This window comes from Xanthomonas sp. 3793 (assembly GCF_024806835.1).
GTDB lineage: Bacteria > Pseudomonadota > Gammaproteobacteria > Xanthomonadales > Xanthomonadaceae > Xanthomonas > Xanthomonas arboricola_F.
The window spans coordinates 115343-173013 of the sequence record NZ_JANTYU010000004.1 but is presented as its reverse complement, the minus strand read 5'-3'; the positions used below and the strand labels follow the sequence as shown (position 1 = coordinate 173013).

The 57671-nt window shown below is 65.9% G+C and carries 46 protein-coding genes, 1 other RNA gene and 1 pseudogene (2 of these 48 running past the window's edge); 30 read left to right on the top strand and 18 right to left on the bottom strand.

Annotation, left to right across the window (positions count from 1 at the left end):
* The 4 genes in view from hemW to rph are tightly spaced (at most 16 nt apart) and all read right to left on the bottom strand, a layout consistent with a single transcriptional unit that may run on beyond the window.
* Positions 1-836 carry the 5' portion of a radical SAM family heme chaperone HemW gene (hemW, locus tag FHY18_RS14285; protein WP_259156276.1) on the bottom strand. The gene continues 322 nt to the left of window position 1, outside the view, so 836 of the gene's 1158 nt are visible here — the first part of the coding sequence; it begins with the start codon at positions 834-836; its stop codon lies beyond the left edge, outside the window.
* Between the two features lie 16 nt (positions 837-852).
* Entirely contained in the window at positions 853-1452 is a 600-nt protein-coding gene (gene rdgB / locus FHY18_RS14280; protein ID WP_259156274.1) for an RdgB/HAM1 family non-canonical purine NTP pyrophosphatase, read from the bottom strand.
* Entirely contained in the window at positions 1449-1841 is a 393-nt protein-coding gene (locus tag FHY18_RS14275; protein WP_259156272.1) for a VOC family protein, read from the bottom strand. Before FHY18_RS14275 ends, rdgB begins: the two co-directional genes overlap by 4 nt.
* The gene (gene rph, locus FHY18_RS14270) at positions 1838-2563 is read right to left on the bottom strand and encodes a ribonuclease PH (protein WP_259156270.1); all 726 of its coding nucleotides are present in this window, start codon (positions 2561-2563) and stop codon (positions 1838-1840) included. Before rph ends, FHY18_RS14275 begins: the two co-directional genes overlap by 4 nt.
* Positions 2564-2676: 113 nt before the next feature.
* Between rph and FHY18_RS14265 the strand changes: the two genes are divergently transcribed.
* The 3 genes from FHY18_RS14265 (at position 2677) to rpoZ (ending at position 4897) form a co-directional block, all read left to right on the top strand.
* Entirely contained in the window at positions 2677-3537 is an 861-nt protein-coding gene (locus tag FHY18_RS14265) for a YicC/YloC family endoribonuclease (RefSeq protein ID WP_259156268.1), read from the top strand.
* 152 nt (positions 3538-3689) lie between these two features.
* A complete protein-coding gene (gmk, locus tag FHY18_RS14260) occupies positions 3690-4301 on the top strand; it encodes a guanylate kinase (protein WP_005996765.1) in 612 nt (203 codons plus the stop codon).
* A gap of 296 nt (positions 4302-4597) precedes the next feature.
* The gene (rpoZ, locus tag FHY18_RS14255) at positions 4598-4897 is read left to right on the top strand and encodes a DNA-directed RNA polymerase subunit omega (protein WP_002812428.1); all 300 of its coding nucleotides are present in this window, start codon (positions 4598-4600) and stop codon (positions 4895-4897) included.
* Between the two features lie 500 nt (positions 4898-5397).
* Here the strand turns inward: rpoZ and FHY18_RS14250 are convergent, their stop codons facing one another.
* The 9 genes from FHY18_RS14250 to FHY18_RS14210 all read right to left on the bottom strand — a co-directional run bounded on the left by FHY18_RS14250 (position 5398) and on the right by FHY18_RS14210 (position 15357).
* Positions 5398-7062, bottom strand: a complete 1665-nt coding sequence (locus FHY18_RS14250; RefSeq protein ID WP_259156171.1) for an FGGY-family carbohydrate kinase — start codon at positions 7060-7062, stop codon at positions 5398-5400.
* A 3-nt stretch (positions 7063-7065) separates the two neighbouring features.
* Positions 7066-7839, bottom strand: a complete 774-nt coding sequence (locus tag FHY18_RS14245; RefSeq protein WP_115007404.1) for an SDR family oxidoreductase — start codon at positions 7837-7839, stop codon at positions 7066-7068.
* 74 nt (positions 7840-7913) lie between these two features.
* Complete coding sequence (locus FHY18_RS14240) at positions 7914-8933, bottom strand: ABC transporter ATP-binding protein (RefSeq protein WP_259156169.1); 1020 nt, start codon at positions 8931-8933, stop codon at positions 7914-7916.
* 25 nt (positions 8934-8958) lie between these two features.
* Positions 8959-9789, bottom strand: coding sequence for a carbohydrate ABC transporter permease (locus FHY18_RS14235; protein WP_259156167.1), 831 nt, complete (start codon positions 9787-9789; stop codon positions 8959-8961).
* A 1-nt stretch (position 9790) separates the two neighbouring features.
* Positions 9791-10660, bottom strand: a complete 870-nt coding sequence (locus tag FHY18_RS14230; RefSeq protein WP_259156165.1) for a sugar ABC transporter permease — start codon at positions 10658-10660, stop codon at positions 9791-9793.
* 102 nt (positions 10661-10762) lie between these two features.
* Positions 10763-12058: a carbohydrate porin gene (locus tag FHY18_RS14225; protein WP_259156163.1), complete on the bottom strand. Its 1296-nt coding sequence runs from the start codon at positions 12056-12058 to the stop codon at positions 10763-10765.
* Between the two features lie 93 nt (positions 12059-12151).
* Positions 12152-13495, bottom strand: a complete 1344-nt coding sequence (locus FHY18_RS14220; protein WP_259156161.1) for a sugar ABC transporter substrate-binding protein — start codon at positions 13493-13495, stop codon at positions 12152-12154.
* Positions 13496-13679: 184 nt separating this feature from the next.
* Positions 13680-14633, bottom strand: a complete 954-nt coding sequence (locus FHY18_RS14215; RefSeq protein ID WP_259156160.1) for a sugar-binding transcriptional regulator — start codon at positions 14631-14633, stop codon at positions 13680-13682.
* A gap of 25 nt (positions 14634-14658) precedes the next feature.
* A complete protein-coding gene (locus tag FHY18_RS14210; protein WP_259156159.1) occupies positions 14659-15357 on the bottom strand; it encodes an HAD family hydrolase in 699 nt (232 codons plus the stop codon).
* A 197-nt stretch (positions 15358-15554) separates the two neighbouring features.
* On the opposite strand from FHY18_RS14210, the gene FHY18_RS14205 reads away from it, so the two are divergent.
* On the top strand, positions 15555-17726 hold the full coding sequence (locus FHY18_RS14205; protein ID WP_046962862.1) for a bifunctional (p)ppGpp synthetase/guanosine-3',5'-bis(diphosphate) 3'-pyrophosphohydrolase: 2172 nt from the start codon (positions 15555-15557) through the stop codon (positions 17724-17726).
* 440 nt (positions 17727-18166) lie between these two features.
* On the opposite strand, the gene FHY18_RS14200 is transcribed toward FHY18_RS14205, so the two are convergent.
* Positions 18167-19036 (bottom strand): LysR family transcriptional regulator, encoded by an 870-nt coding sequence (locus tag FHY18_RS14200; RefSeq protein ID WP_259156158.1) that lies wholly within the window; start codon positions 19034-19036, stop codon positions 18167-18169.
* 296 nt (positions 19037-19332) lie between these two features.
* Between FHY18_RS14200 and kdgD the strand changes: the two genes are divergently transcribed.
* From kdgD to FHY18_RS14145, 11 genes are all read left to right on the top strand, one after another.
* On the top strand, positions 19333-20250 hold the full coding sequence (gene kdgD, locus FHY18_RS14195) for a 5-dehydro-4-deoxyglucarate dehydratase (protein ID WP_259156157.1): 918 nt from the start codon (positions 19333-19335) through the stop codon (positions 20248-20250).
* On the top strand, positions 20250-21830 hold the full coding sequence (locus FHY18_RS14190) for an aldehyde dehydrogenase (NADP(+)) (RefSeq protein ID WP_259156156.1): 1581 nt from the start codon (positions 20250-20252) through the stop codon (positions 21828-21830). The genes kdgD and FHY18_RS14190 overlap by 1 nt, the downstream gene beginning before the upstream one ends.
* Positions 21831-21946: 116 nt before the next feature.
* Complete coding sequence (locus FHY18_RS14185; protein ID WP_259156155.1) at positions 21947-23326, top strand: MFS transporter; 1380 nt, start codon at positions 21947-21949, stop codon at positions 23324-23326.
* A 19-nt stretch (positions 23327-23345) separates the two neighbouring features.
* Entirely contained in the window at positions 23346-24701 is a 1356-nt protein-coding gene (gene gudD / locus FHY18_RS14180; protein ID WP_259156153.1) for a glucarate dehydratase, read from the top strand.
* Positions 24702-24777: 76 nt separating this feature from the next.
* Entirely contained in the window at positions 24778-26049 is a 1272-nt protein-coding gene (locus FHY18_RS14175; RefSeq protein WP_259156152.1) for an OprD family porin, read from the top strand.
* 35 nt (positions 26050-26084) lie between these two features.
* Complete coding sequence (garD, locus tag FHY18_RS14170; protein ID WP_259156150.1) at positions 26085-27626, top strand: galactarate dehydratase; 1542 nt, start codon at positions 26085-26087, stop codon at positions 27624-27626.
* A gap of 341 nt (positions 27627-27967) precedes the next feature.
* Positions 27968-28348 carry a RidA family protein gene (locus tag FHY18_RS14165; RefSeq protein WP_007967636.1) on the top strand — a complete coding sequence of 127 codons (381 nt, stop codon included), beginning with the start codon at positions 27968-27970 and terminating at the stop codon, positions 28346-28348.
* Between the two features lie 25 nt (positions 28349-28373).
* A complete protein-coding gene (recG, locus tag FHY18_RS14160) occupies positions 28374-30515 on the top strand; it encodes an ATP-dependent DNA helicase RecG (RefSeq protein WP_259156135.1) in 2142 nt (713 codons plus the stop codon).
* Between the two features lie 138 nt (positions 30516-30653).
* Complete coding sequence (locus FHY18_RS14155) at positions 30654-31592, top strand: nucleoside hydrolase (RefSeq protein WP_259156134.1); 939 nt, start codon at positions 30654-30656, stop codon at positions 31590-31592.
* 71 nt (positions 31593-31663) lie between these two features.
* A complete protein-coding gene (locus FHY18_RS14150; RefSeq protein ID WP_010364531.1) occupies positions 31664-31906 on the top strand; it encodes a type B 50S ribosomal protein L31 in 243 nt (80 codons plus the stop codon).
* Between the two features lie 229 nt (positions 31907-32135).
* On the top strand, positions 32136-33425 hold the full coding sequence (locus FHY18_RS14145) for a citrate synthase (RefSeq protein ID WP_039409911.1): 1290 nt from the start codon (positions 32136-32138) through the stop codon (positions 33423-33425).
* 156 nt (positions 33426-33581) lie between these two features.
* On the opposite strand, the gene FHY18_RS14140 is transcribed toward FHY18_RS14145, so the two are convergent.
* Both FHY18_RS14140 and FHY18_RS14135 read right to left on the bottom strand, forming a co-directional pair.
* Positions 33582-34229 (bottom strand): hypothetical protein, encoded by a 648-nt coding sequence (locus FHY18_RS14140; protein ID WP_259156128.1) that lies wholly within the window; start codon positions 34227-34229, stop codon positions 33582-33584.
* Between the two features lie 212 nt (positions 34230-34441).
* On the bottom strand, positions 34442-36967 hold the full coding sequence (locus FHY18_RS14135; RefSeq protein WP_259156127.1) for a penicillin-binding protein 1A: 2526 nt from the start codon (positions 36965-36967) through the stop codon (positions 34442-34444).
* 119 nt (positions 36968-37086) lie between these two features.
* Between FHY18_RS14135 and FHY18_RS14130 the strand changes: the two genes are divergently transcribed.
* The 14 genes from FHY18_RS14130 to tkt all read left to right on the top strand — a co-directional run bounded on the left by FHY18_RS14130 (position 37087) and on the right by tkt (position 53766).
* Positions 37087-38145, top strand: coding sequence for a pilus assembly protein PilM (locus tag FHY18_RS14130; RefSeq protein ID WP_039423791.1), 1059 nt, complete (start codon positions 37087-37089; stop codon positions 38143-38145).
* The gene (locus FHY18_RS14125; RefSeq protein WP_259156123.1) at positions 38145-38930 is read left to right on the top strand and encodes a PilN domain-containing protein; all 786 of its coding nucleotides are present in this window, start codon (positions 38145-38147) and stop codon (positions 38928-38930) included. Before FHY18_RS14130 ends, FHY18_RS14125 begins: the two co-directional genes overlap by 1 nt.
* On the top strand, positions 38927-39592 hold the full coding sequence (locus tag FHY18_RS14120) for a type 4a pilus biogenesis protein PilO (protein WP_064510515.1): 666 nt from the start codon (positions 38927-38929) through the stop codon (positions 39590-39592). Before FHY18_RS14125 ends, FHY18_RS14120 begins: the two co-directional genes overlap by 4 nt.
* Entirely contained in the window at positions 39589-40122 is a 534-nt protein-coding gene (locus FHY18_RS14115; protein ID WP_259156117.1) for a pilus assembly protein PilP, read from the top strand. The genes FHY18_RS14120 and FHY18_RS14115 overlap by 4 nt, the downstream gene beginning before the upstream one ends.
* A gap of 19 nt (positions 40123-40141) precedes the next feature.
* Positions 40142-42094, top strand: coding sequence for a type IV pilus secretin PilQ family protein (locus tag FHY18_RS14110; protein WP_259156116.1), 1953 nt, complete (start codon positions 40142-40144; stop codon positions 42092-42094).
* A 429-nt stretch (positions 42095-42523) separates the two neighbouring features.
* Complete coding sequence (locus FHY18_RS14105; RefSeq protein WP_005995826.1) at positions 42524-43543, top strand: MoxR family ATPase; 1020 nt, start codon at positions 42524-42526, stop codon at positions 43541-43543.
* Between the two features lie 22 nt (positions 43544-43565).
* Positions 43566-44528: a DUF58 domain-containing protein gene (locus tag FHY18_RS14100; RefSeq protein WP_259156956.1), complete on the top strand. Its 963-nt coding sequence runs from the start codon at positions 43566-43568 to the stop codon at positions 44526-44528.
* Positions 44529-44530: 2 nt separating this feature from the next.
* Positions 44531-44992 carry a DUF4381 domain-containing protein gene (locus FHY18_RS14095; RefSeq protein ID WP_259156114.1) on the top strand — a complete coding sequence of 154 codons (462 nt, stop codon included), beginning with the start codon at positions 44531-44533 and terminating at the stop codon, positions 44990-44992.
* Positions 44989-45996 (top strand): VWA domain-containing protein, encoded by a 1008-nt coding sequence (locus FHY18_RS14090; protein ID WP_259156112.1) that lies wholly within the window; start codon positions 44989-44991, stop codon positions 45994-45996. Before FHY18_RS14095 ends, FHY18_RS14090 begins: the two co-directional genes overlap by 4 nt.
* Positions 45993-47822 carry a VWA domain-containing protein gene (locus FHY18_RS14085; protein WP_259156111.1) on the top strand — a complete coding sequence of 610 codons (1830 nt, stop codon included), beginning with the start codon at positions 45993-45995 and terminating at the stop codon, positions 47820-47822. Before FHY18_RS14090 ends, FHY18_RS14085 begins: the two co-directional genes overlap by 4 nt.
* Complete coding sequence (locus FHY18_RS14080; protein WP_259156110.1) at positions 47819-49579, top strand: BatD family protein; 1761 nt, start codon at positions 47819-47821, stop codon at positions 49577-49579. The genes FHY18_RS14085 and FHY18_RS14080 overlap by 4 nt, the downstream gene beginning before the upstream one ends.
* 142 nt (positions 49580-49721) lie before the next feature.
* Positions 49722-49786: non-coding RNA, sX9 sRNA (locus FHY18_RS14075), on the top strand.
* A gap of 457 nt (positions 49787-50243) precedes the next feature.
* Positions 50244-51524, top strand: a complete 1281-nt coding sequence (locus FHY18_RS14070) for a dicarboxylate/amino acid:cation symporter (protein WP_259156108.1) — start codon at positions 50244-50246, stop codon at positions 51522-51524.
* Between the two features lie 241 nt (positions 51525-51765).
* A complete protein-coding gene (gene tkt / locus FHY18_RS14065; protein ID WP_259156107.1) occupies positions 51766-53766 on the top strand; it encodes a transketolase in 2001 nt (666 codons plus the stop codon).
* A 247-nt stretch (positions 53767-54013) separates the two neighbouring features.
* On the opposite strand, the pseudogene FHY18_RS14060 reads toward tkt, so the two are convergent.
* Positions 54014-54751 (bottom strand): annotated as a pseudogene (locus tag FHY18_RS14060) (alpha/beta hydrolase); the annotation flags it as partial.
* 489 nt (positions 54752-55240) lie between these two features.
* On the opposite strand from FHY18_RS14060, the gene fhuE reads away from it, so the two are divergent.
* On the top strand, positions 55241-57424 hold the full coding sequence (gene fhuE, locus FHY18_RS14055) for a ferric-rhodotorulic acid/ferric-coprogen receptor FhuE (protein WP_259156106.1): 2184 nt from the start codon (positions 55241-55243) through the stop codon (positions 57422-57424).
* 244 nt (positions 57425-57668) lie between these two features.
* Here the strand turns inward: fhuE and FHY18_RS14050 are convergent, their stop codons facing one another.
* Positions 57669-57671 carry the final stretch of a LysR family transcriptional regulator gene (locus FHY18_RS14050; RefSeq protein ID WP_259156953.1) on the bottom strand. Its footprint extends 975 nt past the window's final position, so 3 of the gene's 978 nt are visible here — the last part of the coding sequence; the start codon falls outside the window, past its right edge; it ends in the stop codon at positions 57669-57671.

Here is a 57671-nt window from a genome sequence, read left to right as displayed (position 1 = left end):
TGCGCACCGGAACTGATCTTGCCGTGCGCACCGGCACCGATGCCCAGGTAATCGCCGAAGCGCCAGTAGTTGAGGTTGTGCGCGCATTGCCGCCCGGGCCTGGCGTACGCGCTGACCTCGTACTGCGCGTAGCCGGCGTCGGCGAGCATCGCTTGGCAATGTTCCTGGATATCCCAGGCCGCGTCGTCGTCGGGAATGCCGGTGGGCGGCCGCGCGAAGAACACCGTGTTCGGCTCCAGCGTGAGCTGGTAATGCGACATGTGGGTGGGCTGCAGCGCGAAGGCGCGTTCAAGATCGTGCTCGGCCTGCAGCAGCGTCTGCTCGGGTAGCGCATACATCAGGTCGATATTGAAATTGTCGTAGCCGGCGTCCTGCGCCAGCTTGATCGCACGCTCGGCGTCGGCGCTGTCGTGGATGCGGCCCAGCCGCTGCAACGCCACATCGTCGAAGGTCTGTACCCCGAAGCTCAGGCGGTTCACGCCGGCCGCACGGTAGTGCTCGAAGCGGCCATGTTCAGCGGTGCCTGGATTGGTTTCCAGGGTGATTTCCAGGTTTGGCGCAAACCGCAGCCGCGCGGCGGCGGCCTGCAGAAAGCGGTCGATCGCCTCGGCCGGAAACAGGCTGGGCGTACCGCCGCCGAAGAACACCGAATGCACCACACGCCCCCACACCAGCGGCAGGTCCGCATCCAGGTCGCGGATCAATGCATCCACATACTCCTCGAACGGCAGCAGGCCCTTGGCCGCATGCGAGTTGAAATCGCAGTACGGGCATTTGCGCACGCACCAGGGCAGGTGCACGTACAGCGAGAGCGGGGGCGGGATCAGGTCGGGCACTGCGTGAGATCGTCCGTTACAGCGCCAGCGCGTGCAGTTTGTGCTGCAGCGTGGCCAGCGCCACTGCGCGGTGGCTCAGGCGGTTCTTCAGGTCGCTGTCCATTTCCGCGGCCGTCAGGCCGTAGGCCGGGTCCAGAAATACCGGGTTGTAGCCAAAGCCGCCATCGCCGCGCGGTTGCGTGGTGATCACGCCTTCCCAGCTGCCTTCGGCGATCAGCGGTTGCGGATCTTCCGGGTGACGCAGCAACACGATCACTGCATAAAAGCGCGCGCTGCGGCGCTCGGCCGGCACCTCGCGCATGGCGTCGAGCAACTTGGCGTTGTTGGCCTGCGCATCGGTCGGGCTGCCCGCATAGCGCGCGCTGTACAAGCCGGGCGCACCGCCGAGCGCATCGACGATCAGGCCGGAGTCGTCGGCCAGCGCCGGCAGGCCGGTGACCGCGCTGGCATGGCGTGCCTTGATCAACGCGTTCTCGACGAAGGTCAGGCCGGTTTCCGGCACGTCCTCCACGCCGAGCTCGCCTTGCGCCACGATGCGCAGCGGCAGGTCGGCGAGCATGGCGCGCAGTTCTTCCAGCTTGCCGGCGTTGCCGCTGGCCAGGACCAGGTGTTTCATTGCTTGGGCTCCAGCAGGTCCCACTTGGTGCCGTACAGATCGCGGAATACCGCGACCGTGCCGTACGGTTCCTCGCGCGGGGTTTCCAGGAATTCCACGCCGAACGCCTGCATCGCCGCGTGGTCGCGCCAGAAGTCGTCGGTGTAGAGAAAATGATCGACACGCCCGCCGGTCTGGTCGCCGATGCGCGCCTGCTGTGCGGCATCGCTTGGCAGCGCGAGCAGCAACGCGGCCTCCTGCGTGCTGCCCGGGCCGATCACCAACCAGCGCTTGCCGTCGCCCAGTGCGCGATCTTCCAGCACCTGGAAGCCCAGCGCGCCGGTGTACCAGGCAATGGCCGCGTCGTAATCGGCGACCAGCAGCGTGGTCAGGGCGATGCGCCGGCTCATCCGGCCAGCGCAGCGCGTTGCAGTGCGAACAGTTCGCCCATGCCGCGTTCGGCCAGGGCGAGCAGCGCATTGAGTTCGTCGCGGCGGAACGCGTGGCCTTCGGCGGTACCCTGCAGCTCGATGAAGCCGCCGCCATCGTTCATCACCACATTCATGTCGGTATCGCAGTCGCTGTCTTCCGGGTAATCCAGATCCAGCACCGGCTCGCCGCGATAGATGCCCACCGACACCGCGGCCACCGCGCCGATCAGCGGGTGCTTCTTGATGTCGCCGCGCTTGAGCAGCAGGTTCACTGCATCGGCCAGCGCCACGTAGGCGCCGGTGATCGCCGCGGTGCGGGTGCCGCCGTCGGCCTGCAGCACGTCGCAGTCCAGGGTGATGGTGCGCTCGCCCAGCGCGTTGCGGTCGACGCAGGCGCGCAATGCGCGGCCGATCAGGCGCTGGATTTCCAGCGTCCGCCCGCCCTGCTTGCCGCGTGCGGCTTCGCGGTCGGAGCGGGTGTGGGTGGAGCGCGGCAACATGCCGTATTCGGCGGTGACCCAGCCTTCGCCCTTGCCGCGCAGGAAGTTCGGTACGCGGTTTTCCACGCTGGCGGTGCACAGCACGCGGGTGTCGCCGAAGCTCACCAGCACCGAGCCTTCGGCATGGCGGGTGAAGGAGCGTTCGATGCGCACCGGGCGCAGCTGATCGGCCGTGCGGCCGCTGGGACGGGAAAAGGTCATGCGATGAGTCCGGAAGTCGGGAGGTGGGTCTTGGCGCCAATGCACGGCGGGCAGCAGCCGGCCTGTATGGGCGGCTAGGGTACCATTCGCGCTTTGACGGTACGGGATTGACGATGATCCGAAGCATGACCGCGTTTGCTGGCGGCGAACGCATCACGCCCTGGGGCACGCTTGGTTGCGAGCTGCGCTCGGTCAACCACCGCTTTCTGGAAGTGGGCGTGCGCCTGCCCGAAGAACTGCGTGCACTGGAGCCGTTGCTGCGCGAGCGCGTGGCAGCCAAGAACAGCCGCGGCAAGCTGGACCTGACGCTGCGCCTGCGCGCGCTGGACAACGCGCAGACGCTGGCAGTCAACGAATCGCTGCTGCACGAGCTGGGTGCACTGGCCACGCGGCTGGACGGGCTGTTTCCCAAGTTGCAGGTGGGCTTTACCGATCTGCTGCAGCTGCCCGGCGTCCTGCAGGTGCAGGACGTGGATGCGCCGGCGCTGCAGGCGCAGGCGCTGGCCTTGCTCGATGAGGTGGTCGACAGTTTTGTGGTTGCGCGCGAGCGCGAAGGCGGCAAGTTGGCCGAGGCGATCAGCGAACGTGTGGACGCGATCGAACGCATCGCCGCCGAGGTGCGCATCTTGATCCCGGTGATTCGCGAGGGGCAGCGCGTCAAGCTGGCTGCGCGCCTGGCGGATCTGCCGCATCCGGTGGACCCGGGCCGCGCCGAGCAGGAACTGGTGCTGTGGTTGCAGAAGCTCGATGTGGACGAGGAGCTGGACCGCCTGTCCAGCCATATTTCCGAAATCCGCCGGGTGCTCAAGCAGCGCGAGCCGGTCGGCCGTCGGCTGGACTTTCTGCTGCAGGAGTTCAACCGCGAAGCCAATACGCTGGGCTCCAAGTCGGTGGACAGCCGCACCTCCAACGCCGCGGTGGATCTGAAGGTGCTGATCGACCAGATCCGCGAGCAGGTGCAGAACATCGAATAGCCGGGATTTGGGGATTCGGGATTCGGGATGGGGCAACTGCACGCCCCTGTTATCTGCGGGCTGGGTCCAATCCCGGTAGCATGTCGACCCCGGTGGTACCGGTCCGCAGCCCGTTCGCGAATCCCGACTCCCCAATCACGAATCCCTGACCTATGCGCGGCACCCTCTATATCGTTGCGGCCCCCTCGGGCGCCGGCAAGAGCAGCATCGTCAACGCCACCCTGGCGCGCGACCCGAAGATCGCCTTGTCGATCTCGTTCACTTCGCGCGCGCCGCGGCCGGGCGAGCGGCATGCCGAGCACTACCATTTCGTCTCCGCCGACGAGTTCCAGGGCATGATCGAAGCAGGCGACTTCTTCGAATACGCGCTGGTGCATGGCGACTGGAAGGGCACTGCGCGGCAGTCGGTGGAGCCGCAGCTGGCGGCCGGTCACGACGTACTGCTGGAGATCGATTGGCAGGGCGCGCGCCAGGTACGCCAGAAGGTGCCCGATGCGGTGAGCGTGTTCATCCTGCCGCCGTCGCGGCAGGCGCTGGACGAGCGCATGCGCAAGCGCGGCCAGGACAGCGAGGACGTGATGGCGCAGCGCCTGGCCGCCGCGCGCGAAGAGATGCTGCATTTCGAGGAATTCGATTACGTCATCATCAACGAGACCTTCGACACCGCGGTCTCGGAGATGTGCGCCATCTTTACCGCCAGCCGGCTACGTCGGCAGGCGCAGCAGCAGCGGCATGCCGGCCTGATCCAGGCGTTGCTGGACTGAGTTGCGGGTGCGCCAGGGCGGGAGCGGCCAGTGGCGATGCCACCGTAGCGACGACGCTGCAGCTGGACATCGGCATTCAGCCGGCACGTCGCCGTGGTTCACAGGCAGGCGGCCGGCCAGGCGTGCGGGGCCGTTCTGCGCACCAGGGCAGCGATGTGGCTTGATCGGTCTGCTCCAAGTGACTGATTCCAAAGCGAACTGAATGACCGCCGGTTGCCCGCCCAGGCGCGCAGGCGTACACTCCGCCCCCTTTCCCTCATTCGATGCGCGGCCGTTGCTGGTCGCCGGGAGCCCGCATGGCCCGCATTACCGTAGAAGATTGCCTGGAAGTCGTGAACAACCGTTTCGAGCTGGTCATGATGGCCTCCAAGCGCGCCCGTCAGCTCGCCAACGGCGTGCAGCCGTTGATCGAAAACGCAGACGCCAGCGACAAGCCCACCGTGATGGCGCTGCGCGAGATCGCCGCCCGCCGGATCGACAACGCGCTGATCGATGAAGTCGAGAAGGCCGAACGCGAGCGTGCCGAGCGCGAAGCGCTGGAATGGGCCGCCGCCGAAGTGGTGGCCGACGAAGACATGTCCAAGAACGACGACTGATCGTCACCGGCCACCGCGGTGGCCGACGCTGTCCGGACAGCCCGCCTTGTGCGGGCTGTCTGCGTTTTGGGGAAGGCGCGATCCGGGATCACTGCCTTTGGGTGACGCGTCTCCGGCTGTCGCGCGCCGTGCCTGCACCCGGTTTCCGCGCCCGCGCATCGCATGCTCCGCGCGACGGCTGCTCCCGATGGTGTCAGCGCTTTCATCGACGTCGGTACGCCGTGCGATCGCTACGGGCGCTCAGCGCGCTGCTACCCGGTCGTGACGTCATCTGGCGGCGCGGTTGCGGCCGCGTGCCCTCGGACCGGCGGGCGGGTCGTCACGCCTTCGCCAACCGCTGCAGGCGCTCGCTGATCGCGCGTGGCGCGCTTTTGTAGTTGACTGCCCACACCTGCGTGCTTTCCCGGCGCGGCTGCCGTTCCAATGCTTTTGACCGGTACTGCAGTGGCTCTCGCGACACCATTCGCCGCTGGACAGCAGGCGCTGGCGCGCAGCAGGCGTCAGCAGTCGTGGTCGGCCAGTACCTGCGCCATCTCGCGCCGCAACTGCCGGTCCAGCGCCTGCATGGCCTGGTACCCGCGCCGCTTTGCGGCATGCAAGCGTGCGATGTCGTCCGGCGTCGCTGCGGTGCTCGCGCCCAGGCCGCTCATCGCCGACATCGCTGCCGGCAGATCGGCAAAACCGCCGCTGGCCACGGCGGCCAGCATCGCGCTACCCAGTAGCACCGGTTCGGCGGTGGCCGCGACCTGTACCGGTACGCCGCAGGCATCGGCCATCAGCTGGCGGACCAGGCGGCTGTGGCTGGCGCCGCCACTCATGATCACGCTGTCGAACGTCACTGCCTGCGCGCGCAGCGCATCGATGATGTCGGCCAGCCCGTACCCCAGGCCGCAGACGCCCGCCACGTACAGCGCTTCCAGGCCTTGCAGGTCGTGGTCGATGGTCAGCCCGGCGATCATCGCGCGGGCGTTGGGGTCGGCATCGGGCGAGCGGTTGCCCAGATAATCCGGCAGCACGTGCAGCCCGCGCGCCAGCACGGCGGCCTGGGATGCAGTGCCAACGCGCGCCAGCACGCGCTCTTCCAGCCATTGCAGCACATCGCGGCCTGCGGCGGTCGCCTGTGCGTTGGCGTCGGCATAGCCAGGATGCGAGCGCACCAGGGTGTCGATTGCGACGCCGGCGGCGGATTGGCCGCCCTCGTTGAGCCACAGCCCCGGGATCAGTGCGGAGCCGTAAGGCCCCCACACGCCGGGCGTGAAGCACGGCGCCTGCGTGCTGGCCAGCACGCAGGCCGAGGTGCCGAAGATATAGGCCAACCGCGCGGTGAGCGGCATCGGCTGACCATCTGCGGACGGGCTGGCGAGCGTGCCGATGGCACCGGCGTGGGCATCGATCAGCGCCGCGCCCACCGCAGTGCCCGCACGCAGGCCCAATTCGTCGGCAGCGCGTGCTGTCAGCCCCTGGCCCAGTGCCGTGCCCGGCGGCACCACGCTGCTGCCGATCCGCGCGGCCGCATCCTCCAGCAGCTCGGCCAGGCCGATGCGTTCGAAGTAACGTCGGCTCCAGCCTCCTTCGTGCTGCACATAGGTCCACTTGCAGGTCACCGTGCACAGCGAACGCGCGGTGCTGCCGGTGGCGCGCCAGCTCAGCCAGTCGGCCAGGTCGAAGAAGTGCGCCGCGCGCGCGTAGCTGTCCGGCAGGTGCTGCTTGAGCCACAGCAGCTTGGGAGTCTGCATCTCCGGCGAAATCTGCCCGCCCACGTAGCGCAGCACCGGCTCGTCGGTGGCGTTGATGGACGCGGCCTGGGCGATGGCGCGGTGGTCCATCCACACGATCACGTCGCGCTCGGCCTGGCCGCTGGGACTGATGCATACCGGCCCGCCGTCGGCGGCTGCCGCCACCAGCGAGCAGGTGGCGTCGAAGCCGATGCCGGCCACCCGCGCGGCGTCCACGCCGGCCTGCGCCAGCGCGCCGCGGATCGCCTGCACGCAGGCCTGCCAGATGTCTGCCGAGGATTGCTCGACCATCTCGCCGGGCAAGTACCAGGTCTGGATGGCGTGGCGCGCGGTGCCGAGCAATTGGCCGCGCGCGTCGAACAGCCCGGCGCGGGCGCTGCCGGTGCCCACGTCCACGCCGATGTAGATCGCCTCGTTGGTCGGTTGCATGATTTACCAGCAGGTATAGCCGCCGTCGGCCAGCACGATACTGCCGGTCATCAGGCTGGCGGCAGGGGAGGCCAGGAACAGCGCTACCGAAGCGATTTCTTCCACTTCGCCCAGCCGCCCCATCGGCGTGCCGCCGATCCAGGCGTCGTACATCGCCGGGTCTTCCTTGACGAAGGCATTGAGTGGCGTGGCGATGTAGGTCGGTGCGACTGCGTTGACCCGCACACCGCGCGCGCCCCATTCGGCGGCCAGCGATTTGGTCAGGTGGTGCACCGCCGCCTTGGAGGCGTTGTAGTAGGCCTGCGCCTGCGGTTTGTTGACGATGAAGCCGGACATCGAACCGACATTGACGATCACGCCATCGCCGCTGTCCAGCATGTGCCTGCCGAACGCGCGGCAGCACCAGAACGTGCCGTTGAGGTTGACGTCGATGACGTTGAGCCAGTGCTCGTCGGTGACCGTTTCGGCCGGGGTCTGGCTACGTGCGATGCCGGCGTTGTTGACCAGGATGTCGACCTTGCCGAACTGCGCGTTCAATGCATCGGCCACGCTGGTGACGCGCGCCGAATCGGTGACGTCCATCTGCACGACCTGCGCATCCAGGCCCTTGCTGCGCAGCGTGGCCAGGCCTTGCTCGGCAACGTCGCCATCGTGATCGGCAATGACCACCTTGGCACCGGCTTCGGCCAGCGCTTGGCAAATCGCCAGGCCGATCGCGCGGCCGCCGCCGGTGACGACCGCCACGCGGCCGTCGAGTTTGAACTTGTCCAGATACATCGGCATATCTCCTGCTGGTCTTGATCGTGGGGGAGTCGCGAAAACGGGGAGGAACAACGCGGGAAGTGGCGCGCTCAGCGCATGGCCTGTTGCTGCGCGTCGAAGCGATGCAGGTGCTCCGGGTCCGGGATCAGGGTCACCGTCTCGCCGATGTGCACGCGCAGATCGCCGGTGCAGCGCGCATCGACCGTACCCACGCCCGGAATGTCCACATAGACGAAGGTGTCGCTGCCCAGATGCTCGGCCTGGATCACGCGGCCCTGCCAGGCGTCGCCGCCGCCGGCGGCCACGCTGCCGCGCTGCACGCGGATATGTTCCGGGCGAACGCCAAGTGTCACTGCGTGGTGGCGCGCGGCCACCTCGCCCTGCAGCAGATTCATGCGCGGCGAGCCGATGAAACCGGCCACGAACACGTTGGCAGGGCGCTCGTACAACTCAAGCGGCGTGCCCACCTGTTCGATACGTCCGGCCTGCAGCACCACGATCTCGTCGGCCATGGTCATCGCTTCGACCTGGTCGTGGGTGACATACACCGCGGTGGTCTTGAGCTGCTTCTGCAGGCGGGTGACTTCCAGGCGCATCTGCACGCGCAGGGCGGCGTCCAGATTGGACAGCGGCTCGTCGAACAGGAATCCCTTGGGCTCGCGCACGATGGCGCGGCCGATCGCCACGCGCTGGCGCTGGCCGCCGGACAACTGCCCAGGCTTGCGGTCGAGGTAATCGGTGAGGTTGAGCACCGTGGCGGCCTGCGCCACGCGCCGCTCGATCTCGGCGCTGGGCACGCGCGCCATCTTCAGGCCGAAGGCGATGTTCTTGCGCACGCTCATGTGCGGATACAGCGCATACGACTGGAACACCATCGACAAGCCACGCCGGGCCGGCGCCAGGCCGGTGACGTCCTGGCCGTCGATGAGGATGCGCCCGCCGCTGACGTCTTCCAGTCCGGCGATCAAGCGCAATAACGTGGTCTTGCCGCAGCCGGACGGACCGACGAAGACCACGAACTTGCCATCGTCGATCTCCAGGTCCGCACCGTGGATGACCTGTGTGTCATCGAAGGATTTGCTGACACCTTGCAGCGTGATGCGTCCCATGAACCACCTATCAAAGTTGAGTGAGCTACTTCACCGCGCCGAAGGTGAGCCCGCGCACGAGCTGCTTCTGGCAGAACCAGCCCAGTACCAGGATCGGCGCGATGGCCATCGTCGAGGCGGCCGACAACTTGGCCCAGAACAGGCCCTCCGGGCTGGAATACGAGGCGATGAACGCGGTCAACGGCGAGGCCTGCGACGAGGACAGGTTCAACGACCAGAACGCCTCGTTCCAGGCCAGGATCACGTTGAGCAGCAGCGAAGACGCGATGCCGGGTACGGCCATCGGCGCCAGGATGTAGAGGATCTCCTTGCCGATGGTGGCGCCATCCATGCGCGCCGCTTCCAGGATGTCCCTGGGGATGTCCTTGAAGTAGTTGAACAGCATCCAGACCATGATCGGCAGGTTGCTCAGGCACAGCACGATGATCAGGCCCAGCTGCGTATCCAGCAGCCCGGAATCGCGGTAGAGCAGATAGATCGGCACCAGTACGCCCACCGGCGGCAGCATCTTGGTGGACAACATCCACAACAGGATGCCGCGCGTGCGCCTGGTGGGCGAGAACGCCATCGACCACGCGGCAGGGATGGCGATGGCCAGCGCGATCAGGGTCGAGCCCAGCGACACCGCCACCGAGTTCCAGGCATGCGCGAAGTAGTCGCTACGTCCCTGCACGGCGACATAGTTTTCCAGTGTCCAGTGGAAGAACACGAAGCTGGGCGGGCTGGAAAACGCATCGACCTCGGTCTTGAAGCTGGTCAGCAGCATCCACAGGATGGGGAAGAAGATCACGCCGCCGACCACCCATGCGGCGACCGTGGTGAGCAGTATCTGCGGCGCGGGAGTGCGACGTGCCATCTCAGGTCTCCAGGTTCTTGCCGACGATGCGCACCAGGAAGATGGCCGCGATATTGGCCAGCACCACGGCGATCAATCCGCCTGCCGACGCGGCGCCCACGTCGTACTGCAGCAGTGCCTGCGAATAGATCAGGTAGGCCAGATTGGTGGTCTGCAGGCCGGGCCCGCCGCCGGTGGTGACGTAGATCTCCACGAACACGGTGAGCAGAAAGATGGTTTCGATCAGCACCACGATGGTCAGCGGGCGCGCCAGATGGGGCAGGGTCAGATGGAAGAAGCGGTCCAATGCGCCGGCACCATCCATCAGTGCGGCTTCCTGCTGTTCTTCATCCAATGACTGCAACGCGGTCAGCAGGATCAGCACCGCAAACGGCAACCATTGCCAGGCCACGATGACGATGATGGAGAACATCGGGTACTGGGTGAACCAGTCGATCGGGGTCAGTCCGACACTTTGCCAAAGCCACGCCAGCAGACCGGACACCGGATGCATCAACAGGTTTTTCCAGATCAGCGCGCTCACCGTCGGCATCACGAAGAACGGCGCGATCAGCATCAGGCGCACGATGCGGCGGCCCACGAATACCTGGTCCAGCAGCAGCGCGATCAGCACGCCGAACACCGCAGTGATCGCCAGCACCGACCCGACCAGCAACAGGGTATTGCCCAGCGAGGACGCAAACGCCGGGTTGCCCAGGAAGTAGCGGTAGTTGCCCAGGCCGACGAAGGTCTTTTCCGGCGTGAGCAGGTTGTAGTTCAACGTGGAAAACCACACCGTCATCGCCAGCGGCACGATCATCCAGGCCAGCAGCAGCACGATCGACGGCGCGATCAGGAACCGTGCGAGTTTTTGTGTTTGATGCGTGGCCATCGGCAAGGTCCAGGGTGAAAGCAGGCAGCGCGCCTGCGATGCATGGCAGCGGCCGATGCGTCGACGCAAGGGTTGGCGTCGAACGCACGGCCGGGTCGGGGGTCAGAAGTTCAGGCTGACCTGCAGGCCGAAGATAGTGGCGTTGTCGCCATCCAGTCCGCCCGGATGACGGATGTACTGCACGCTGGGCATCACTTCGATCCCGCGGCTGACAGCAATGTTGTAGTTGAGCTCGATGGGATATTCGTAGCGCTGTACGCCGATGGCCGCCGCGCCCGCGGGCAGGCGCTGGTTGTAGCGGGTTTGCGCCGCACGCAATGAATCGCTGAGCGCATTGCGGCCGATGGCCACGCCGACGCGGTCGTTGGGGCGCGCAGCGGACAGTCCTTTCCAGAATCCGCCGATGGCCAGCACCTGACCCACCGTGCTGACCTCGTCGTCGGCGTCGATGATGCTTGCGAACAGCCGCAAGCCGCCGCCGGCGCCATTGCTGGTGACCTGTTGTTCAACGTTGGCGTAGAACGCGCGATCGGTGTCTTGCAACGCGGCCGGATCGGTGCCGAGGCTGGTCGGCACGCCCGAGCGGGTGTAGACGCGCGGTTGATCGTTGCTGTTGCGGGTTGCGCCGATGCGGTAGTCGCCATCGATCCCGTTGCCGTAGTCGGGCTTGTACTCCACTTCGGCCACCAGCAGGGTGCCGTGGTCGTCGCCGGAGGTGCCGAGCCTGAGGCCTTGGTCGGTGGATCGGTTCTGCGGGTTGGCATCGTAGCCGCCCACCCGGAAAAACCAGCGTTTGTCCGGGCTGAACGTGACCACGCCGCCCCAGGCACTGAGCGGATCGCCATACCAGTTGTTGCTGATGTAGTTGGAGGAGCCGCCGCTGCAGAAGGTCAGGTGCTGGTAGTTGCAGTTCAGCGCGAAGAAATCGGCGCTGGGATACAAGCGGCCGCCCTTCAGCGTCAGCCTGTCTTCGAACAGGCGCTGGGTCAGCGAGAACTGGGTCAGGCGTGTGACATCGCCGCGTCCAAAGATCTGCTGCGACTGCAGGAGCGTGGGGATGCCTGCGGTGTTATTGATCAACTCGCCATTGCGATTGGTGATCTCCAGTTTGAAATCGGCGCCGGACCAGCCCCACAGCCGTTCCAGGTCGAAGTAGCCGCCCAGGAAGAATTGATCGGCATAGGCAGTGCGCTCGCGCAGCCCGCCGGAGGTGTTGTGTGCGGTCTGGCTGAAGTGCGCCAGCTTGAACTGGATGCCGTCATCGGCCAGCCGGCTGCGCAAGCCGCCCCAGTCGCCGCCGATATGCTTGTCCGGATCGAATGCCTGGGCGCTGGCCTGTGTGCAGGCCATACCGGCGAGCAGCATCGTCAGCGCAGGTGTGGTGTGCCTGATCTTCATCGATTGCCTCGTGGGAAGGTGCGGCGCCGTGACGCCGGAGCATGTCTGTGGCCAGGGGCGGGCCGGGCAGGGAGCCCGGCCCATCGCAGCTGCTCAGCGCTTGGGGTAGCCGGCCCGCTGCATTTCGCGCTCGGTGGCGGCCTGCGCGTTCTTCAACGCGTCATCCACGCTGATCGAGCCGGTGAGCGCTGCGGAAAACTGCTGGCCCACGGTGGTGCCGATCGACTGGAACTCGGGGATGGCCGCGTACTGCACGCCGACATAAGGCACCGGCTTGACCGTGGGGTGATGCGTGTCGGCGCCCTGGATGGCAGCCAGGGTCTGCTTGGCGAACGGGGCGGCCTTGAGGTACTCGGTCGTGGCGTACAGCGACTGGCGCGTTCCCGGCGGAACATTGCCCCAGCCTTCCTTGCCGGCCACCAGCTCGGTGTAATGCTTGCTGGTGGCCCAGGCGATGAATGCTTGCGCCTTGTCGGCCTTTTTCGAGCTGGCGGGGATGGCCAGGTTCCAGGCCCACAGCCAGCCGGTGGTCTTGCCCTTGCCCGCATCCGGCGCCGCGGCAAAACCGACCTTGTCCGAGACCTTGGACTCGCTGGGATTGCTGATGAACGATGCGGCCACCGTGGCATCGACCCACATCGCGCACTTGCCTGCGGTGAACAGTGCAAGGTTCTCGTTGAAGCCGTTGGAGGCGGCACCTGGCGGGCCGGCCTGTTTCATGACATCCACATAGGTCTGCAGTGCGGCCTTCCATTCCGGCTGGTCGAACTGCGGTTTCCATTGTTCGTCGAACCAGCGCGCGCCGAAGGCATTGCCCATCGCGCCGATCAAGGCCATGTTCTCGCCCCAGCCGGCCTTGCCGCGCAGGCAGATGCCGTAGATGCCTGCCTGCTTGTCGGTCATCTTGCGGGCGGCGTCGGCCACGAAGCTCCACGACGGCTGCGCCGGCATGCTCAGGCCGGCCTTTTGCAGCAGGTCGGTGCGGTACATCAGCATCGAGCCTTCTGCGTAGAACGGCGCGGCATACAGCTGCCCCTCGTGACTGACCGCGTCGCGGATCTGCGGGATCAGATCGTCCACCTGATAGTCCGCATCGAAGGTCAGCGGCTTGAGCCAGCCGCGCTCGGCCCAGATCGGCACCTCGTAGGTGCCGATGGTCAGCACATCGAACTGGCCACCCTTGGTGGCGATGTCGGTGGTGACGCGCTGGCGCAGCACATTCTCTTCCAGCGTGACCCACTCGAGCTTGATCTGCGGATGGCTGGCGGTGAACTCCGAGGTGAGCTTCTGCATGCGGATCATGTCGCCGTTGTTGACCGTGGCGATCACCAGGGTGTCTGGCTTAGACGCGGCGCCGCTGTCGTGCGCGCCGCCGCCGCATGCTGCCAGTGTGGCGCTCAGTGCCGCGCAGATCAGGGTCTTGATCGAAGTGTTCATACCGATGCCTCAGCTTGAGGTTGGTTGAGCAAATGCCCGTGTGGTGCGCATATGCCCACGGCCTTGCCGCGCTGTAAAGCACTTTCGATCTTGCAGCGCAGCATCGCGGCGCACGCCAACGCTCCCGCGCATGCCGGGAAATTTCAGCAATGAACTGCCGTCCAGCCCGCCGCGATTGCGCCGCTCAGCTGGCGAGCAAAGCCTTGGCGGTGTGCTCGTCGGTGATCAGGCCGTTGAGGATGCGGCCCTTCAGCGCGGCCTTGATCGGGCCTACCTTGGCGTTGCCCACGGCCACGCCGATCGACAGGCTGGTCGCCGGCATCGGATGCGGCACGCTGGTCAAGCGCAGGTTGGTGCCTGCATCGATGATGTCGCCGGCTGCGGTGAGCGCCCAGCCGATCACCTCGCCCACTGCGCCCAGCCGGATCAGGTCCAGCAGTTCGGTGCGGCTGATGAAGCCATCCACATGCAGGGGCGCGGTCTGATCGAGCTGGCCGACACCGACCAGGCGCAGATCGGCCTTTGCGGCGATCGCGCGGACCCTGCGTACCGCCTCGATGCCCAGCAGCGTTTCGCGTTCTTCCTGCGAGGAAAGAAACACCGGCAGCGGCATCGGGTAGTGCTGCGCGCCGGTCAGGTCGGCCAGGCGGGCCACTGCATCGAACGGGCTGGCCGAGCCGTCCGGGGAAATGTTGCCGACCAGCGAAACCAGCTGATGATTGCGCGTCTGCATCGCCGGAATGCGCTCCACTGCCGCGCGCATGGCACGCCCGGTGCCGATGCCGATGATGCTGGGGGTGTCGCTGCGCAGGGTGGATTCCAGCAGCGCCGCGGCACGTTCGGCGACACCGGTGACCAGGTGCGGGTCGGCCGGGTCGGTGGGCGCGACCTCGCAGTAGCGCATGCCGAAACGGTCCTGCAGCTGCGCGGCCAGATCCATGCAGGCGGCGATCGGATGCTCCAGCCGGAAGGTGATCAACCGCTGGCTCAGGCACAACGACACCAGACGCTGCGCTGTTGCGCGCGAGACCTTGAGCTTGCGTGCGATCTCGTCCTGGGTGTTGCCGGCGATGTAGTACAGCCAGCCCGCCCTGGCTGCGGCATCGAGTCGGCTGGTGTCGTTGTCGGGGGTGGCCATCGTCACATCTGTCTGCGTGGAAGTCTCAGCCTAACGTAGTGCCCAGGCGCTGGGTGCCGATGGCACCCAGTGCTGTGGCGACGGCGGGCATGTCCGCGAACACCTGCGATGCGCCTGCGGCCGCGAGCGACGCGGCGGCGGCCGCCGTTGCGCGGTGATGGCCGCCGCCGGTGAATCCCCAGACCTGCATCCCGGCCGCGCATGCGGCCAGCACGCCGCTGGGGCTGTCTTCGATCACCAGGCAGGACACGGGCGACACGTGCATGCGTGCGGCGGCGAGCAGGAACAGATCCGGCGCAGGCTTGCCGCGGGCGACCAGCTCGGCGGTGTAGATGTGCGCGCCGAAACGACCGGCCAGGCCAGTGACCTGCAGGCACAGACGCACCCGTTCCAGATGGCTGGACGAGGCAACGCACCGCGGTGTCTGCAGTGCGTCAAGCAGCATGGCCACGCCCGCCATCGGCTGCAGTTCGCTGGCAAAGCGCGCCAGCAACGCGGCGGTGAGGTCGCGCTCGAAGGTATCCGGCAGCGTCCGCCCCAGCGTCTGCACATGCGCGCGCACGCTGCCCAGGCTGCGCCCGAGGAAGTGCTGCTGAACCCCGTCGATGTCGATGTCCACGCCGTGGTACTGCAGTGCCTGGGCCAGGACCGCGCAGGCCAACGGCTCGCTGTCGACCAGCACGCCGTCGCAGTCGAAGATCAGCAGGTCGGGGGGAGCGAGCATGGGTGGGTCCCTGGAGTGGCGCAGCCCGAGTGTAGCAGCCGGGTAAATGTCGCTTGGCTGGGCAAAGTTGCAGGCTGCGCGTTAAGGGCCGCTGCGGCTGGCGCGGGGCGCCGGTACAGCGGCCCATCGCAGGCGGCCGGCCTGTCCGCAGTGCATGCCGCGTTGCCGCAAACCGGCCACTGGCATAGTCTTCGCGCATGAACCCAGGCCCCACTGCCCAGGCGACCGTGGCGACGTCCCCGTCTTCCGACCCGGCCATCCCCGACTACGTCCTGCACCTCGAGCGCGCTGCCAGCTACCTTCCCAAGGAGCAGCTGCCGATCCTGCGCCGTGCCTGGGAAGTCGGTGCCACCGCGCATGCCGGCCAGACCCGCAAGTCGGGCGAGCCCTATATCACCCATCCGGTGGCCGTGGCCGGCGTGCTCGCCGAGCTGGGCCTGGACATGGAATCGCTGATCGCCGCGATCCTGCACGACACCATCGAAGACACGCCGCTGACGCGCGAAGAGCTGGCGTCCGAATTCGGCGAAGCGGTGGCCGAGCTGGTCGATGGCGTCACCAAGCTGGACAAGCTCAAGTTCCGCGACCGCCAGGAAGCGGCGGCCGAAAGCTTCCGCAAGATGCTGCTGGCGATGTCGCGCGACCTGCGCGTGATCATGATCAAGCTGGCCGACCGCCTGCACAACATGCGCACGCTCGGCGCGCAGAGTACCGAGGCGCGCGGCCGCATCGCGCGCGAAACCCTGGAGATCTACGCACCCATCGCCCAGCGCCTGGGCATGAGCCTGATCAAGTCCGAGCTGCAGAACCTGGGCTTCCGCGCGCTGTATCCGTGGCGTCACGCCATCATCGAAAAACATATCCGCAGCCAGCCGGTGGTGCGGCGCGAATCGATGGCGCAGGTGGAAGTGCAGCTGTCGCAACGACTGGCCAAGGAGGGGCTGGAGCATCGCCTGGTCAGCCGCATCAAGACTCCCTGGAGCATCTATTCCAAGATGCACGAAGAGAACAAGTCCTTCGACCAGGTGATGGACGTGTTCGGCTTCCGGCTGGTGGTGCGCACGGTGGCCGATTGCTATCACGCCCTCGGCGCGGTGCATGCCACCTTCAAGCCGCTGGACGGGCGCTTCCGCGATTTCATTGCCATTCCCAAGGCCAACGGCTACCAGTCGTTGCACACGGTGTTGTTCGGCCCTTACGGCTCGCCGATCGAAGTGCAGATCCGCACCGAGGAGATGGACCTGATCGCCGAACGCGGCGTGGCCGCGCATTGGACCTACAAGGTGGGCTCTGCCTCGCCCAACAGTGCGCAGAGCCGCGCGCACGACTGGATCGTGGAGCTGATCGACTCGCAACGCGCCGCCGGCTCGTCGCTGGAATTCCTGGACAACGTCAAGGTGGATCTGTTCCCGGACGAGGTCTACCTGTTCACGCCCAAGGGCAAGATCCTGGCGTTGCCGCGCAACTCCACCGCGCTGGATTTCGCCTACGCGGTGCACACCGATGTGGGCAACCGCGCGGTGGCCTCGCGGGTGGACAAGAAACTGGTGCCCTTGCGCACCAAGCTGGTCAGCGGGCAGGCGGTGGAAATCATCACCGCACGCTCGGCCACGCCCAAGCCGCAGTGGCTGGAGTTCGTGGTCAGCAGCAAGGCGCGCACCGCGATCCGCCACCAGCTCAAGCAGCTCGAACACGAAGATGCCGTGCAACTTGGTCATCGCATGCTCGACCGCGCGTTGGAGGCGATGGACAGCTCGCTGGAGCGCCTGCCCAAGGGCCGGCTGGATGCCTTCCTCAACGAACACCGTTATCCGCGGCTGGAAGCGCTGCTGGCCGATGTGGCGCTGGGCAACTGGATGCCCACCCAGGCCGCACAGGCCTTGATGGCGTACGCGGAGTTGCGCGGCGGCGGGCATTCCAAGCACTCGCACGAAAAGATCCTGATCGACGGCAGCGAGCGCGGCGTGATCAGCTTCGCCAACTGCTGTCAGCCGATTCCCGGCGACGAGATCATGGGCTATCACACCGCCGGCAAGGGCATCGTGGTGCACCGGCTGGATTGCCCCAACCTGGCCGAGCTGCGCAAGTCGCCCGAGCGCTGGGTGCCGATCGATTGGGACTCCAACGTCACCGGCGACTACGACACCGCGCTGGTGGTGGAAGTGGAAAACCGCACCGGCGTGCTGGCGCAGTTGGCCGCGGCGATCGCGCAGAGCAAATCCAATATCGAACGTGTGGATTACCTGGACCGCGACTTCAATGCGGCAGTGCTGCGCTTCAACATCCAGGTGCGCGACCGCCGCCACCTGGCCGAAGTGATGCGCCGGCTGCGGCGCCTGCATGTGGTGCAGAGCGTGGGGCGTCAATAGGTCGCAGCGGGACTTTGCCATGCGCCCCAGCAGGCCGGTTGATCGGCTTGTGCGACGGCGCGTGCCACGAAAATGCAGTGCATTGATCGATTTGGTGTAGTGCTTTGCAGTGCGAACGAAGCGGCCAGTGTTGCGCACTGCGTCGATCGTGAGTTGCGCTGCAAGCGAAACGTGAGCGCGGCTTGCTCACGACGTCAGGAACTGCGCGCCCCTTGCGGGTGATCGCAACCAAGGTGATATCAGCACTCGACGTGGCATGCACCGCGCTCAGACCGGGGCGCAGTCTCGGTTGGACGTGCAAGGCATGCACCGCACCCGCTTTCAGGACACCCCGGCGCGCACGCGAGTCGGCCAAGGTCGACGCAGAATCTCTCTGAGCGGCGCATCATTGCGTGACGGTGGCGGTGGGCGCTCCTGCTTGAACAACGCGCTTGCGGACCTCAGGCGATCAAACGGCGCAGTGCAGGGTTGTCGTTGTCCTGCTTCCATACCAGATGCAATTCCACCGGCGTGGCCGGCGCCTCATCGCGCAGCGGCAGGTACACGATGCCGGCGTAACGCAGGCCGCTGGCGCCTTCGGGCACCAGCGCCATGCCCATGCCGCCGCGTACCAGCGCCAGCACCGAATGAATCTGGCTGACGTACTGCACCGAGCGCGGCGCGATGCCGCGCGCACCGAACAACTGCGCCAGCAGATCGTAGAAATAACGCGCCTCGTCCGGTGCGTAATTGACCAGCGGCTGGCCGTGGAAATCCTGCAGACGCAGGCTGTCGCGGTGCGCCAGCGGCGAGTCTTCCGGCAACGCGGCGATCAGCGGTTCGCGTGCCACGCAGCGGCTGTGCAGGCCCTGGCGCTGGATCGGCGGGCGCAGCAGGCCGATATCCAGCCGGCCTGCATCCAGCGCGTCCAGTTGCGCCAGGCTGACCATTTCCTTCAGCTGCAGGTCCACATCCGGCGCCTGTCTGCGCCAGCGCGCGATGGCCTCGGGCAGGAAGCGGTAACTGGCACCGGCGGTGAACCCCACCGACACGCTGCCGGCATCGCCGGTGCCGATGCGGCGCGCGCGCAGGCCGGCGTTCTCGGCCATGCGCAGGATCGCGCGCGCTTCGGCCAGCAAGCTGCGCCCGGCCTGGGTCAGCCGCACATGCCGGCTGTTGCGCTCCAGCAGCGCGGTGCCGACGCTGTGCTCCAGCAGCTGGATCTGCCGGCTGAGCGGCGGCTGGGTCATGTTCAGGCGCTCGGCGGCGCGACGGAAGTGCAGTTCGTCGGCAACGGCGACAAAGCAACGCAGTTGCTGCAGATCGAACATGGGGGCGGGCCTCGCATGGCAAAACACATGAATTGGATGCTGCACCCGCAACATCCTTCCGCCACCAGCGCGAATGAATAGGCGGTGCCAAGCCAGGAGCCCGGCTGACGGGCGCAACCGGCCATAATTACGCAGTGTCGAAAAAGCGTTGCAAAGCAGCCATTTGCGGCGCACTACGTCGCCTGATGATGCGATTGATTCAACTTGTGAATCAAACAATACGTCCTTTGGTTTGGACCGGCAACGATCTGCATTTCTAGGATCAACCGCATCCCCCGCCCAGGAGCGTTTGTCCGATGAGCAGCAGATACACCCCGTCCGAAATGGCCCAAGCGCTTGGCGCCGGGCTGTTGTCGTTTCCGGTGACCCATTTCGATGCCGACCTGGCCTTTGACGAATCCGCCTACCGCAGCAATCTGGACTGGCTGTCCTCGCACCCGGCCGCCGGGCTGTTTGCCGCCGGCGGCACCGGCGAGCTGTTTTCGCTGACCTTGGACGAAGTGAACCGCGCCGTGCGCGCGGCGGTGACCCAGACCGCCGGCCGCATGCCGGTCATCGCACCGGCCGGCTACGGCACCGCGATCGCCGTGGAGATGGCGCAGGCTGCCGAGCGCAATGATGCCGACGGCATCCTGCTGTTTCCGCCGTACCTCACCGAGTGCGATGCCGATGGTGTGGCCGATCATGTCGAGCGCGTCTGCAAGGCGACCAGGCTGGGCGTGATCGTCTACGGCCGCGCCAACGCCAAGCTCGACGATGTGACCCTGTCGCGTGTCGCCGAGCGTTGCCCCAACCTGGTGGGCTACAAGGACGGCATCGGCGATGTGGATCGCATGACCCGCATCTACGCACGCCTGGGCGACCGATTGCTCTACGTGGGCGGACTGCCCACCGCCGAAACCTTCGCGCTGCCGTATCTGGAAATGGGCGTGACCACCTATTCGTCGGCCATCTTCAATTTCCTGCCCGAGTGGGCGTTGGCGTTCTATGCGGCGGTGCGCGCGCGCGACCACGCCAGCATCTACCGCGAGCTCAACGACTTCGTGTTGCCGTACACCGTGCTGCGCAATCGCCGCGCCGGTTATGCGGTGTCGATCGTCAAGGCCGGCATGCGCGCGGTCGGCCGCCCGGCCGGTCCGGTCCGCACGCCGCTGGCCGACCTCAGCGAGGACGAATTCGCCCAGCTCAAGCACCTGATCGGAGGACGTCGCTGATGCACACCATCCAGGGCCAATCGCTGATCGGGCAGCGCGACGTGCGCGGCGCAGGGGAGGAATTTCATGCGGTGGATGCGGCCAGCGGCGCGGCATTGCAGCCGGCGTTCGGCTCGGCGAGCGCACAGGATCTGGAGCAGGCCTGCGCGTTGGCACAGGCGGCGTTCGATCGTTACCGCGAAGTGACGCTGGACGCGCGCGCAGTCTTCCTGGAAACCATCGCCGAGCAGATCCTGGCACTGGGCGATGCCTTGATCGAACGCGCCATGCATGAAAGCGGCCTGCCGCGCCCGCGCCTGGAAGGCGAGCGGGGACGCACGGTGGGGCAGCTGCGCCTGTTCGCCAACGTGGTGCGCGAAGGAAGCTGGCTGCAGGCGCGGATCGACCCGGCGCTGCCGCAACGCACGCCCTTGCCGCGCGCGGATCTGCGTCAGCGGCATATCGCGCTGGGGCCGGTGGCGGTGTTCGGTGCCAGTAATTTCCCGCTGGCATTCTCGGTGGCCGGTGGCGATACCGCCTCGGCACTGGCGGCCGGCTGCCCGGTGGTGGTCAAGGCGCACGGCGCGCATCCGGGCACTTCGGAACTGGTGGGCCGTGCGATCCAGGCGGCGGTGGCGCAATGCGGCCTGCCCGAGGGCGTGTTCTCGCTGCTGTTTGACGCCGGCATCGAGATCGGCGCGCAACTGGTGGCCGACGCACGCATCAAGGCGGTGGGTTTCACCGGCTCGCGTGCCGGCGGCATGGCGCTGGTCAAGATTGCCGCGGCACGCCGCGAGCCGATTCCGGTGTATGCGGAGATGAGCGCGATCAATCCGGTGTATCTGTTGCCGCAGGCGCTGCAGGCACGCGCGTCCGACCTGGGCAAGGCGTTCGTCGGCTCGCTCACCCTGGGCAGCGGGCAGTTCTGCACCAATCCCGGCTTGCTGCTGGCGATCGATTCGCCGGCGCTGGATGCGTTTGTCGCCTCCGCAACGCAAACGCTGCAGGCGGTGTCGCCGGCAGCGATGCTCACCGCAGGCATTGGCCAGGCCTACGCGCAAGGCGTGCAGCGTCTGGCCGCGCATCCGCAGGTCAGCACGCTGGCACGCGGCGGCGCGGCGGAAGCCGGGCGCTGCCCGGCGGCGTTGTTCGGCACCGACGCCGATGCATTCCTGGCCGATGAAGCGCTGCAGGCCGAAGTCTTCGGCGCCTCGTCGCTGCTGGTGCGTTGCAGGGACATCGAACAGCTGCGCGCGCTGAGCGAGCACCTGGAAGGCCAGCTCACCGCCACCTTGCACATGGAGGCCGGCGATACCGAACTGGCCGCCGCATTGCTGCCGGTGCTGGAGCGCAAGGCCGGGCGCATCCTGGTCAACGACTGGCCCACCGGCGTGGAAGTCTGCCACGCGATGGTGCACGGCGGCCCGTTCCCGGCCACCTCCGACAGCCGCAGCACCTCGGTCGGCACGCTGGCGATCGATCGCTTCCTGCGCCCGGTCTGCTATCAGGATCTGCCGCCGGCGCTGTTGCCTGCCGCCGTCGCGCACGACAACCCGCTCGGGCTGTGGCGACGCGTGGATGGCGTGCTGGGACACGACTGACAGCTGCCGCGGCAACGATGCCTGAGGCGTGCCGGAGGAGGGTCCGGTACGCCATCTGCAGGCGCAACGTGGAGTACCGAAGCGCAGTGCGCTTCCATCGTCATAGGTGAGGAACGATGATGGCTATCGATTCAAAAACAGTCGGTTCAACGACGGTTCCGCGCAGGCGCTACCTGATCTTGCTGATGCTGTTCGTGGTGACCACGATCAACTATGCCGATCGCGCCACCTTGTCCATCGCCGGCTCCGCGGTCCAGGATGCGCTGGGCATCGACGCGCTGCAGATGGGCTTCATCTTTTCTGCGTTCGGGTGGGCCTATGTGGCCGGGCAGATTCCCGGTGGCTGGTTGCTCGATCGCTTCGGCTCGCGGCGCGTGTACGGCCTGTCGCTGCTGATCTGGTCGTTGTTCACCGCCCTGCAGGGCTTTATCGACTGGGTGCCGGTGACCTGGGCGGTCACCACGTTGTTTGTGCTGCGCTTTCTGGTCGGCATTGCCGAAGCGCCGTCGTTTCCGGGCAATAGCCGCATCGTGGCGGCCTGGTTTCCCACCGCCGAGCGTGGCCTGGCTGCGTCGATCTTCAATTCTGCGCAGTATTTCGCCACGGTGGCGTTTGCGCCGCTGATGGGCTGGCTGGTGCATGCCTGGGGCTGGGAGCATGTGTTTCTGGTGATGGGCGGCGTGGGCGTGCTGCTGGCGCTGCTGTGGCGCAAGACCATCTATGCCCCGCGCGAACACCCCCGCCTGAGCGCGCAGGAACTGGACTACATCCAGCGCAACGGCGCGCTGGTGGACATGGAGCAGGGCAACAAGCCGGGCAGTCAGCCCAAGGGCACGCAGTGGCATTACGCCAAGCAGCTGTTGTGCAACCGCATGTTGCTGGGTGTGTACATCGGCCAGTACTGCATTACCACGTTGACGTATTTCTTCCTGACCTGGTTTCCCGTGTACCTGGTCAAGGAGCGCGGCATGTCGATCCTGGAGGCCGGCTTTGTGGCGTCGTTGCCGGCGGTGTGCGGCTTCATCGGCGGCGTGCTGGGTGGCTATGTGTCCGACCGCATGGTGCGGCGTGGCTACTCGCTCACCGTCTCGCGCAAGACGCCGATCGTTGTCGGCATGTTGATGTCGGTGACGATGATCGGCTGCAACTATGTGCAGGCCGAATGGATGGTGGTCGGGCTGATGGCGCTGGCCTTCTTCGGCAAGGGCATCGGCGCACTCGGCTGGGCGGTGGTGGCCGATACCTCGCCCAAGGAAATCGCCGGCCTGTCCGGTGGCCTGTTCAATACCTTCGGCAACATCGCCGGCATCACCACGCCGATCGTCATCGGCTACATCGTGTCCACCACCGGCACCTTCGAATGGGCGCTGGTGTTCGTCGGGCTCAATGCCTTGCTGGCGGTGGTGTCCTATCTGGTGGTGGTGGGCGAAATCAAGCGCGTGGAACTCAAGGCGCCGCCCGGCGGCCCGTCCATGCCCGTGCCCGCACCGCTGTGACCGTCCTGGGAGACTTTCGATGACTATCCACACCGCACCTGCAAGCATCGGCGCCACGCCGCGCATCACCGACATCCGCGTGGTGCCTGTCGCCGGGCAGGACAGCATGCTGCTCAACCTCAGTGGCGCGCACGCGCCCTACTTCACCCGCAATGTGCTGGTGCTGCGCGATTCGTCCGGACGCACCGGCGTGGGCGAAGTGCCTGGCGGCGCGGCGATCGCCGGCTTGCTGCAGGAAGCCGCGCCGCTCATTCGCGGCCGCTCCATCGCCGAGTATCAGCGCATCCTCAATCAGGTACGCACCGCCTTTGCCGACCGCGACAGCGCCGGCCGTGGCCTGCAGACCTTCGATCTGCGCATCACCATCCATGCGGTGACGGCCATCGAATCGGCGTTGCTGGATCTGCTAGGGCAATTCCTCGACCAGCCTGTCGCTGCCTTGCTCGGTGAAGGCCAGCAACGCAGCGCCGTGGATGTGCTGGGCTATCTGTTTTTCATCGGCGACCGGCGCAAGACTGCGCTCGACTACCGCGACGGCAGCGGTGCCCGCGATGACTGGGAGGCTGTGCGCGACCAGGAAGCCTTGACGCCGGCATCGGTGGTGCGGCTGGCCGAAGCGGCCTACGAAAAATACGGCTTCCGCGATTTCAAGCTCAAGGGCGGCGTGCTGCGCGGCGAGGAGGAGATCGAGGCGATCCATGCGTTGCACGCGCGGTTTCCGCAGGCGCGCATCACCCTCGACCCCAATGGTGCGTGGTCGCTGGATCAGGCCATCGCTCTGTGCCGCGACATGCATGGAGTGATGGCCTATGCCGAAGACCCGTGTGGTGCGCAGGATGGCTATTCCGGGCGCGAGATCATGGCCGAATTCCGTCGCGCCACCGGCCTGCCGACCGCCACCAACATGATCGCCACCGACTGGCGGCAGATGGGCCATGCCATCCAGTTGCAGTCGGTGGATATCCCGCTGGCCGACCCGCATTTCTGGACGTTGCAGGGCTCGGTGCGGGTGGCGCAACTGTGTCGCGACTGGGGCCTGACCTGGGGCTCGCATTCCAACAACCATTTCGATATTTCGCTGGCGATGTTCACCCATGTCGCGGCTGCAGCGCCGGGGCAGGTGACCGCCATCGACACGCACTGGATCTGGCAGGACGGCCAACGCCTGACTCACGACCCACTGCAGATCGTCGGCGGCCAGATCCAGGTGCCGGCAAGGCCGGGCCTGGGTGTGGAGCTGGACATGGACGCGCTGGAGGCCGCGCATCGCACCTACCAAAGCCTGAGCCTGGGCGCGCGCGATGACGCCGCCGCGATGCAGGCGCTGATCCCCAACTGGACCTTCGACAACAAGCGGCCCTGCCTGGTGCGCTGAAGCGCCCCGATGCCTGCTGCCGGAGCGCCGGCAGCAGCGCATGACCGCCAGTTCACCGCAGGTGGAGAACCGAGCAATGAAAAGCATGATGGCAATCAGCGGCGCTGCGCTGCTGGCGGTCGGCGCGGCCGGGCGTGCGCGTGCGCAACCACCCGATGAGGGGTTCTGGAATGGCGCAACGGCCGAGGTCACCGCGCTCAACTTCTATTACAACCGCGATTTCCGCAGCGGCGAAGGGCAGGGCAAGCGTGCCGAGTGGGCGCAGGGGTTCGTGGTCGATGCCCGTAGCGGCTATACCCGCGGGGCGGTCGGCGCGGGCCTGGATCTGCTGGGTATCGGCGATTTCAAGCTCGATGGCGTGCGCGCCGAAGGCGGCACCGGCCTGTTGCCCAACAACGACGACGGTACTGCGCAACATGCGCTGATGCGGGTGGCACCCACGCTCAAGCTGCGCGCCTCGCAAACCGAAGTGAAGTGGGGCAGCTTCATTCCCAACGAGCCGCTGGTGCGCGCCAGCATCACCCGCATCATGCCGGAGACATTTCAGGGCGTGACCCTGGAATCCAAGGACGTGCCCAAGCTCGATCTGCTGCTCGCGCGCTTCACCAGCGCCTGGTACCGCGACGGCGATTCGCGCGTGCCCATCACCTTGACCAACAAGAACCGTCGTTTTTTAGGCACGCCGGATTCGGATGCGTTGAACCTGCTCTCGGCAACCTACAGCGTCGTGCCCGGCACGCAACTGCGCTATCAGGGCGCGGTGATGGAAGACATCTACCGGCAGCAGCTCTACAACCTGATCCAGACGCATGCCTTCGGCAAGGACCAGCTGCGTGTGGATCTGCGTTATTTCCGAACCGATGACATCGGCCAGTCGCGTGCCGGGCCGATCGACAACCGCATGTTCAGCAGCATGCTGTCCTGGCGCACGGGTGGGCACGAATTCGGCGCCGGCTATCAACGCCTGTCCGGCCCCAGCGCCATGCCCTGGCCGGGCGGCACCGACGGCAATGTCTTCAACTGGACCTTCATCAACGACTTTCTCGAACGCGGCGAGCGCAGCTGGCAGCTGCGTTACAGCATCGATGGCAAGAGCATCGGCATTCCCGGCCTCAGCGTGATGGCGCGCTACATCAGCGGCGACCATGCGCAGCCGGCCACCTATGCCGGCGAAGGCCGCGAGTGGGCTCGCGATATCTTGACCACCTATCAATTCCAGAGCGAGCGCTTCAAGCACTTGAGCGCCATCTGGTTCAACGGCACCTTTCGCTCCAATTACCAGCGCAATGTCGATGAAAACCGCCTGATCCTGCAGTACCGCCGTCAGTTCGACAGCCCCGACCGGTAATGCACTCCACCCCACGCCTGCAAGGTAGCCCCACGATGTCCGCAACCCAGCAATCCACCCGTTGGCTGAGCATCCGCGCCCATGCGCGCGACAACGTCGCCATCGTCGTCAACGATGACGGCGCGCCGGCCGGCGCCACTTTTCCGGATGGGCTCACCGCCATCGAACACATTCCGCAGGGCCACAAGATGGCGCTGCGCGACCTGGCCGCCGGCGCGCCGGTGATCCGCCTGGGCGCGGTGATCGGCACCGCCAATGCCGACATCGCACGCGGCGCCTGGGTGAGCGAGCAACTGCTGGCGATGCCCGAAGCGCCCGATCTGAGCGCGCTGGATCTGTCGCTGCAGCCGGCACCCGCACCCGAGCCCCTGCAGGGCTACACCTTCCAGGGCTATCGCAACCGCGACGGCAGTGTCGGCACGCGCAACATCCTGGGCATCATGACCAGCGTGCAGTGCGTGGTGGGCGTGCTCGGCCATGCGGTGGAGCGCATCCGCACCGAGCTGCTGCCCAACTATCCCAATGTCGACGATGTGGTTGCGATCAATCACGTCTACGGTTGCGGCGTGGCAATCACCGCGCCGGAGGCCATCATCCCCATCCGCACGCTGCGCAACATCGCGCGCAGCCCCAACTTCGGCGGGCAGGCGCTGATCGTGGGCCTGGGCTGCGAAAAACTCGCGCCCGAGCGCCTGCTGCCCGACGATGCCAGCGCCGACGACAGCGGCGTGTATCGCCTGCAGGAAGCCAGCCTGGGCTTTGCCGACATGGTGGGCTCGATCATGGCCATGGCCGAAGCGCGCCTGCGCCATCTGGACCTGCGTCGCCGCGAAACCGTGCCGGCCAGCGAGCTGGTGGTGGGCATGCAATGCGGCGGCAGCGACGCGTTTTCCGGTGTCACCGCCAACCCGGGCCTGGGCGTGGCCGCCGACCTGCTGGTACGCGCCGGTGCCACGGTGATGTTTTCGGAAAACACCGAAGTGCGCGATGGCATCCACCTGCTGGTGCCGCGCGCGGCCAATGCCGATGTCGCCAAGGCGCTGGTGCGCGAAATGGCCTGGTACGACGCCTACCTGGCGCGCGGCCAGGCCGACCGCAGCGCCAACACCACCCCGGGCAACAAGAAGGGCGGGCTGGCCAACATCGTGGAGAAGGCGATGGGTTCGATCGCCAAGTCCGGCTCCTCGGCGATCAACGGTGTGGTGCCGCCCGGCGAGCGGGTCAAGGGGCGCGGGCTGCAGTATTGCGCCACCCCGGCCAGCGATTTCGTCTGCGGCACCTTGCAGGTTGCGGCGGGCATGAACCTGCACGTGTTCACCACCGGGCGCGGAACGCCCTACGGCCTGGGTATGGTGCCGGTGATCAAGGTGGCCACCCGCAGCGAATTGGCGCAACGCTGGTCCGACCTGATGGACATCGATGCCGGCGGCGTGGCGACCGGCGCCAAGACGCTGGAGCAATTGGGTTGGGAGTTGTTCCAGCGCTATCTGGACGTTGCCAGCGGCCAGCGCACCTGGACCGAGCAGCACCGCCTGCACAACGATCTGGCGTTGTTCAATCCGGCGCCGATTACCTAGTCCTGGCGCTCTCTCACGGGAGAAGGCGCACCTCCCTTCTCCCATCGGGACATCGTCCCCCTTCATGGGGGAGAAGGTGCCCCGAAGGGGCGGATGAGTGGACGGGCGAAGCCTCACGCACTACGTCACACAGCGTCCAGCAGCGCACACCTACAGCCTCACTGAAGCCATCGCGCGCAAGCGAAAGCCAGCCGCAACCCATACCACGGCAAGACACCCAGTCCACCGAGCAACGCGCCGTTAGGCCACCACCGAGGCCCGCGCGCCGTCACCGCCGCATTCGCCCGCCATGGCAGGCGCCGATACAATGCGCGCTCGTTTTCAGTGTTGACGGAGTCGCCATGTCCCAGATCATCCATACCGACCAGGCGCCTGCCGCCATCGGCCCTTACTCGCAGGCAGTGCGCGCCGGCAACACGGTGTATTTCTCCGGCCAGATCCCGCTGGATCCGGCCACCGGCGAGATCGTGCCGGGCGACATCGGTGCGCAGGCGCGCCGTGCGTTCGACAACCTCAAGGCGGTGGCCGAAGCGGCCGGTGGCTCGCTCGACAAGATCGTGCGGCTGGGCCTGTACCTGACCGACCTGGGCCAGTTTGCCGCCGTCAACGCGGTGATGCAGGAGTATTTCCAGGCCCCGTTCCCGGCCCGTTCCACCATCGAAGTCTCCGGCCTGCCGAAGGGCGCCGGTTTCGAAGTCGATGCGGTGATGGTGCTCGAGTGATCCGGCGCGACTGATCCGACCCGCCGTGCCCCGCGCGCGCGTCGCCACGCCGAGCCTGGCCGTCGCCGGCCAGGCTCCGCTGTCCAGCCTGCCCGGCGTTGGCCCGAAAGTGGCCGACAAGTTTGCCGCGCGCGGCATCCTGAGCGTGCAGGACCTGTGGCTGCATCTGCCGCTGCGGTATGAAGACCGCACCCGGCTGACCACGATCGCGCAGCTGCAAAGCGGCGTGCCGGCGCAGATCGAAGGGCGGGTGGAGGCGGTGGAGCGCGGCTTTCGCTTTCGCCCGTTGCTGCGCGTGGCTATCTCGGACGAGTCGCACGGCAGCGTGGTGCTGCGCTTTTTCCACTTTCGCGCCGCGCAGGTGGCGCAGTTTGCGGTCGGTACGCGCGTGCGAGTGTTCGGCACGCCCAAGCCCGGCCAGAACGGTTGGGAAATTGTCCATCCCAGTTACCGCGTGCTCGCGGTAGGCGAAGACGCACAACTGGGCGACAGCCTGGATCCGGTCTATCCGGTGCTCGAAGGCGTCGGCCCGGCCACGCTGCGCAAGCTCATCGGCCAGGCACTCGAGCGGTTGCCGCCGGAGGCCGCACTGGAGTTGCTGCCGCCGCACTGGCTGCAGGACGAACAACTGCCCTCGCTGCGTAGCGCCTTGCTGACCATGCACCGCCCGCCGGTGAACAGCGATCCGCAGCAACTGCTCGCTGGCCGGCATCCGGCGCAACAGCGGCTGGCGCTCGAAGAACTGCTTGCGCACCAGCTCAGCCTGCGCCGCCAGCGCATCGCCCTGCAGCGCTTCCGTGCCCCGCAATTGCGCGGCGGCCGCCTGGTGCAGCAACTGCGCAACGCATTGCCGTTCCAGCTTACCGGGGCGCAGCACCGCGTGTTCGAACAGATCGCGCACGACCTGGCGCAGCCCTCACCGATGCTGCGGTTGGTGCAGGGCGATGTCGGCAGCGGCAAGACCGTGGTCGCTGCCCTGGCGGCGATGCTGGCTGTGGAGCAGGGCAAGCAGGTCGCCCTGGCCGCGCCCACCGAACTGCTGGCCGAGCAACACCTCACCAACCTGCGCGGCTGGCTGGAACCGCTGGGCGTGCGCATCGTCTGGCTGGCCGGCAAGGTCACCGGCAAGGCACGCGCGGCGGCGATGGCCGAGGTCGCCTCCGGCCAGGCCCAGGTGGTAGTCGGCACGCATGCCTTGATGCAGGAAGCGGTGGTCTTCCACGACCTGGCGCTGGCCATCATCGACGAGCAGCACCGCTTCGGCGTGCATCAGCGCCTGGCGCTGCGCGACAAGGGCGCAGCCGCCGGCAGCGTGCCGCATCAGTTGGTGATGACCGCCACGCCGATCCCGCGCACCCTGGCGATGTCGACCTATGCGGATCTGGACGTCTCGGCCATCGACGAGCTGCCGCCCGGCCGTACGCCGGTGCAGACCATCGTCCTGAGCGCCGAACGGCGCCCCGATCTTGTCGAGCGCATCCGCGCCGCCTGCGCCGAAGGGCGCCAGGCGTATTGGGTGTGCACGCTCATCGAAGAAAGCGAAGACCCGGGCAAGGCTGCACCGGCCGGCCCGCCACGCATCGAAGCGCAAGCCGCGGAAGTCACCTTCGAGGCCTTGTCGGCGCAGCTGCCCGGCGTACGCGTCGCGCTCGTGCACGGCCGCATGAAACCGGCTGAAAAACAGAAGGCCATGCTGGATTTCAAGCAAGGCCGCAGCGATCTGCTGGTTGCCACCACCGTGATCGAAGTCGGCGTGGACGTGCCCAACGCCTCGTTGATGATCATCGAAAACGCCGAGCGGCTGGGTCTGGCCCAGTTGCACCAGCTGCGTGGCCGGGTCGGTCGCGGTGCGGCGGCGTCCAGTTGCGTGCTGCTCTACCAGGGGCCGCTGTCGATGATGGCGCGTCAACGCCTGGAAACCATGCGTCAGACCAACGATGGTTTCGTGATCGCGGAAAAGGATCTGGAGCTGCGCGGTCCCGGCGAACTGCTGGGCACGCGCCAGACCGGCCTCGCCAGTTTCCGCATCGCCGATCTGGCCCGCGACGCCGGCCTGCTGCCGCGCGTGCAGGTGCTGGCCGAGCGCCTGCTGGCCGACGCGCCGGAGATCGCCGATCGCGTGGTCGCGCGCTGGATCGGCAGCGCGGTGCGGTATGCGGCCGCTTGAGCGGCGGGGATTGGGGAGTCGGGACTGGGGATTCGTCAAAGCGGGGCTGCTGCGACCTGGACGTTCCCGGAATTCGCGCGGCTCGTCGATCCTTGCGAAGATGCCGCAACGAATCCCGAATGCCCAATCCCGAATCCCATGACAAAAAGAATACCGCTGCTGATCGATACCGACCCGGGCGTGGATGACGCGCTGGCGTTGCTGATGGCGTTCAACGACGCCCGCCATGAAGTGGTCGGGCTGACCATCGCCGCCGGCAACGTGGGGTTGGAGCACACCGTGCGCAACGCCCTGAAGGTCTGCGAGATCGCCGGCCGCGCGGATGTGCCGGTGTATGCCGGTTGCCCGCAGCCGCTATTGCACCCCTCGGTCGATGCAGCGCACGTGCACGGCATCGATGGCTTCGGTGATGTCGGCCTGCCGGCGGCCAGGCGCAGCGCCGAGGCCGAGCATGCGGCGCTCGCCATCCTGCGTCTGTCGCACGACTACGCCGGCGAGCTGTTGCTGGTGGCCCTGGGCCCACTGACCAACCTGGCCCTGGCGCTCACCCTGGACCCGACCCTGCCGCAACGCGTCGGCCGGCTGGTGGTGATGGGCGGGGCGCTGACCGGGCATGGCAACATCACGCCTGCCGCCGAATTCAACATCGGCTTCGACCCGGAGGCGGCGCATATCGTGTTCCGCGGCTTCCCGCACTTCGACGTGGCCGACTGGGAAGCCACCATCGCGCACGGCCTGCTGCATCGCGATGTCGAGCAATGGTTGGCGGCCGATAGCGCCCGCGCCCGCTTCTATGAAGAAATCTCGCGCAAGACCCGCCTGTGGTCCGAAGACAGCCGTGGCGAGTACTGGTACGCCGCCGACGCGCTGGCGATGGCGTTCGCGCTGCACCCGGAAGGCGCCCAGCGCCTGGAGCAGCGCCCGGTCCATATCGAACTGTCCGGTACGCACACCCGCGGCATGACCCTGGTGGACTGGAACCGGCAGGGTGGCGCGCCCGACAACGCCAACCTGCTGCTGGAGTACGACCACCAGCGGTTCTACGGCCTGGTCGGGGCGGCGTTGGCGGCCGGCTAGGGCGACCTTGCGCCGGGCGAGCGGAGGCCGCTATAATGCTCGGCTTATCCAGGCAGCCCGGCGCCAAGTCCATGAAAGATAACGTGCATCCCAACTACAAAGACGTCGTCTTTCACGACGTGACGTCCGACTTCAAGATTCTGACCCGTTCCACCATGGGCTCGAAAGAGACCGTGAAGTGGGAAGACGGCCAGGAATATCCGCTGATCAAGGTGGAAATTTCCTCCGCGTCGCACCCGTTCTATACCGGCAAGCACAAGGTGATCGACACCGGCGGCCGTATCGACAAGTTCCAGAAGCGCTACGCGCGCTGAACTTGCAGGACGGGCTGTACCGACAACGGTCGCGCATTGCGCGGCCGTTGTTGTTTGGAGCGCCGGCGCTTCGCTTGCGTGGTCCCGACAGGTGCGTCTACGACTTCTGTCCAAGCGACGGCCAAAATGCTGCTGTGCGATAATGACGTGATCCGAGGCGATGCCTTGGACTTCCATCACGTGCCTGCCCATGTGGGATCAGGCGCCTTCCACTGAAGGAGCGTACACAGTGTCCGATCTTGATCAGGTCACGCTCAACGCCGGCGACAAGTCGGTCGTTCTGCCGGTTCTCAAGCCCACCTTGGGCAATGACTGCGTCGATATTTCCAAGCTGACCAAAGAAACCGGTCTGTTCACCTACGACTCGGGCTTCACCGCCACCGCCAGCTGCAAGTCGGCCATCACCTATATCGATGGCGACAACGGCGTGTTGTTGTACCGCGGCTATCCGATCGAACAGCTCGCCGAGAAGTCCAGCTTCCTGGAAGTGTCGTATCTGCTGATGAACGGCGAACTGCCGACGGCGGACGAATTCAAGAAGTTCGACCACGAAGTGACGCATCACACGATGATGCATGAGTCGCTGAAGAACTTCCTCGGCGGTTTCCGCCACGATGCGCACCCGATGGCCATGCTGGCCGGTTCGGTCGCCTCGCTGTCGGCGTTCTACCACGACACCCTGGACCTCAACGATCCGGAACAGCGCCGTCAGGCCGCCATCCGTCTGATCGCCAAGGTGCCGACCCTGGCCGCCGCCGCATACCGCTATTCGATCGGCTGGCCGATCCGCTACCCGCGCAACAACCTGAACTACGTCGACCGCTTCCTGCACATGATGTTCGAAGTGCCGAGCGAGCCGCTGGAGATCAATCCGGTTGTCGCCAAGGCACTGGATCTGCTGTTCATCCTGCATGCCGATCACGAGCAGAACGCCTCGACCTCGACCGTGCGTCTGGTCGGTTCGACCGGTGCCAACCCGTATGCGTCGGTCGCCGCCGGCATCACCGCGCTGTGGGGCCCGGCACATGGCGGCGCTAACGAAGCGGTGCTGAAGATGCTCGAAGAGATCGGCACTGCCGATAACGTCGAGTCGGCCGTGGCCAAGGCCAAGGACAAGAACTCCTCGTTCCGCCTGATGGGCTTCGGTCACCGCGTCTACAAGAACTTCGACCCGCGCGCCAAGATCATCCGCGAGATGACCCACAAGGTGCTGGGCGAGCTGGGCGTCAACGACCCGCTGCTGGAAGTGGCGTTGAAGCTGGAAGAAGCCGCGCTGAAGGACGACTACTTCGTGCAGCGCAAGCTGTACCCGAACGTGGACTTCTACTCGGGCCTGATCTACAAGGCGCTGAATATTCCGGTGGAAATGTTCACCGTGATGTTCGCCATCGCGCGCACCGCCGGTTGGGTGTCGCATTGGCTGGAGCAGCAGGTCGACCCGGAAATGAAGATCGGCCGTCCGCGCCAGATCTACACCGGCTACGACAAGCGCGACTACACCGACAGCGCCAAGCGTTAATCGGCTGAAGATCGTCTGCGTAAACGAACGCCCCGCACTGCGGGGCGTTTTTGTTGTTGCCTGCTGGAGCGCAAGCGCTTCACCAAGCGGCTGACAAACGTAGCGAGCAGTTGCGGATGAGTGCAGACGGCGCGCGCAGCGATGGAGCGTTTGCGCTCACTCCCGTCGCCTGTACGCGTCAACCTCCTGTTCCGCAAGCAACTGCCGCAGTTGTGCGGCCGAGGCGCGTGGCATCGGTTTTTCGTCCAGCTGCGACAGCGGCGCCTGGCGTAGCGCGTCGTAGGGAAGCACCGTCAGGTCGAAGGTCAGCTCCTCGGCACTGAACAGCCACATCGGGAAGTCGCCGTTGCGCTCGCGGTCCAGCCGCAGACGGCGGGTGCGCGCTTCGGCCGGGATGCGGTGTTCTTCCAGAAAACGCTGTACCGCGTCCGGATCGTCGCTATGCAGCTGCAATTGCACCGGTGCGTTTGCATCGGCAGTGCCGTCCAGTACCGGGCCAATCAACCGCGGCTGGAACGGACTCAGGAATTCCAGTGCGCGCAAGGCCGCTTCGCGGCGTTGGCGCAACCGCGCTGCGTGGTCGGGCCCGGCGAACAGGCGCTGGTACTGGCGTAGCGCATCTTCGATCTCGCGATTGCGCGGCAGCGATGCGTCGTCGTGGATGCCGAGCCGGTTGGCGGCCTTGAGCTTGGCCTGATGGAAATCGCGGATGCCGCCTTCGGCCATCAGCCGGGCGGCTTCGTGCGCCAGGCGGTGGCGACGTTCTCGGGTTCGCGTATCGGCGTGTTCGCGCGCGTGATGCATGGCCGGGCTCCCCTAATGAACCTGGTCCGACTCTACATCAGCGGCATGAAGAGGTGGCGAATGCGCCATGCCATCCCGGACGTGGCAATCACGCAACGGTGCTTGCGTCTGCGTCTGCGTCTACGCGAGCCACCAGCCGATGCGCATCGATCGGGGAACCGGGCCGGCGGTGCCGTTCCGATTCCCCATTTCCGAACCCCGAATCCCGGCCCTCAAAAGATATCGAACGCCTTCTCGTCCTGCTGTTCCTGCAGGCCGTAGTCGTAATCCTGCAGGCGATCCAGGTCTTCGTTCTTGACCCACTCGACCGCGCCATTGATGGTGGCCTGGGTCATGCCCTCGGGCGGGTCGTTGGCAGCGATCGGCTTGTCCTTCAGTGCCACGCGCATGTAGTCGATCCAGATCGGCAGTGCGGCTTTGCCGCCGTACTCGCGATAGCCGAGCGAGCGGAAGTCGTCGCGGCCCACCCACACGGTGGTGGCGTACGGGCCGCCAAAGCCGGAGAACCAGGCATCGCGGTGGTCGTTGGTCGAGCCGGTCTTGCCGCCCACGTCTTCGCGTCCCAGCACCTTGGCCGCCGTGCCGGTGCCGCGCTGAACCACGTCGCGCATCATCGACACCAGCTGGTAAGCGGTGCGCGCATCGATGGCGCGCGGCGCGATCTTGGTTTCGGCGATCGCCGCCGGTGCGGCTTGTGCTGGCGTCGGCGCCGCGTCGGTGGCCGGAGCCGCCGGCGGCGTGGCCGGCGCCTGGGCGCCGAAGTTGAACCCGTCCACCACCTGGCTCACCGGCGCGGCCGTGCCGCCCTGCAACGCACAGGTGCGGCAGGCCACCGCAGGCACTTCCTTGAACACCACAGTGCCGTCGCGGTCTTTCACCTCATCCACGATCCAGGTGTCCACGCGCGAGCCGCCATTGGCGAACACCGCGTAACCGCGCGCCACCGACAGCGGCGTCAGCGACGCGGTGCCCAGCGACATCGACAGGTTGGGCGGCAACTCGGCTTCCTGGAAACCGAACTGGCTGATGTATTTGCGTGCAAAATCGACGCCGATCGCATCCAGTAGGCGCACCGACACCAGGTTGCGCGATTGCACCAGCGCCTCGCGCAGCCGCATCGGGCCGCGGAAGCCGCCGCCATCGTTCTGCGGCGACCAGGTCTTGCCACGACGATCGCGGAACACCACCGGCGCATCCAGCACGATCGAGGCCGGGTTGAAGCCCTTCTCGAACGCCGACGCATACACGAACGGTTTGAAGCTGGAACCGGGCTGGCGGCGTGCCTGGGTAGCGCGATTGAACTTGTTGCCGGCAAAGCTGAAGCCGCCGACCAGGGCGCGCAGTGCGCCGCTGTCGGCATCCAGCGATACCAGCGCGGCCTGGCCGCGCGGCAACTGGTCGATGATCCATTCGCCGTCTTTCTCGCCAGCGCGGATGCGGGTCAGGTCGCCGCGCGTCAGCAGCTTGGCCGGGGTCTTGTTGGTCCAGCGGCTGGCGCTGGGCGGCAGGGTCAGCTCGGTCTTGTCGCTCAGTACGACGGTCACGCCGCCGTCGGCATTGGTGCGTGCCACGATCACCGCGCGCAGACCGCCCTGGGTGAACGCGCCGGCCAGATGCTTGGCCAGGGCCGGTGCATCCGCATCGGCGGCGACATCGAAATGCTGCTCCACGCCGTGCCAGCCATGGCGGTGGTCGTACAGGCGCAGGCCTTCGGCAACCGCCGCATCGGCGCCGGTCTGCAGGGTGGAATCGATGGTGGTGGTGACGTGGTAGCCCTTGTTGAGCACATCGCCGCCGTACTTGGCGATCATCTCCTGACGCACCAGCTCGGCCACGTATGGCGCGTACACCTCGACCGGCGGCTCGTGCGGCTTGGCATGCATCGGCACCGCCTTGGCGGCATCGGCTTCGGCCTGGGTCACGAAGCCCAGGTCGGCCATGCGCTGCAGCACGTAATAGTCGCGGCGTTCGCGCGCGCGCTCGGGGTTGCTGATCGGGTTGCCGCTGGACGGGAACTTGGGGATGCCGGCCAGCGACGCCATCTCGTCCAGGCTCAATTCGCTCATCTTCTTGCCGTAGTAGTACTCGGCGGCGGCACCGACGCCGTAGGCGCGGTTGCCGAAGAAGCTCTTGTTGAGATACAGCTCGAAGATCTCGTCCTTGCTCAGCTCACTCTCGATCTTGCGCGCCAGCAGGATCTCGGCAAGCTTGCGGGTGTAGCTGTATTCGGAACTGAGGAAGAACTGCCGCGCCACCTGCTGGGTGATGGTCGAGCCGCCCGGCACGCGCTTGGCGTCGGTACTGGCCAGCAGCCACACCGCGCGGGCGATGCCCTTGTAGTCCACGCCCCCGTGCTCGTAGAAACGCGCGTCCTCGGTCGCCAGGAAGGCCTGCTTCAGGCGCAGCGGCACGTCCTTCATCTGGATCGGGTAGCGTCGGGTCTCGCCGTAGACGGCCATCAGGCGACCGTCGCTGGAATAGACGTACATCGGCTCCTGCAGCTCGACCTGCTTGAGCGACTGTACGTCCGGCAACTTCGAGGAAATGGCGTAATACAGGCCGCCGGCAGCAATGGCGCCGAGCAGTGCGAGCACAACGAGCGTGGCCAGGATCCAGCCCAGCCAACGGCGAATACGGGGCATGTAAGAGAGATTCCGATTGCAGATTTCTTGGTCACAGAGTATAGATGACGCCGGGTTTGGCTGGGGCCGAACTCTGGGGATCGCAGAAGACAGCACTGGGGTCACGTTCGCGGGGTCATTGCCTTGCGCGTGAAGGGCTTGTCAACTGTTAAAATTTGATTATTAATACGAGGGCGCAGACATGCGTCCAAGTGCCCGTCGGCAGGGGAGTTACCGTGGGGCTTTTACCCAAGAGTCAGTCGCCACTGATTGGTGTCGATATCAGTTCTACTGCCGTGAAGCTCTTGCAGCTGTCGCGCAGCGGGAACCGTTTTCGCGTGGAGCATTACGCGGTGGAGCCATTGCCGCCGAATGCGGTCGTGGAAAAGAACATCGTTGAAGTCGAGGCGGTGGGCGAAGCCATTCGCCGCGCCATCAACCGTTCCGGCAGCAAGGCCAAGAACGCGGCTGCGGCCGTGGCCGGGTCTGCGGTGATCACCAAGCTGATCCCGATGCCGGCCGACCTGGACGACAGCGACCTGGAAGCCCAGGTCGAACTGGAAGCCACCAATTACATTCCGTACCCGATCGAGGAAGTGAATCTCGATTTCGAGGTGCTCGGCCCGATGCCCAACAGCCCGGACATGGTCCAGGTGTTGCTGGCTGCCTCGCGCTCGGAGAATGTCGAGCTGCGCCAATCGGCGCTCGAACTGGGTGGTCTGACTGCCAAGGTGATGGACGTGGAGGCCTTCGCGGTCGAGAACGCGTTTGCCCTGGTCGCCAGCGAACTGCCGGTGGCCGCCGATGCGGTGGTGGCGCTGGTCGATATCGGCGCCACCATGACCACGCTGAGCGTGCTGCGCTCCGGTCGTAGCCTGTACAGCCGCGAACAAGTGTTCGGCGGCAAGCAGCTCACCGACGAAGTCATGCGCCGCTACGGCCTGACCTACGAAGAAGCCGGCCTGGCCAAGCGTCAGGGCGGGTTGCCGGAGAGCTACGAGGTCGAAGTGCTGGAGCCGTTCAAGGAAGCGACGGTGCAGCAGATCAGCCGTTTGCTGCAGTTCTTCTATGCGGGTAGCGAATTCAATCGCGTCGACTGCATCGTGCTGGCCGGCGGTTGCGCCGCGCTGTCGCGCCTGCCGGAGATGGTGGAAGAGCAGCTGGGCGTGACCACCGTGGTGGCCAACCCGCTTGCGCAGATGACGCTGGGTCCGAAGGTCCAGGCCCACGCGCTGGCGCTGGATGCGCCCGCCCTGATGATCGCCACCGGCCTGGCCCTGAGGAGCTTTGACTGATGGCAAGAATCAATCTACTGCCCTGGCGCGCCGAGCGCCGGAAAGCGCGCGAGCGTGAGTTCTATTCGATGCTCGGCTTCGCTGCGCTCGGTGGCGTGCTGCTGTCGGCGCTGATCTGGTTCTACTACGACGCGCAGATCAGCGGCCAGACCGATCGCAATGCGTTCCTGACCGCCGAGATCGACAAGGTCAAGGCGCAGAACGAAGAGATCAAGGAACTCGACAAGAAGAAGGACCGCCTGCTTGCGCGCAAGAAGGTGATCGAGGAACTGCAGGCCAACCGCTCGCAGATGGTGCATCTGTTCGATTCGCTGGTGCGCACTATTCCCGATGGCGTGGCGTTGACCAACATCAAGCAGGACGGCGACATCCTGACCCTGGAAGGCCGCTCGCAGTCCAACGCGCGCGTCAGTGCCTACATGCGCAACCTGGAAGGCTCGGGTTGGATGACCAATCCGGATCTGTCCATCATCGAAGCCAAGAGCCAGGACAAGGCGGCCGGACAGCCGGCAGCCTCGTCGATGGATACCAAGGCTTTGCCTTATGTGTTCACGCTGAAGGTCAAGCTGGCCAACCCGAACGAGGCTGACAAGAACGGCGCCGCGCCCGCGGTGGTGGATCCGGCTGCGCCGGGCACCGCTGCACCGGCTACCACGCCGGCTGGTACGACGCCCGCTGCCCCGGCAGCGGCGCCTGCGCCTGCAACGCCGCCGAGCGCACCTGTGGCTGCACCGCAGGCAGCGCCGGCGCCTGCCAATCGGCCGCAGGAGGGGGCGGCGTCATGAGTAAGAAATCATTCAAGCTAAGCGATCTGGACTTCAACAACATCGGCGGTTGGCCGCAGCAGGCGCGCATCGTGTTCTGCGTGGTGGTCGGCCTGTTCATCATGGTGCTGGCCTGGTTCCTGTTGATCAGCGGCAAGCGCGATGAACTGGAAGGGCTGGAAGGCACCGAAACCCAGCTGCGCACCGAGTTCGAGACCCAACAGGGGCGTGCGGTGAACCTGGAGCCGCTCAAGCAGCAGCTCGCGCAGATGGAGCAGGTGCTGCAGCAGATGCTGCGTCAGCTGCCCAGCAAGACCGAAATGCCGGACCTGATCATCGACATCTCGCAGACCGCGCTGTCCAGCGGCCTGTCGAACGAGTTGTTCCAGCCGGGCCCGGAATCGCCGAAGGAGTTCTACGCCGAGAAGCCGATCGCCCTGCGCATGGTGGGCAGTTACCACCAGTTCGGTGCCTTCGTCAGCGGCGTGGCCTCGCTGCCGCGCGTGGTGATCCTGACCATGCACGACATCAACCTCAAGCCCAAGGACGCCAAGGCCGGTATCACGCCGCGCGGTGCGCTGGAGCTGTCCGGCACGGTCAAGACCTATCGTTATCTGGACGATGAGGAAATGGCCGAGCAGGAAAAGGCGGCGGCCGACGCTGCGAAGAAGGGCGGCCAATGACCATGAAATTGCTCAAGATCCTGTCCTGCGTGGCGCTAATTGCAGTATTGCCGGCGTGCACGCGCGGCGTGACCACTACCCCCGGCGATGCGCCGAATCTGGAAGCCTGGGTGGCCGAGGTGCGTGCGCGTCCTGCGCCGCCGCTGGAGCCGCTGCCGGTGATGCAGCAGTTCGAGACGTTCGAATACTCGGCGCAAGTGATGCGCGACCCGTTCAGCGATGCCTGGGTCAGTGCGGAAGGCGGCAACGGTACCCGTCCGGACCCGAACCGGCGCAAGGAACCGTTGGAAGCCTTCCCGCTCGACGCCCTCGACATGGTGGGGACCATTGGAGGCGGCTCGGGCCTGATCGCGCTGGTGATGGCGCCGGACAAGGTGACGTACCGGGTGCGGCCGGGTGTGTATCTGGGACAGAGCGATGGCCGGGTGACCGGGGTCTACGAAGACCGCATCGAGCTGATTGAACTTGTGCCGGACGGTGCGGGTGGATGGCTTGAACGGCCGGCCGCGCTCGCATTGGATGATCAATAAAGTGATAGGGGATAGCACGATGACGTTTTCCAATGCCCAGCGGCTGCGTCCGGTTCGACGCCACGCGATGCTCCAGGCCTGCGCGTTGGGGTTCGCGCTGGCGCTGGCCAGTGGCAGCTCGTTCGCAGCCGCCGCGCTGAACCAGCCTGCGCAGGATCCGGCCAAGGCCGCTCCGGCGAGCCTGGCGGTGTCCAAGATCGATTTCAAACGTGGCGAAGATGGCGCGGGCCGTCTGATCCTGAAGTTCGACGGCCAGGGCGCCAGCCCGGACCTGCGGACCCAGGGCGACAGCGTGCTGGTGGACATCAGCAACGCCAAGTTGCCGCCGGAACTGCAGCGCCCCCTCAATGTCACCGACTTTGCGACGCCGGTGCAGCGGGTGGAGGTCAAGCCGTCCGGCTCTGGCTCGCAGCTGGTGCTGTCGACCAAGGGCGCGTTCGATTCGCTGGCCTATCAGACCGGCAACGAGTACGTGGTCGAAATCACCCCGCGCAAGGGCCAGCCGGCCGTTGGTGGCGTGAGCGCCGCATCGGTGACCCAGGCCGCTGCCCAGATCGCCGCACGCGGCTATAGCGGACGTCCGGTGACGTTCAACTTCCAGGACGTGCCGGTACGCACCGTACTGCAGCTGATCGCCGAAGAGTCCAACCTCAACATTGTCGCTTCCGACACCGTGCAGGGCAACGTCACGCTACGCCTGATGAACGTGCCGTGGGACCAGGCGCTGGACATCGTGTTGCGCGCCAAGGGTCTGGACAAGCGCCGCGACGGTGGCGTGGTGTGGGTCGCCCCGCAGCCGGAGCTGGCCAAGTTCGAGCAGGACAAGGAAGACGCCCGCATCGCGATCGAAAACCGCGAAGACCTGATCACCGATTACGTACAGATCAATTACCACAACGCGGCGGTGATCTTCAAAGCGCTGACCGAGGCCAAGGGAATCGGTGGCGGTAGCGGAGGTGGCGGGCAAGGTGGTGGCGGTGGCGGCGGTGCGGGTCAGCAGGACAATGGTTTCCTGTCGCCGCGTGGCCGTCTGGTCGCCGACGAGCGCACCAACACCCTGATGATCAGCGATATCCCGAAGAAGGTCGCGCAGATGCGCGAGCTGATCTCGCATATCGACCGTCCGGTGGATCAGGTGCTGATCGAAAGCCGGATCGTGATTGCGACCGATACGTTTGCCCGCGACCTGGGTGCGCGCTTTGGTATCACCGGGTCAACCGGACGCGGGATTCTGAGCGGCTCGCTGGGGAGTAACGTCAACTTTCAGAATACTTCTGCCCAGCGTGCTAACGAAATTGCCAATACCGGTACGAGTACTACACTTGCTTCACACTTATTCCCGTCCGGGCTGAATGTCGATCTGGGAGCTAGTGGCTTCACCAATAGCAGGGCGGCTGGTCTGGCATATACCTTGCTCGGTTCGAATTTCAATCTCGACATCGAGTTGTCGGCAATGCAAGAAGAGGGGCGAGGAGAGGTGGTTTCCAACCCACGTATCGTTACCGCCAATCAGCGCGAGGGTGTCATCAAACAGGGCCGGGAAATCGGCTATGTGACGATTAGTGGCGGCGGTGCGGCGGGCTCGGCTGCGCAGGCGAACGTTCAGTTCAAAGAAGTTTTGCTTGAGCTGAAGGTTACACCTACCATCACCAATGACAATCGTGTTTTTTTAAATATGAACGTCAAGAAAGACGAAGTCGCTCGTTTCATCATTCTGGAGGGCTACGGTACGGTACCCGAAATTAATCGCCGCGAGGTCAATACTGCGGTACTGGTTGGCGATGGCGAGACGGTGGTGATCGGTGGTGTTTACGAATTCACTGATCGCGAAAGCGTCTCCAAGGTGCCCTTCCTGGGTGATATTCCTTTCTTGGGGAATCTGTTCAAAAAGCGCGGGCGTAGCAAGGAAAAGGCAGAGCTTCTGGTATTTGTGACTCCGAAGGTCCTGCGTGTAGCCAGTGCGAATCCGTAATTGGACTGACTTCTTGGAAGAGGCCGCGGAAGCGGCCTTTTCTATTTAAGATGTCCTGTGGTCTACAATAATTTTTCGTGAATCTGCCAGCCCAAACTAGACTTTAGAGTGAATCTGACGGTGCGGGTCTGGGGGAAGGAGTGTTATCGATTTCAAGGGGCCGCGACTCTGGAAAGCCGAGGCGGAGATCGGGTCTTGGGCGCTGTGTAGTTGATTGATCGTTAGCTACAGCGTGCGATGTGCATACCAGTCACTGGGAGTTCTGCAAACAGATCTCTTCTTAAGACGGCCGTCAGGCCGGGCAGGCGCTAAGTATTTGACTTCGCAGGACCAACGATGTTCGTGACGCTGGGCAAAAGTTTGTTGCTCACTGAACCTCCCGCCATCGGCAAGTGAACCAATCGCGTTCGAATCGGTCACACTGGGCCTATGAACGCACCGCCGCTACTGCCCCCCGAAGCCGCTGCCGCGCCCGCCGAGGACCGGCTGCATCGTCAATTCACCTCCCTGCGCGAGTCGCTGGCGCAGCGCATCGTCGGTCAGTCGGCGCTGGTCGAGCGGCTGCTGATCGCCTTGCTGGCCGATGGGCATCTGCTGGTCGAAGGCGCGCCGGGGCTGGCCAAGACCACCGCGATCCGCGCACTGGCCTCGCGACTGGAAGCCGACTTCGCGCGGGTGCAGTTCACCCCGGATCTGCTGCCGGCCGATCTGACCGGCACCGAAATCTGGCGTCCGCAGGACAGCCGATTCGAGTTCATGCCAGGACCGATCTTCCACCCCATCCTGCTGGCCGACGAAATCAACCGCGCGCCGGCCAAGGTGCAGTCCGCATTGCTGGAGGCCATGGGCGAGCGGCAAGTGACGGTGGGTCGTCATACCTATGCGCTGCCGCAGCTGTTCCTGGTGATGGCGACGCAGAACCCGATCGAGCAGGAAGGCACGTTCCCGTTGCCAGAGGCGCAGCTGGATCGTTTCCTGATGCACGTGCGTATCGGCTACCCGCAGGCCGATGCAGAGGCGGAAATCCTGCGCCTGGCACGCGAGGCGGCACGCGACACACTTGAAAAGCACGAGACCGTCCCGGACAAGATTCCGCTGGAAGATGTCTTCGCCGCACGACGCGTGGTCCTGGACGTGCATCTGGCTCCGCAGCTCGAGCGCTATCTGATCGAAATCGTACTGGCCTCGCGCGACCCGCAACGCTACGACCCGGCATTGGCACGGCGCATTGCCTGGGGTGCGAGCCCGCGCGGCTCGATTGCGCTGGAGCGCTGTGCGCGTGCGCGTGCGTGGTTGGCCGGGCGCGACTATGTGACCCCGGACGACATTCGCGCCATCGCGCCGGACGTGCTGCGCCACCGCGTCTTGCCCAGCTACGAAGCCACCGCGGAAGGCTGGGATGGCGAGCGCTTGGTTGCCGCGTTGCTGGACAAGATTCCGCTGCCCTGATCGGGCAGCGGGTTGCCGAGGTCTGCCGCCCTCTCGCCCGACTCCGATGTCTTCGATGCCGTCTTCCTCCATCGCGAATCCTGCCTCGTCCGTTGCCGGCGATGGTCTGCGCCCGAGCCTTGCCGAGTTGATCGCATTGCGCGGCACTGCGCTGCATCGCGGGCAGCCCGGACGTGGCCGGCATGGGCTGGTGGGGCCGGTGCCGGCCGCCACCCGCGGGCGCGGGATGGAGTACGCCGAGTCGCGCGAATACGTGGCCGGCGACGACGCGCGCCATATCGACTGGCGCGTCACCGCACGTACCGGGCGCGCCCACACCAAGCTGTTTCAGGCCGAGCGCGAACGCTTGAGCCTGATCGTTGCCGATACCTCGCCTGCGCTCTTCTTCGGAACGCGGGTGCGCTACAAGTCGGTGCAGGCGGCGCGCGCCGGTGCGGTGGCGGCATGGCTGGCGCAGCGACAGGGCGACCGGATTGCCGCTTTGCGCGGTACCGCCAGCGAGGCGCCGATTGCGCCGCGGTCGGGCCAGCGCGGCGTGCTGCCGGTGCTGGACGCATTGGCGCGGTGGTATGCGCAACCTCCGCCTGGCGATGCCGGGCTGGATGTTGCGCTGGACCATGCCGCACGCCTGCTGCGTCCCGGCGCGCGGCTGACGGTGTTGGCCGATCCGCGCAGTGCCAGCAAGATTTCGGCGACGCGCTGGTCCGGTCTGGCGCTGCACCACGAGGTGGTGGTGATCGTGCTGGTCGATCCCCTGGAACTGTCGCCGCCAGCGCGCGCGCTGAGCTTCGATGTGCGCGGCGAGCGCATTGCGGTGGACCTCGCAAGTCAGGCTGCGCGCGCGCGTTGGCAGGCCGAGTTCGTCGCGCCGCTGGAACAGCTGGCCACGCTGCTGCAATCGCGCGGCGTGCGCCTGCATCGCCTGTCCACCGATGACGCCAGCGATGCGTGGCTGGGCGGCAGCACGCTCATGCGGGGCGCTTGACGATGGCACCGCAATCGCTGCCGCTGCGCGATGTCCATCTGCCGCCGTCGCCGTCGTGGTGGCCGCTGGCGCCGGGATGGTGGCTGGTGATCGCTGCGGTCGTGCTGGTGCTGGCTGGTGCGTGGTTCTGGTGGTGGCGCCGTCGTCGGCAGCAGCGCCGCTGGTTGGCTGCCTTCGATGCCGAGCTGCAGCGTGCGACAGCGCCCGCGCAGCGCCTGGCGAGCTTGTCGATGCTGTTGCGCCGCGCCGCGCGCACGGTGGATGCGCAGGCCGATCGGTTGCAGGGCGAGGCGTGGTTGCAGTTTCTGGACGGGCGCAAGAGCAAGACGCAGGCGTTTTCGCAGGGGCCGGGACGGGCATTGCTCGACGGTGGGTTTCAACGCGCACCGGCGGTGGCCGATCTGGATGCCGTGCAGGCGTTGGCGCGGCAACGCTTCCTGCGGTTGATGCGGGGCCAGCGATGAACTGGCTGCAGTGGTCGCAATGGCAGGACGCGCTGGCGCATTGCGCGTGGCCATGGGCGTGGTGGTTGATGCCGCTGCCGCTGCTGATGTGGTTCTGGCCGCAGCGTCGTGCCGACACGGCGGCACTGCGCGTGCCGTATGCCGATCAATTGCATGCGGTTGCCCAGGCACGGCGCGTGCCCGCCTTGCGCATGCCGCGCTGGCTGGCGTGGTTGGGCTGGTTTCTGCTGTGCGCGGCGCTGGCGCGTCCGCAGCAACTGGGCGAGGTGATCCAGCCGCCGCGCGAGGCGCGGCAGATGATGCTGGCGGTGGATCTGTCGGGCAGCATGAGCGAGCCGGACATGGTGCTCGGCGGCAAGGTGGTCGACCGCCTTACCGCTGCCAAGGCGGTGTTGTCGGACTTTCTGGATCGGCGCGACGGCGATCGCGTCGGCCTGCTGGTGTTCGGTCAGCGCGCCTATGCGCTGACACCGCTCACCGCCGACCTGACCTCGGTACGCGGCCAGCTGGCCGACAGCGTTGTCGGCTTGGCCGGGCGCGAGACCGCCATTGGCGATGCGATCGCGTTGTCGGTCAAACGGTTGCGCGAGCAGAAGCAGGGCCAGCGCGTGGTGGTGTTGCTCACCGATGGCGTCAATACCGCCGGCGTACTCAACCCGTTGAAGGCGGCCGACTTGGCCAAGGCGGAGGGCGTGCGTGTGCACACCATCGCCTTCGGTGGCAGCGGCGGTTACTCGTTGTTCGGCGTGCCGATCCCGGCAGGCGGCAACGACGATATCGATGAAGCGGGCTTGCGCAAGATTGCCGAGCAGACCGGGGGCCGGTTCTTCCGCGCCCGCGATACCGAAGAGCTGGCCGGCATCTATGCCGAGCTGGACCGGCTGGAGCCGGTGAAGGCGGTTGGCCCGTCGGTGCAGCCGCGCGTGGAGCGTTACTACTGGCCATTGGGCGCTGCCATGCTGGTTGCGTTGCTTGCCTACGTGCTGCCGCGGAGATGGCGATGAACGCGCTGCCCGAAGGACTGGCCGCGCTGCATCTGCTGCGCCCGGATTGGCTGTGGGCGCTGTTGCTGCTCGCGCCGGCCGCGCTGCTGTGGCACCTGCGTCGACGCAGTGCCAATGTGTGGCGTCACAGCGTGGACGCGCATCTGTTGCCGGGCCTGCTGGTGGCCGGTGGCCGGCGGGGATGGTTGGGCTTCGTGGCGGCTGCGCTGGCCTACACGCTGGCGGTGGTGGCGATGAGCGGGCCGAGCTGGCGGCAGACCGAGCGCCCGGTGTTTCAATCGAGCATGCCGTTGGTGGTGGTGCTGGATCTGTCGTCCAGCAGCAACGCGACCGATCTGCCGCCATCGCGCCTGCTGCAGGCGCGCGCCAAACTGGCCACGCTGCTGCGCAAGCGCGCCGGTGGCGAAGTTGCCTTGCTGGCGTATGCCGGCGAAAGCTTCACGGTTGCGCCGTTGACCGAAGACGCGGCCAACGTGGCCCTGTTTCTGGATGCGTTGTCGCCGTCGGTGATGCCGGTGGACGGCAAACGTGCCGACAGGGCCATCGATGCAGCGGCCCGGCTGTTGCAGCAGGCCGGCTTCAAGCAGGGCGATATCCTGCTGGTCAGCGATGGCGCGGACGGCTCGGCGGAAAGCTCCGCACGCACCGCACGTGGGCGTGGATTCCAGGTCTCCGCGCTCGGGGTAGGCAGCCCGCGTGGCGCCGCCTACCGCACCGGCAGCGGCGAGATCGCGCAGGCAAAACTGGACGAGGCAAGTCTGCGCGACCTGGCCGGGCAGGGCGGTGGGCGCTACGCGCGAATTGCGCCGGACGACGCCGACCTGCAAGCGCTGGGTGTGCTCGATCCCGCGCAGCAGCCGCTGGCCGACGAAGCCGCCGAAGCCAGTGGCGGCAAGACCTGGCTCGACGAAGGCTACTGGTTGGTGCTGCCGGTGATGCTGTTGGCGTTGCTGGCGTTCAGACGCCGCGCAGTCGTGGCGATGGTGGCACTGATGTGCGTGTTGCCGCTGGCGCAGCCTGCACAGGCGGCCGACGGCACCTTGTGGCAGCGCGCCGATCAGGTGCAGCAGCAGCGTCTGGATGCCGGCGTGCAGGCGTACCGCAAAGGCGATTTTGCCGCTGCGCAAAAAGCATTTGAAGGGGTACCGACCGACGAGGGACTGTACAACCTGGGCAATGCGCTGGCGCGACAAGGCCAGTACGACGAGGCGATTGCCGCTTACGATCGTGCGCTCAAGCAACATCCCAAGCAGGCCGATGCGATCGCCAATCGCGCGGCGGTCGATGCAGCGCGCAAGCGGCAGCAGCGCAACGACAAGGATGGCAAAGGTCAGTCCAAGAACCAGAATCAATCGGGCAAGGACAAGCCCGGTCAGGATGCGTCCGGGCAAGACCCGCAGAACGCAAAAAAACCCGGCAAGGATGGGCAGGACCAGCAAGGCGAGCAAGGCAAGCAAGACGGCAAGGACCAGCCGTCCGACGCGCAGACGGCGCAGGACGGCAAGTCGCAGCAGCAACCGTCCAAGGGCGGCAAGGACGAGCAGGGCAAGCAAGACACGCCACCGCAATCGGCCGATGCCAAGGCGCAGCAACAGGCCGACGACGCGCAGCGTCGCAAGATGCAGCAGGCGATGGCGCAGGCCGGCGACAAGGGCGCCGATGCGAAGGGCAAGCCGGAGGACGCCCTGGCAAGCGAGACGCCGGAGCAGCGCGAGCAACGCCAGGCGGTGGATGCGTGGTTACGGCGCGTGCCGGACGATCCGGGCAGCCTGCTGCGCACCAAATTCAGGCTGGAATACGAACGCAGACAACGGGACGGACGATGATCGGCACACACCACTTGCGCCGCGGCGCGATCGGCATGCTGGCGTGCATGATGCTGTTCGTTTGCGCGCCGGCCGGTGCGGTCACGCGCGCCTGGCTGGACCGCGACAGCGCCAATGCCGGCGATGTGGTCATGTTGAATATCGAAACCGATCAGCGCGGCGTCGATCCGGATTACACGCCGTTGCGCAACGAGTTTGCACTGGGCGCCAAGAGCGCCAATCAGCAGATGCAGGTGACCAATGGGTCGGTCACGGTGCGCGCCTTGTTCGGCGTGGTGTTGACGCCGCGCAAGAGCGGCGAGTTGATCGTGCCTGCGATCCGGGTCGGCAACGAGCGTACCGAGCCCCTGCGACTGCAGGTGGTGGCCTCGGCGAACGATCCGGCGAGCAATGGCAGTCGCAGTGGCGGCACCGGCAACGCCGGTGCCAGTCGCCCAAGCGAGGCGCAGGGCAATGAAGAGGTCTTCGTCCAGACGCAGGTGGACGACCCGCAGCCTTACGTGCAGCAAAGCGTGGGCGTGGTGGTGCGGTTGTACTTCGCCACGCAGCTGGCCTCGGGCGAGCTGGACCTGGAAGCGCCCGATGGCGCATCGCTGCAACGCATCGGCGATGACGTCAGTTCGGTCAAGCTGGTCAACGGACGCCAGTACAACGTGGTGGAGCGACGCTATTTGCTGGTGCCCGAGCGCAGTGGGCGCCTGCTGTTGCCGTCCGCACGCTTCAACGGGCGCTCGGTCGGCGGCTTCTTCGACGATTATTTCGGTCGCGGCAACGGCGAGCTGAGTGCGCGCAGCGCCAGCATTGCGTTGCAGGTACGCGCGCAACCGGCCAATGCGCCGCAGCCGTGGCTGCCGTTGCGCAGCCTGCAGTTGCGCTATACGGCCACGCCGCAGCGCGCAACCGCAGGGGAGGCGACGCAGTTCGTGGTGGAGGCCAGCGCGCGTGGCGCCACCCAGGCGCAGTTCCCCGAGTTGCCCACACCGAGCGTGCCCGATGCGCAGGTGTTTGCCGAGCCGCCGCAATACGAAGAACGTTTTGTGGACGGCTCGCCGCAGTTGCGGCTGACCCGTCGCTATTCGATAGTGCCCAACCGCGCCGGCCCGTTGGTGGTGCCCGGCCTGCAGGTAGCGTGGTGGGATGTCGGTGCAGGTGCGGCCAAGACCGCCTCGGTGCCGGATCTGACCTTGGATGTGGCCGCGGGCAGTGGCGCCTTCGCCACGCCCGCGCCTGCACCCGCTGCAAGCCCGTCGAGCACTGCCGTAGCGCCTGCCCCGACCGCTGGCACGCTGAGCCTGCAGCCGCCGCCCACGCAACGGCCATGGGGCTGGATCGCTGCGGCCGTGGGCTTTGCATTGTTATGGGGCGTGACGCTGGGGTGGGCGTTGTTGCGTCGACGCACTGGCGCGAGCGGTGCTCCCGGTTCCAACGGTGGCGATACGCCCGTGCCGGGGCGGCGTGTGACCCATGGCGTGGCCGAGTTGCGCCGCGCGCTGGACAGCGGCGGCATGGACGATGTGGCTACCGTGCTGTGCGGCATGGCGGGCGTGGCGGATATCGACAGCGTGCTTGCAGCGCTGGCAGATCCCGCTCAACGCGCGGCGGTGGCGCGCATGCAGCGCGCTCGCTGGGGCGGCGATGGCGATGTGGCGGGCGCGCGGTCTGCACTGCGCGAGGCCTTTGCCAAGGGACCACGCTGGCGGCATGCGAGCGCTGCAGAACCTGAGGTGCTGGCGCCGTTGTATCCGCCAGCGCCCTGATCGCCTGCGCGGTATCGGCAGCGGCCGAGGGGCGAGAAGCAGGGCTTCGTTGTGCATCGCTGTAGCTCTTGGATCGGCTAAGAAGGGCTATGCGGTCGCCAGGGGGCCGGTGTGGCTGGCGCTGGGAACTCGCTTCCCGCTCATGCACGCCGGTTCTGAGCGCACCGCCACATCGATCCGGCAACTGCTCGCTACGTTTTGCTAGCCGCGCTTGGTTCCGGATATCCGCTGTGTTGTCGAGGGCAGGACGTCGCGGCTGCCATTTGGCTGCAAGGCCCTCGCCCGCCCACCATCGCGGGACACGCTGCAAGTACGTCCTTGTAAGCTCTTACGCGGCATCCATGCCGCGTAAGGTCCCGCGATGGTGAGCGGGCAAGGACCAGTCGAGTTGGTCGGTTTGCATGGAAGAGCAGTGCTGGATGCGCCTTGTTCGATCATCAAGCAGCGGCTCGACATCTGATGCATGCAGCACGACAGACAGCTTTCCAGACGAGTGCCGACCGACTGTCTGGCACGGTGTCCTCGCTCGCTCCAGCGCCTGCATCACCTGATGCCGAGCCGGCCACCTACCCTCGGGCGGGCGCACGGCGGCAGGCTGGGTAGGTGGCCGCATCGATGGCGTTTGTTAAGCTCCGGGGCTTGTGTCCAGATAAGGCCAGACCAGATGACTGCATCCCCCGCCGCACGCCGCCCGGGCCTGCCCCTGCATTGGAAGATGGGCATTGGCTTCGCCGTCGGTCTGCTGCTGGGTCTGGCGGTCTACTACCTGGCCGGCAGCGATGCCGAGTGGGTGCGCGTGCTCACCAAGTACGTCACCACCCCGTTCTCGCAGATCTTCCTCAATCTGATCTTCATGCTGATCGTGCCGCTGCTGTTTTCGGCACTGGTGATGGGCATCTCCGAAATGGGCGACATCCGCGCGCTGGGCCGCGTGGGCTGGCGCACGTTGGGCTACACCGTCGTGCTGTCCGGCGTTGCGGTGCTGCTCGGCCTGGTGCTGGTCAATGTACTCAAACCCGGTGCGGGAGTGGACCCGCAGCTGGCCAATCAGCTGATCCAGGAAAACGCCGACCGCACCCGCGAGATCATCTCCAGCTCCGGCACCCAGCCGCAGGGCATGGACATGCTGTTGTCGATCGTGCCCAGCAACGTGATCGCTGCGGCTTCCAGCAACGGTGCGATCCTGTCGCTGATGTTTTTTGCGGTGATGTTCGGCGTGGGCATGGTGCTGACCGCCGACGAAAAGGTCGCCACGCTCAGGCGCGGCATCGAAGGCATCTTCGAAATCTCGATGACCCTGATCGGCCTGGTGATCCGCCTGGCGCCGTATGCGGTGGCCTGCTTCATGTTCAACCTGGCCGCGCTGTTCGGCTTCGATCTGTTGATCCGTCTGGGCGCTTACGTGGGCGTGGTGGTGCTGGCGCTGGGCCTGCACATGGTGGTCAGCTACGGGCTGGCGGTGAAGTTCGCCGGGCGCTCGCCGATCGGCTTCTTCCGGCAGACCCAGGAAGCCACGATGATGGCGTTCTCCACCGCCTCCAGTAACGCGACTTTGCCCACCGCCCTGCGCGTGGCCGACGAGATGGGCCTGCCGCCGCGGGTGTCGCGCTTCGTGCTCACCGTGGGCGCCACCGCCAACCAGAACGGCACTGCCTTGTTCGAAGGGGTGACGGTGATCTTCCTGGCACAGTTCTTCAACGTGGACTTGAGCCTCGGCCAGCAGTTCATGGTGATGCTGGTCTGCATCCTGGGCGGCATCGGCACTGCGGGCGTGCCGTCCGGCTCGCTGCCGGTGGTGGCGCTGATCTGCGCGATGGTCGGGGTCAACCCGGTCGGCATCGGCATGATCCTGGGCGTCAATCACTTCCTGGATATGTGCCGGACGGCGTTGAACGTGACGGGGGATCTGGCGCTGACGACCCTTGTGGCCAAGGGCGAAGAGTAGGGAGTCGGGATTGGGGATTCGTCAGAGCGGGCTGCTGCGACCGGCAGGTGCCAGGTCAGGTTGGGGTGTTGCGACGGCGTTTGCGCCGCCAGTTGCGCCGCTGTCTAGCAGACGAGGCTGCAGAGGCTCTGGCTCGGCTTCACCAATCCCGAATCCCCAATCCCGGCCCCACTAACACGCTCTGTGGGAGAATAGCGGTCTCCGCTTCCAGCGGTGTTCCCCTCCGCTTCCATAGACGCCCATGACCCAGCCCACCCGCCGCCAGCTGGCCAACGCCATCCGTTTTCTCGCCGCAGATGCGGTCGAAGCCGCCAAGTCCGGCCATCCCGGCATGCCCATGGGCATGGCCGATATCGCCGAAGTGCTGTGGAACGATTATTTCCGGCACAACCCGAACAACCCGCAATGGTTCAACCGCGACCGCTTCGTGCTGTCCAACGGCCACGGCTCGATGTTGCAGTACGCGTTGCTGCACCTGTCCGGCTACGACCTGCCGATCGAGCAGCTCAAGCAGTTCCGTCAGCTGCACAGCAAGACCGCCGGCCACCCCGAGCGTAGCGAAACCCCGGGCGTCGAGACCACCACCGGCCCTCTGGGGCAGGGCTTTGCCAACGCCGTGGGCTTTGCGCTGGCCGAGAAGCTGCTGGCGCAGCGCTACAACCGGCCTGAGCTGGAAATCGTCGACCACCGCACCTGGGTGTTCATGGGCGACGGCTGCCTGATGGAAGGCATCTCGCACGAGGCTGCCTCGCTGGCCGGTACCTGGGGCCTGGGCAAGCTGGTGGCGTTCTGGGACAATAACCAGATCTCCATCGACGGCAACACCGCCGGCTGGTTCAGCGACAACACCCCGGCGCGTTTCGAGGCCTATGGCTGGCACGTGATCCGCGATGTCGACGGGCATGACGCCGACAAGATCAAGGCGGCGATTGAAGCGGCGCTGGAAAACAGCGACAAGCCGACCCTGATCTGCTGCCGCACCAAGATCGGCTTCGGTGCGCCGACCAAGGCCGGCAAGGAATCCTCGCATGGCGCGCCGCTGGGCAAGGAAGAACTCGAGGGCGCCCGCAAGGCGCTGGAATGGCCGTACGGCCCGTTCGAAATCCCCGAAGAGATCTACGCCGGCTGGCGCGCAGGCGGCACCGGCACACTGCGTCAGGCCGAGTGGGAGCAGCTGTTCGACAAGTACGGCAAGCAGTATTCGGCAGAAGCCGCCGAACTGACCCGCCGCTCGCACGCCGAGCTGCCGGAAGACTTCATCGCCCAGGCCGATGCCTACATCGCCAAGGCGCAGGAAGACGGCCAGACCATCGCCTCGCGCAAGGCCTCGCAGCTTGCGATCGAAGCGTTCGCCCCCTTGTTGCCGGAACTGATCGGCGGTTCGGCCGATCTGGCGCATTCCAACCTGACCCTGTGGAAGGCCAGCAAGTCGGTAGCCACCGACGACCCGGATGCCAACTACGTCTACTACGGGGTGCGCGAGTTCGGCATGACCGCCATTGCCAACGGCCTGGCGCTGCATGGCGGCTTCATTCCGTTCGATGCCACCTTCCTGGTGTTCAGCGACTACGCCCGCAACGGCGTGCGCATGAGTGCGCTGAATCCGGCGCACGCCATCCACGTGTATACGCACGACTCGATCGGCCTGGGCGAGGACGGCCCGACCCATCAGCCGGTGGAACACCTGGCCTCGCTGCGCTACATCCCCAACAACGATGTGTGGCGCCCGGGCGATGCGGTGGAATCGGCAGTGAGCTGGAAGGCTGCGATCACCCGCAAGGATGGTCCGAGCTGCCTGATCTTCAGTCGCCAGAATCTGCAGCACCAGCCGCGCAGCGCCGAGCAGCTCAAGCTGATCGAACGCGGTGGCTACGTGCTGGCCGATGCCGAAGGCGGTACGCCCGATGTGATACTGATCGGTACTGGTTCGGAAGTGGGCCTGGCGGTGGAAGCCAAGAAGACGCTGGATGCGGCCGGCTTGAAGACGCGCGTGGTGTCGATGCCGTCGACCGATGTGTTCGATCGTCAGGACGCTGCGTACCGTGAGTCGGTGCTGCCGAACGCCGTGCGCAAGCGCGTGGCGGTGGAAGCGGGCGTGACCGGCTTCTGGCGCAAGTACGTGGGCCTGGATGGCGATGTGGTCGGCATCGACACCTTCGGTGCTTCGGCGCCGGCCGATCAGTTGTATGCGTACTTCAAGATCACCGCCGAGCACGTGGTTGCGGCAGCCAAGGCGCTGTAACGCCTTGCGTGGTGCTTGAAAGAAAAAGCCGGCGAAAGCCGGCTTTTTTGTTGGATCTCGTGCGCGATGCGCGGTCCGTCATCGTTCAACGGACCCCTTGCGTGTTTCAGTGCGTATCGTTGGCCAGCGCTGCTGCACGGATCCTGGTCAGCACCTTCAGCTGTGCGTCCATCATCGGCGGATTGGGATCGTGTCCTGTGCGTGGCAGCAGGAGAAATTCCTTGCTTGGTGCAGAAAGACCATCGAAATAGGCTTTGCTGATGTGCGCCGGAGTGACCAGATCCTGTTCGCCCTGAATCAGATAGATCGGCATGGCGAACTGCGGCCCGAGTGCGCGCAGGTCGATCTGCGGGCCCATGCCGTCGCCTGCCAGTCCGACGAACTGCAGGAAGGAATAGTCTTCCCCTGCCTCATAGGCTGCGCGGTAGTCCGGCGTGTCGTACTCCGCTGCGAAGGTGAACCAGTCTTCCGGCGCCGGGTCGGTACTCAAGGCTTCGTATTTGCGCGTCAGGCGTCTCAGGACTCCGAAGTTGCGTGGGTTTGTCCATGGCGGCGGGCCGATCTTCTCCAGCTTGCCGATCGCATCCGCATCGCTGGCTGCGCGGGCCAGGCTCAGCGTCTTGGCGTAGCTCGACGCCATGTCGTCCTGGTAATTGACCAGTTGCGCCGTGCCGACATAAGCGTGGAACAGGTTCGGATTCGCCTTGGCGATAGTGACGGACAGTGCCGAGCCCCACGATCCGCCCATCAGGATGAGCTTGGGTTTGCCCAGCCGCTGCGAGGCATAGCGTGCGACCTCGCTGCCGTCCTGGGTCAGCCGCTGCATGGTCAGCGGCTCGCCGTCGGCAGGCTTGCTTGCCGCATAGGTCTTGCCGGAGCCGCGTTGGTCCCACTGCACGATGGTGAAATCGCGCGTCCAGCTGCCGAACAAGCGTTGCGCAAACGGCGTGTTGGGGTTGCCCGGCCCGCCATGGACGATCAGCACCACTGGATTGCGGCAGTCCTAGCCCTCGACCGTGACCCATTGCTGGATGCCTCCAATCTGCACAAGACCTGCCTCGTGTACGGCCTTGCCGGGTACCCGGCAGGCGTCATGCAACGACGTTTTTCCTGTCTCCGCGGCACTCACTGCCGGCGCGCACACCAGCAGTAGAGCGATAGCTACCCAGCATTTCTTCATGTGATTCCCATCGTAGTGCGTTGCGTCATTGCATCGGCCACCTGTCCAGCAGCTCCCGTTCCGAGTGTGGCGTCTATGCGAGTTCGGCCGCAATGGCTGCAGGACGCGACTTCCTATTTGGTAGCGCTCGCTTGTATCAAGCACTGCTAAACAAATGCCGATCCGGCTATTTAAAATGTGAATCATTCCCATTAAAATGGTGCGCTGCCACGGTTGCGTGGCGCGTCCTCCCCCTTTGTTCGCCGTCCGGCACTGCCGTGATGGATGTCCTCGACTGTCTGTGCCGGAGCTGTGATGAATCGTCCTACCGTAATGCGTCTTCTTCCCATTGGGCTGCGCCCGCGCGCGCTGTCGCATGCGGTGTTTGCCGCGCTGTGCACGTTGTCGGCAGGCCAGGCCATGGCTGAAACCCCGGCCGGCGAAGCCGAAGTCACCACCCTGGACCGGCTGAACGTGCAGGGCGAGCAGGTCAAGGGCTATACGGTGGAAAAGACCACGGCCGGTACGCGCATGAACCTGTCGCTGCGCGAGATTCCGCAGTCGGTCACGGTGGTCACGCGCGAGCGCATGGACGACCAGAACCTGCAGAGCATCACCGACGTGCTCAACAACGTCTCCGGCATTTCTGTCGCGCAGAGCGACAGCGAGCGGCTGGAGTTCTATGCGCGTGGTTTCTACATCGACAATTACCAGTTCGACGGCATTCCGGCGTACATGGAGCAGGCCTGGAGCTATGGCGACTCGGCGCTGGATGTGGCGCTGTACGACCGCGTGGAAGTGGTGCGCGGTGCCACCGGTCTGTTGACCGGCTCGGGCAACCCGTCGGCCTCAATCAATCTGGTGCGCAAGCATGCGGTGAGCCGCGATTTCACCGGCACCGTGTCGGTGGGCGGTGGCGACTTCAACAAGACCCGCAGCGTGGCCGATGTCACCGTGCCGCTAAGCCCTGAAGGCACCGTGCGCGCGCGCGTGGTCGGTGTGTATCAGGACGGCGAATCGGACATGGACCGCTACAACCTGCGCAAGAAGATCGGCTCGGCCATCATCGATGCCGACCTCACCGACAGCACCTTGCTGAGCGTGGGTTACGAGTACCAGAAGAAGGAATCGGACGACGTCACCTGGGGCGGCTTCCCGCTGTTCTACAGCGATGGCACCCGCACCAACTACGACCGTTCGTTCAATCCGGCGGCCGACTGGACGTTCTGGGATACGCGTCTGCAGCGCACCTTCGCCAGCCTGCAGCAGAGCTTCGACAGCGGGTGGCTGCTCAAGGCCAATGTGAGCCACGAGAAGACCGAGGCGGCCAATCACCTGTTCTACCCGTTCTACACGATCTTCGGTTTCGACCGTGCCACCGGCGGCGGCGTGGTGCCGTATTCGGGCAACTACCAGACCGAGCGCAAGGCCGATGGCGCCGATGTCTACGCGGAAGGCCCGTTCCAGTTGTTCGGCCGCGAGCATCACCTGGTGGCCGGCGCCAGCTACAACCGCCGCGAATACGTCAACAACGGCACCTTCGATTTCCCGGCGCCGCTGGACAGCTATTTCGGTTGGACCGGCGCCTACCCGGAACCCAACTGGAGCCCGCGCACGGTGCAGAGCGACGGCACCATCAAGCAGAAGGCCGCCTACGTGGCCGCGCGTTTCTCGCTGGCCGAGCCGCTGACGCTGCTGGTGGGCGCGCGCTATACCGATTGGCAGATCGATGGCCGCAACTTCGATGCGGCGCAGGGGCTTGCACCGTTCTCCGATAGCCAGACCGAAGTCACCCCGTACGCCGGTCTGGTCTACGACATCGACGACGTGTGGTCGACCTACGTCAGCTATACCGAAATCTTCAATCCGCAGACCTTGCGCGATGCCAATGGCGGCTACCTCGACCCGCTGAGCGGCAAGGGCTACGAGGCCGGCGTCAAGGCAGCCTGGTTCGACGACCAGCTCAATGCCTCGCTGGCGCTGTTCCGCATCGAGCAGGACAACCTGGGCGTGGCCACCGGCGGCTTTGTGCCGGGCAGCAGCGAGTCTGCATTCGAGGCCGCCAATGGCGTGGTCAGCGAAGGCTTCGATTTCGAGCTGTCCGGCCGTCTGGCCGCTGGCTGGAATGCGACTTTCGGTGCCTCGCACTACACCGCCCGCGATGACAGTGGCACCTCGATCAATACGCATCTGCCGCGCACCACCATCAAGCTGTTCAACAGCTACACCCCGCAGGGCGCGTGGAACGATCTGACCGTGGGTGGCGGCGTCAACTGGCAGAACCGCTCGTACTACGTGGACCCGGTGTACGGCACCTTCCAGCAGAGTGCCTACGCCCTGGTCAGCGCCTTCGCCCGTTACCGCCTGTCGCCGCAGTTCTCGGTGCAGCTCAATGTCGACAACCTGCTCGACAAGCGCTACTACTCGCAATTCAATGGCGGCTACGGCGCGTGGGGCGCATCGCGCAACGGCATGCTGACCTTCAACTACGCGTTCTGATCGAGGGCGACGTCAGCTGGCTTGACGTTCGATCCTGCCGAAGTGACACAGGCACCTGCAAGGGTGCCTGTGTTTTTTGTGTTTCCGTCGATCTGTCATGCCATGGCGCGGCTGCTTGCGGCGGCGTCCAGGCAACGCCGCACGGCGTGCGACACCGCTGGTCGTGGCCGCTGCCAGGAAGTCCGTGAGCGCGTTGCAATACTGACGCGCGTTCGATCCTTCGACCAGAACGCGGCACGCCGGCTCA

Coding starts and splice junctions, on each gene's coding strand:
- rdgB (WP_259156274.1), bottom strand. CDS start 1,452: ATGAAACACCTGGTCCTGGCCAGCGGCAACGCCGGCAAGCTGGAAGAA.
- FHY18_RS14275 (WP_259156272.1), bottom strand. CDS start 1,841: ATGAGCCGGCGCATCGCCCTGACCACGCTGCTGGTCGCCGATTACGAC.
- rph (WP_259156270.1), bottom strand. CDS start 2,563: ATGACCTTTTCCCGTCCCAGCGGCCGCACGGCCGATCAGCTGCGCCCG.
- FHY18_RS14265 (WP_259156268.1), top strand. CDS start 2,677: ATGATCCGAAGCATGACCGCGTTTGCTGGCGGCGAACGCATCACGCCC.
- gmk (WP_005996765.1), top strand. CDS start 3,690: ATGCGCGGCACCCTCTATATCGTTGCGGCCCCCTCGGGCGCCGGCAAG.
- rpoZ (WP_002812428.1), top strand. CDS start 4,598: ATGGCCCGCATTACCGTAGAAGATTGCCTGGAAGTCGTGAACAACCGT.
- FHY18_RS14250 (WP_259156171.1), bottom strand. CDS start 7,062: ATGCAACCGACCAACGAGGCGATCTACATCGGCGTGGACGTGGGCACC.
- FHY18_RS14245 (WP_115007404.1), bottom strand. CDS start 7,839: ATGTATCTGGACAAGTTCAAACTCGACGGCCGCGTGGCGGTCGTCACC.
- FHY18_RS14240 (WP_259156169.1), bottom strand. CDS start 8,933: ATGGGACGCATCACGCTGCAAGGTGTCAGCAAATCCTTCGATGACACA.
- FHY18_RS14235 (WP_259156167.1), bottom strand. CDS start 9,789: ATGGCACGTCGCACTCCCGCGCCGCAGATACTGCTCACCACGGTCGCC.
- FHY18_RS14230 (WP_259156165.1), bottom strand. CDS start 10,660: ATGGCCACGCATCAAACACAAAAACTCGCACGGTTCCTGATCGCGCCG.
- FHY18_RS14225 (WP_259156163.1), bottom strand. CDS start 12,058: ATGAAGATCAGGCACACCACACCTGCGCTGACGATGCTGCTCGCCGGT.
- FHY18_RS14220 (WP_259156161.1), bottom strand. CDS start 13,495: ATGAACACTTCGATCAAGACCCTGATCTGCGCGGCACTGAGCGCCACA.
- FHY18_RS14215 (WP_259156160.1), bottom strand. CDS start 14,633: ATGGCCACCCCCGACAACGACACCAGCCGACTCGATGCCGCAGCCAGG.
- FHY18_RS14210 (WP_259156159.1), bottom strand. CDS start 15,357: ATGCTCGCTCCCCCCGACCTGCTGATCTTCGACTGCGACGGCGTGCTG.
- FHY18_RS14205 (WP_046962862.1), top strand. CDS start 15,555: ATGAACCCAGGCCCCACTGCCCAGGCGACCGTGGCGACGTCCCCGTCT.
- FHY18_RS14200 (WP_259156158.1), bottom strand. CDS start 19,036: ATGTTCGATCTGCAGCAACTGCGTTGCTTTGTCGCCGTTGCCGACGAA.
- kdgD (WP_259156157.1), top strand. CDS start 19,333: ATGAGCAGCAGATACACCCCGTCCGAAATGGCCCAAGCGCTTGGCGCC.
- FHY18_RS14190 (WP_259156156.1), top strand. CDS start 20,250: ATGCACACCATCCAGGGCCAATCGCTGATCGGGCAGCGCGACGTGCGC.
- FHY18_RS14185 (WP_259156155.1), top strand. CDS start 21,947: ATGATGGCTATCGATTCAAAAACAGTCGGTTCAACGACGGTTCCGCGC.
- gudD (WP_259156153.1), top strand. CDS start 23,346: ATGACTATCCACACCGCACCTGCAAGCATCGGCGCCACGCCGCGCATC.
- FHY18_RS14175 (WP_259156152.1), top strand. CDS start 24,778: ATGAAAAGCATGATGGCAATCAGCGGCGCTGCGCTGCTGGCGGTCGGC.
- garD (WP_259156150.1), top strand. CDS start 26,085: ATGTCCGCAACCCAGCAATCCACCCGTTGGCTGAGCATCCGCGCCCAT.
- FHY18_RS14165 (WP_007967636.1), top strand. CDS start 27,968: ATGTCCCAGATCATCCATACCGACCAGGCGCCTGCCGCCATCGGCCCT.
- FHY18_RS14155 (WP_259156134.1), top strand. CDS start 30,654: ATGACAAAAAGAATACCGCTGCTGATCGATACCGACCCGGGCGTGGAT.
- FHY18_RS14150 (WP_010364531.1), top strand. CDS start 31,664: ATGAAAGATAACGTGCATCCCAACTACAAAGACGTCGTCTTTCACGAC.
- FHY18_RS14140 (WP_259156128.1), bottom strand. CDS start 34,229: ATGCATCACGCGCGCGAACACGCCGATACGCGAACCCGAGAACGTCGC.
- FHY18_RS14125 (WP_259156123.1), top strand. CDS start 38,145: ATGGCAAGAATCAATCTACTGCCCTGGCGCGCCGAGCGCCGGAAAGCG.
- FHY18_RS14120 (WP_064510515.1), top strand. CDS start 38,927: ATGAGTAAGAAATCATTCAAGCTAAGCGATCTGGACTTCAACAACATC.
- FHY18_RS14115 (WP_259156117.1), top strand. CDS start 39,589: ATGACCATGAAATTGCTCAAGATCCTGTCCTGCGTGGCGCTAATTGCA.
- FHY18_RS14110 (WP_259156116.1), top strand. CDS start 40,142: ATGACGTTTTCCAATGCCCAGCGGCTGCGTCCGGTTCGACGCCACGCG.
- FHY18_RS14105 (WP_005995826.1), top strand. CDS start 42,524: ATGAACGCACCGCCGCTACTGCCCCCCGAAGCCGCTGCCGCGCCCGCC.
- FHY18_RS14095 (WP_259156114.1), top strand. CDS start 44,531: ATGGCACCGCAATCGCTGCCGCTGCGCGATGTCCATCTGCCGCCGTCG.
- FHY18_RS14090 (WP_259156112.1), top strand. CDS start 44,989: ATGAACTGGCTGCAGTGGTCGCAATGGCAGGACGCGCTGGCGCATTGC.
- FHY18_RS14085 (WP_259156111.1), top strand. CDS start 45,993: ATGAACGCGCTGCCCGAAGGACTGGCCGCGCTGCATCTGCTGCGCCCG.
- FHY18_RS14080 (WP_259156110.1), top strand. CDS start 47,819: ATGATCGGCACACACCACTTGCGCCGCGGCGCGATCGGCATGCTGGCG.
- FHY18_RS14070 (WP_259156108.1), top strand. CDS start 50,244: ATGACTGCATCCCCCGCCGCACGCCGCCCGGGCCTGCCCCTGCATTGG.
- tkt (WP_259156107.1), top strand. CDS start 51,766: ATGACCCAGCCCACCCGCCGCCAGCTGGCCAACGCCATCCGTTTTCTC.
- fhuE (WP_259156106.1), top strand. CDS start 55,241: ATGAATCGTCCTACCGTAATGCGTCTTCTTCCCATTGGGCTGCGCCCG.